The sequence below is a fragment of the Pseudomonas sp. HMSC067G02 genome, from assembly GCF_001813485.1.
Classification (GTDB): domain Bacteria; phylum Pseudomonadota; class Gammaproteobacteria; order Pseudomonadales; family Pseudomonadaceae; genus Pseudomonas; species Pseudomonas aeruginosa.
Map to the genome: position 1 here is coordinate 213,931 of NZ_KV812697.1, position 42,698 is coordinate 256,628.

Sequence of the window (42,698 nt, forward strand, 5' to 3'; positions counted from 1 at the left end):
CCTGCGGCTTGCCGCGCTTCTTCTCGGCGGCCAGGCGCTCGAGGATGCCGTCGCGCTCGGCTTCGTCGAGGGCGTAGTAGATTTCCTTGCCGAGGTCGATGCGGTACAGCGGCGGCATCGCCACGTAGACGTGGCCGGCTTCCACCAGCGGGCGGAAATGACGGACGAACAGCGCGCAGAGCAGCGTGGCGATGTGCAGGCCGTCGGAGTCGGCATCCGCGAGGATACAGATCTTGCCGTAGCGCAGCTGAGCCAGGTCGCTGGCGCCCGGATCGACGCCGATGGCTACCGCGATGTCGTGGACCTCCTGGCTGGCGAGCACCTCGCCGCCGTCCACTTCCCAGGTGTTCAGGATCTTTCCGCGCAGCGGCATGATCGCCTGGAATTCCTTGTCCCGCGCCTGCTTCGCCGAGCCGCCGGCGGAGTCGCCCTCGACCAGGAACAGTTCCGCGCGCATCGGTTCCTGTCCGGCGCAGTCGGCCAGTTTGCCGGGCAGCGCCGGCCCCTGGGTGATCTTCTTGCGCTCGACCTTCTTGCCCGCCTTGAGGCGACGCCCGGCATTGCTGATCGCCAGTTCCGCCAACTGCAGGCCGATCTCGGCGTGCTCGTTGAGCCACAGGCTGAAGGCGTCCTTCACCACGCCCGAGACGAACGCCGCCGCCTCGCGGGACGACAGGCGCTCCTTGGTCTGCCCGGAGAACTGCGGCTCCTGCATCTTCATCGAGAGGACGAAGGCGATCCGCTCCCAGACGTCCTCGGGCGCCAGCTTGACGCCGCGCGGCAACAGGTTGCGGAACTCGCAGAATTCGCGCATGGCGTCGAGCAGGCCCTGGCGCAGGCCGTTCACATGGGTGCCGCCCTGGGCCGTGGGAATCAGGTTGACGTAGCTTTCCTGCACCGACTCACCGCCCTCGGGCAGCCACAGCAGGGCCCAGCTCACCGCTTCCTTGGAACCTTCGAGGTTGCCGCAGAAGGGTTCATCGGGCAGGCGCGGCAGCTCGGCGACCGCGTCGGTCAGGTAGGAGCGCAGGCCGTCCTCGAAGTGCCACTCGACGCGCTCGCCGGTGTTCTTGTCCTCGAACACCACGCTCAGGCCCGGGCACAGCACCGCCTTGGCCTTGAGCACATGCTTGAGGCGGCTGACCGAGAACTTCGCCGAATCGAAATACTTCGGATCCGGCCAGAAATGCACGCTGGTACCGGTATTGCGCTTGCCGACCGTGCCGATGACTTCCAGATCGCTGTCCTTGAAGCCGTCGGCGAAGGTCATCCGGTACTCGTTGGCGTCGCGCTTGACGCGTACCTCGACCCGGGTCGAGAGCGCGTTCACCACCGAGATGCCGACCCCGTGCAAGCCGCCGGAGAACTGGTAGTTCTTGTTCGAGAACTTGCCGCCGGCATGCAGCTTGGTAAGGATCAGCTCGACGCCCGGCACGCCCTCTTCCGGGTGGATGTCCACCGGCATGCCGCGGCCGTCGTCGATGACTTCCAGCGAGTTGTCCTGGTGCAGGATCACCTGCACGCTCTTCGCGTGGCCGGCCAGGGCTTCGTCGACGCTGTTGTCGATGACTTCCTGGGCCAGGTGGTTGGGGCGGGTGGTGTCGGTGTACATCCCCGGGCGCTTGCGCACCGGGTCGAGGCCGGAAAGGACTTCGATGGCGTCTGCGTTGTAAGTAGCCATGGGGTCTCTATTCAGTCAAAAGTCGAAAAATCGGTGTCGCGCCACAGCGCCGACGGGTAGCCGGCGAACGCCAGCAGCGCCGGCAGGTGCCGGGCGAAGCCCTGGAAGCCGTGGTCGCCGCCGGCCTGGATGCGTAGCGCGCAGGCTCGGTAGAAGGCCTGCGCGGCGCGATAGTCGAGGGTTTCGTCGGCGGTCTGCAGCCATACCTGGTAGCGTTCGGGACGTTGCAGGCGCGTGACTTCCAGTTCGGCCAGCGCCGCCACGTGGTCCTCGGTGAGTTCCCAGGTCTCGCCGCTGTAGTGGTTGGTCTGCGCGCCCAGGTAGCCGTCGAAGGAGCGATGCGGGGCGACCGCCGGATTGACCAGGATCGCCGCCAGGCCATGGCGCTCCGCCAAATGGGTCGCATAGTAGCCACCCAGGGAGCTGCCGACCAGCACCGGTCGCCCGAGCTCGGCGATGGCCCGCTCCAACTGGGCGATGGCCTGCCGTGGGTGATGGTGCAGGGCCGGGACGCGCAGGCCTTCGGCCAGGCCCAAGTGGCCGAAAGCCGCCTGCAGCTGGCGCGCCTTGTGCGATTCGGGCGAACTGTTGAAGCCGTGGATATACAGCAGGGATGGGCTGGTCGCAGTCATCGGGAACGGGCTAATGGGCTTCAACTCGGTAGGGAAAGCCGAACGGTACCAGCTTCCAGGCTTCATCTTCCAGCCTGCGCGCCGATCGGCAACGACGCACGCGGCCGCGGCATCCCGCGACCGGGGGGCATGTCAGTATCCGGCGGTGTCGTAGTCCACTTCGAAGACGACGTCATCGACCCGCGAGATCCCCGTTTCCAGGCGCCCGTCGTCGTGCAGGCGCAACCAGCGGTAGCCCGGCGCCAGGCGGTCGAGGGTGAAGTCGCTGCTGCCGGGGGCGAACTGCACGCAGGTGGACGGCGAAGCCAGCAGGCGCAGCGGGCCGCGCTGGCGGTCGAACTCCTGGTGAATGTGCCCCCACAGCAGGCAGCGCACCTGCGGATAGGGTGCCAGCAGGTCGAACAGCGCCTGCGGGTTGCGCAGGCCGATGGGGTCCATCCAGTCGCTGCCGATCGGCACCGGGTGGTGATGGAAGGAAACCAGCAGGAAGCGTTCGCCAGCGCTGTCGATGGCGCGCCGCAGCAGGTCGAGCTGGTCGTCCTCGAGATAGCCCGGCACCGCGCCGGGAATGCTCGAGTCGAGCAACACCACGCGCCAGTTGCCGACGTCGACGACCTGCTCCAGCAGGTCGCTGCCCTCGGTCGCCCGCTGCATCGGCTCGCGTTCGTCGTGGTTACCGGCGAACCAGCGCAACGGCGCGGCCAGCGGCGCGCTCAACCTGCGGAAGCGTGTGTAGGAATCCAGGCTGCCGTCCTGGGAGACGTCGCCGGTGGCGAGGATCAGGTCGATCCGCGGTTGCTCCCGGGCGACCCGCTCGACCACCTTTTCCAGGCTATGGGCGGTGTCCATGCCGAGCAGGCGCGCGCCGTCCTCGGCGAACAGGTGGCTGTCCGAAAGCTGCACCAGCAGTACGGAGGCGTCGGTGGCGGGAGTGTTCGAATGGCGTGACAAGGGGCCGTCTCCTGAAGGCGAGGCGTCCGCGGTGAATGGGGTGATTATGGTGACCGACGAAAGTGGCGGCAAACCCGGAAAGCGGAACAGATCACAGTTGCGAGGACTACTTTTGGCTTGATGCCATTCAACTGGCCTTTTGCCTGCAACCGCTCAGCGCTGGGCCACCGGCACCATCTCGTGGCCGCAGGCCAGGCAGTGGGCGAGCCACTCGCCGAGGAACAGGTTGAGCTGGTTCTTCTCGTCGGGCTGGTGCATCGCCTGGTTCGGGTAGGGATAGATCGCCATCAGCCGCCGCGCCTGTTCGGCGCCGATCACCTCGGCCATCCGTGCATCGTGGTAGACCCGCACTTCCAGCCGCGGCGCCGGCAACCAGGGCAGGCCCAGTTCCTGGCGCACCTGCAGGGTGGTGGTGTACGGGCAGGCCTCGGTCACTTCCAGCGCCAGGACGCCGAGCAGCCGCTCCCCTTCGCTCAGCGCGACCCGGCGCGAGGCCTGCGTCTCGCGCATGTCCGGGAGCAGGCGCATGAGCCGCGCGTAGTTCGCTTCGCAGGTCGCCTGCAGGCTGGCCAGGTCGACCCGGTAGCGCTCGCGCAGCAGGTTCAGGCCCATAGCCCACGCACCTCGGCCCGGTTCAGGGCCAGCCACTGCAGGGCGATGATGCTCGCCGCGTTGTTGATCCGCCCGTCGCGCACGGCCTGCAGCGCATCTTCCAACGGCCAGACGTGGACGCGGATGTCCTCGCCCTCCTCCGGCAAGCCATGCACGCCGCCGACGCCTTCGCTGTCGCAACGGCCGACGAACAGATGCACCACCTCGTCGGTGCCGCCCGGCGACGGCAGGTACTGGGTTATCGGCCAGAGCGCACCGAGGGTCAGCCCGGCCTCCTCCATCGCCTCGCGATGGGCCACTTCCTCCGGTTGCTCGTCCTTGTCGATCAGGCCGGCGACCAGCTCCAGCAGCCAGGGGTTGGCGAGCTTCTGCATCGCCCCGACACGGAATTGCTCGATGAGCACCACGCAATCGCGCTGCGGGTCGTAGGGCAGCACGCAGACCGCGTCATGGCGGACGAACAGTTCCCGACTGATTTCCCGGCCCATGCTGCCGTCGAACTGGCGATGCCGCAGGCGCAGGCGATCGAGACGATAGAAGCCGCGGAAGCATTCCTCGCGCTGCACGAGCTCGACGTCACCGGGGGCGGGTTTGAAGGTTTCGGACATCCTCGACTCACTTCACTCGGGTATGTGGGTTTCGCGCCATCCTATCGCGGCCCGGCGCAGGGCGCAGCCACTTTCAGGACGGCTCGGGAAAACTTCGTGGCGCTCGCCGCGCGGGCGTGTTTCCCGGCCACGGCTAAGCCATACTTGGGGTTTGCGCGGGCCGAACTCAAGCGCGGCGCCAGGGTCGAAACGGACTGGTCGACGCTTCGAGCCCGCCCATCCACCGTCGCAAAAGGAATCCCATGCGCCTTCTGAAATTCGCCGCCCTCGGCAGCCTGGTCGTTCTGCTGAGCGCCTGCCAGAGCTTCTTCAAGCCCGGCCTCGACGACCCGCTGCCCACCGAGCGCCTCGCCAGCGAGCACCTGAAGCCCGGCTGCCAGGGCGAACAGTGCCCCTTGGTAAACATCGACACCCTGAAGTTCCCCGACGAACCGCAGCTGGACCCGATCGTCGAGCGCGCCCTGCTGGAAATGACCCGGGAAAACAACGAAACGCCCCTGCCGGCATCGCTGGCGGCCTACGAGCGGCAGTTCCTGGACAGCGCCGAGCCGGGCTGGAGCAGCTACCTGCAAGCCAAGGTGCGCGAACAACATGACGGTCTGGTGATCATCGAGCTTTCCAGCTACCTGTTCACCGGCGGCGCCCACGGCATGCCCGGTCGCGGCTTCATCAACTACGACCGCAGGCAGCACAAGGTGCTGAGCCTGCAGGACATGCTGGTTCCCGGCCAGGAAGAAGCCTTCTGGAAACAGGCCGAGCTGGCGCACAAGGCCTGGCTGCTGGCCAACAAGCTCGACCAGGACGCCGATTTCCAGAAGACCTGGCCGTTCCAGCGCACCCCGCACGTGGCATTGACCTTCGGCGCGGTGACGCTGAAGTACGACGCCTACTCCATCGCGCCGTATTCCTATGCCCACCCCGAACTGAAGATCCCGTATCCGCGCCTGAACGGCATCGTCAAGCCGAACCTGTTCCCCGGCCGCGGCTGACGCTTCCGACACCCCGAAGCCCCTCGCCGCGGCGAGGGGCCCGGTGGTGCGGCGCGGCCTACACCTGCCTGTAGATCACCGATCCTTCGTCCTTGAAGCGCGCCGCCTGCTCCTGGAAGCCGGCCTCGATGGCCTTGCTCTCGTCGGACAGGCCGTTTTCCTTGGCGTAGTCGCGAACCTCCTGGGTGATCTTCATCGAGCAGAACTTCGGTCCGCACATGGAGCAGAAGTGCGCGACCTTGGCCGAGTCCTTCGGCAGGGTCTCGTCATGGAACGCCCGCGCGGTGTCCGGGTCCAGGCCGAGGTTGAACTGATCCTCCCAACGGAACTCGAAGCGCGCCTTGGACAGCGCGTTGTCGCGGATCTGCGCGCCCGGGTGGCCCTTGGCGAGGTCGGCGGCATGGGCGGCGATCTTGTAGGTGATGATCCCGGTCTTCACGTCATCCTTGTTCGGCAGACCCAGGTGCTCCTTGGGCGTGACGTAGCAGAGCATGGCGCAGCCGAACCAGCCGATCATCGCCGCGCCGATGCCGGAGGTGATGTGGTCGTAGCCGGGGGCGATGTCGGTGGTCAGCGGGCCGAGGGTATAGAACGGCGCCTCGTCGCAGCACTCCAGCTGCTTGTCCATGTTTTCCTTGATCAATTGCATCGGCACGTGGCCGGGGCCTTCGATCATCACCTGCACGTCGTGCTTCCAGGCGATCTTGGTCAGCTCGCCGAGGGTTTCCAGCTCGCCGAACTGGGCGGCGTCGTTGGCGTCGGCCACCGAGCCCGGACGCAGGCCATCGCCCAGCGAGAAGCTGACGTCATAGGCCTTCATGATTTCGCAGATCTCTTCGAAATGCGTGTAGAGGAAGTTCTCCTGGTGGTGCGCCAGGCACCACTTGGCCATGATCGAGCCGCCGCGGGAAACGATGCCGGTGACCCGCTTGGCGGTCAGCGGCACATAGCGCAGCAGCACGCCGGCGTGGATGGTGAAGTAGTCGACGCCCTGCTCGGCCTGTTCGATCAGGGTGTCGCGGAAGATTTCCCAGGTCAGGTCCTCGGCGACGCCGTTGACCTTCTCCAGCGCCTGGTAGATCGGTACGGTGCCGATCGGTACCGGGCTGTTGCGCAGGATCCACTCGCGGGTTTCATGGATGTGCTTGCCGGTGGACAGGTCCATCACCGTGTCGGCGCCCCAGCGGATGCCCCAGGTGAGCTTCTCCACCTCTTCCTCGATCGAGGAGCCCAGCGCGCTGTTGCCGATGTTGCCGTTGATCTTCACCAGGAAGTTGCGGCCGATGATCATCGGCTCAAGCTCGGTGTGGTTGATGTTCGCCGGAATGATCGCGCGGCCGCGGGCGACTTCCTCGCGGACGAACTCGGGGGTGATTTCCTTCGGGATGTTGGCGCCGAAGCTGTGCCCCGGGTGCTGCTGGTCGAGCAGGCCGGCGGCCCGGGCTTCCTGCAGCTTCATGTTCTCGCGGATGGCGATGTATTCCATCTCCGGGGTGATGATGCCTTTCTTCGCGTAGTGCATCTGCGAGACGTTGGCGCCCGGCTTGGCCCGGCGCGGCGTGCGCACGTGGGCGAAGCGCAGGGCGTCGAGGCTGGCGTCGGCCAGGCGGGCCTGGCCGAACTCGGAGGTCAGGCCTGGGAGGATCTCGGTGTCGCCGCGCTCGTCGATCCAGCGCGAACGCACGTCAGGCAGGCCCTTGCGCAGATCGATGCGGACCTCGGGGTCGGTATACGGGCCGGAGGTGTCGTAGACGAACACCGGCGGGTTCTTTTCGCCGCCGAAGGCGGTGGGGGTGTCGGCGAGGGAGATTTCCCGCACCGGGACGCGGATGTCCGGGCGCGAGCCGGTCAGGTAGACCTTGCGCGAGTTCGGGAAAGGCTGCGTCGACTGGCGGTCGAGCTGCTCAAGGCGGGTGATGTTGTTCTTCTGCGTTGCGCTCATCGATGGCTCTCCTGGGTGATTGTCGGGAGAACCTGGCACGCGGGGCCACCGGGACTGGTGGCGAGAAGGACGCGCCGGCAAGGCAGGCATGGCGCGGACATCTTGTTCCCTACGCGGGTTGCTGCGGTCCGCGCGAGGCGGAACCGGACGCTAGCCCGATCAGGTTCAACGGGATCCGGAACTATCCGATCTCAGCCCCTCGTATAGGGCACCCCGACAAGAACCCCGGCAGTCTAATCAACACCGGCGGGATTCGCCAACGGGAAAACGCCCCGCCCGACCGGCAGTCATGGTCCAGTCCGGCGCCCTCTCGCCAGGGAAGACGCAGATCCCCGCACGTTCGCCGGCACATCGGTCCGGACTGGCTCTTCGATCAGTTGCCGCGCAGGTGCCTTGACCGCCACCGGTAGCGACCTTAGCCTTGCCCCACCTCGCATCTTTTCCAGGACGAACGAATGCTGCGCAGACTCTCCCTGGCGGCCGCCGTGGCCGCTGCTACCGGTGTCGCCTGGGCCGCCCAGCCGACCCCGCTGCCGACCAAGACCGACCTGATCAGCGTCTACAAGGAAGCCGTCGACAACAACGCCGACCTCGCCGCCGCCCAGGCCGACTACCTGGCGCGCAAGGAAGTGGTGCCCCAGGCCCGCGCCGGCCTGCTGCCGCAACTCGGCGCCGGCGCCCGCGTCGGAGACACCCGGATCGCCTTCGACGAGCGTCCGGCGACCGTCAAGCGCAACAGCCAGGTCGTCCAGGCCACCCTCAGCCAGCCATTGTTCCGCGCCGACCGCTGGTTCCAGTGGCAGGCCGCCAAGGAAACCAGCGACCAGGCCCGGCTGGAATTCTCCGCGACCCAGCAGGACCTGATCCTGCGCAGCGCCGAGACCTACTTCACGGTGCTCCGCGCCCAGGACAACCTGGCCACCAGCAAGGCCGAGGAAGCCGCCTTCAAGCGCCAGCTGGACCAGGCAAACGAGCGCTTCGACGTGGGCCTTTCCGACAAGACCGACGTGCTCGAGGCCCAGGCCAGCTACGACACCGCCCGCGCCAACCGGCTGATCGCCGAACAACGCGTGGACGATGCCTTCCAGGCCCTGGTGACCCTGACCAACCGCGACTACAGCGCCATCGAGGGCATGCGCCACACCCTGCCGGTGGTGCCGCCGGCGCCGAACGACGCCAAGGCCTGGGTCGACACCGCGGTGCAGCAGAACCTGCGCCTGCTGGCCAGCAACTACGCGGTCAACGCCGCCGAGGAAACCCTCCGCCAGCGCAAGGCCGGGCACCTGCCGACCCTCGATGCCGTGGCCCAGTACCAGAAGGGCGACAACGACGCCCTCGGCTTCGCCAACAGCGCCGCCAATCCGCTGGTGCACTATGGCAAGTATGTCGACGAGCGCAGCATTGGCCTGGAACTGAACATCCCGATCTACAGCGGCGGCCTGACCTCCTCCCAGGTCCGCGAGTCCTACCAGCGCCTCAACCAGAGCGAGCAGTCCCGCGAAGGCCAGCGCCGCCAGGTGGTGCAGGACACCCGCAACCTGCACCGCGCGGTGAATACCGACGTCGAGCAGGTCCAGGCGCGGCGCCAGGCGATCATCTCCAACCAGAGTTCGCTGGAAGCCACCGAGATCGGCTACCAGGTCGGCACCCGCAACATCGTCGACGTGCTCAACGCCCAGCGCCAGCTGTACGCCGCCGTGCGCGACTACAACAACAGCCGCTACGACTACATCCTCGATACCCTGCGCCTGAAGCAGGCGGCCGGCACCCTCAGCCCGGCCGACCTGGAGGCGCTCAGCGCCTACCTGAAGCAGGACTACGATCCGGACAAGGACTTCCTCCCGCCGGACCTGGCCAAGGCCGCCGCCGAGCAGTTACAGAGCAAGCCGCGCCAGCAGTACTAGCACAAGCGAAGACGCCCCCGGTCGGGGGCGTCTTCGCTTGACTGGCCTGGCGCGCGTCGCCCGGGTCAGCGCGCCAGCGGCTGGAGCAGCGCGTCGAACTGCTCCAGCCGCGGGAACCGCAGGGGTACATCCTGCTCGAGATTTTCCAGCCGCGCCCGGTAGGCGCGCAGGAAGTTGCCGCGCGCTTCCTCGCTGATGTATGGCACGTGCCAGGCGACAAAGGGCTCCAGCACCTGCATGCCGACATAGGCCAGGGTGCCGCGCAGGATCGGCCGCAGCATGTCCTCCAGCGGTCCGTGGATGGCACCCTCGCCGAACATGTGCTGGCGCCCGCCCAGGGTCAGGCTGACCAGCGCCTTCTTGCCGGCCAGGCCACCCTGGTCGTAGAAGCGCTTGCCGCCATAGCAGACCCCGGACACCAGTACCCGGTCGAACCACCCCTTGAGGATCGCCGGCACCGAGAACCAGTAGATCGGAAAGTTGAGGATCAGCAGGTCGGCCCACAGCAGCTTGTCCAGCTCGGCCTGGATGTCGGCGGCCAGGCTCTGGCGCTTGACGCTCTCGCGCTGCTCCAGGGCGTAGACCAGGTAGTCGGGATCGGCGCGCTCGGCGAAGTCGGCGGCACTGGCCACCGGATTCCAGTTCATCGCGTAGAGATCCGAGACCTGCACCGCGTGGCCCTGGCCTGCCAGGGTCTCGCATGCCTGGTCACAGAGCGCGCGGGTGAAGGATTGCGGTTCGTTGTGGGCGTGGACGATCAGTACGTTCATCGTGGTTTCCGAATCGTGGTGACCGGCCGCATCGCTCGCGGCCGAGGGGTTCAGGCCTGGCCGAGCAACTCGGCGGCGCACAGCGCGATGCGCCGACAGGCTTCGCGCAGCGGTTCGGCGCCCAACACCAGGCCGAGGCGGATGTGACCGGCGGCGCTCGGGCCGAAGGCTTCGCCGGCGAGCACCGATACGCCATGGCGGTCCAGCAGGCGGTCGGCGAAGGCCTGGGCGGAAAGTCCGGTGGGACGGATGTCGACCATCACGAACATGCCGCCGTCCGGGCGCAGTGGACGCAGGCCGGGGCTGTCGGCCAGGCACTCGATTACCAGGTCGCGGCGGCGGCGGTAGGCCTCGCGCATCGCCTCCAACTCCGGCAGCGGCGCCTCCAGCGCGGTGCAGGCGGCATCCTGGATGAATTCCGGCGAGCCATAGAGCATGCACAGGGCGAGGTTCTCCAGGTGCGCGCAGAGCGCCGCGGGACCGACCACCCAGCCGACCCGCCAGCCGGTCATGGCGTGGGATTTCGACAGGCTGTTGAGGGTCGCGGTACGTTCGGCCATCCCCGGCAGGCTGGCCGGGCTGACGTGCTCGCCGTCGAACAGCAGTTCGCTGTAGACCTCGTCGGAGATCATCCACAGGTCATGGGCCGTGCACAGCTCGGCCAGGGCTTCCCAGGTGGCCCGCGGCAGGCTGGCGCCGGACGGGTTGTGCGGGCTGTTCAGCGCCATCGCGCGCGTGCGCGGGGTGATCAGTGCGGCGACCTCCTCGGCCTGCACGCGGAAGCCATTCTCGGAGCGCACCGGCACCGGCACCACCCGCGCGCCACAGGCGCCGAACACCGCTTCGTAGGTGACGTACATCGGCTCGGCGACTATCACCTCGTCGCCCGGATTCAGCAGGCACTGCACCACCGCGTACAGCGCGCACTGGGCGCCGGCCAGCACCACCACCTGCTCCGCGTCCACCGCCTGGCCGCTGCGCTGCCGGTGGCGTTCGGCGATGCGCTGGCGCAGGGCGCGCTTGCCGCGCACGTCGGCGTAGTGGGTGTTGCCGGCCAGCAGGCTGTCGATGGCCGACTGGACGATGGGCGCCGGGGTATCGAAGTCGGGGTCGCCGACCGACAGCAGGAGGATTTCCTCGCCCTGCTCGACCCGTGCCAGCGCGCGATAGTGGATGTCCCAGGCAGCGGCGCCGTCGCCGGCGATACGTTGGGTGAAGTCGGAATAGCGCATGGATGCTCTCCTTGTCCGGCGGTCAGCGCGCGCAGGCGTGCCGCAGTTCGATCAGGGTCACGCCGGGCTGCCCGAAGCCGGCGCGCAGGTCGCGCTCCAGTTCGTCCAGGTCCTGCGGCTGGCGCACCGCGCAACCGTAGGCGCGGCCCAGCAGGGCGAAGTCGGGGTTGCGCGGCAGCACGCCGACCGGCTCGATGTCCAGGCCGAGCATGTCGTCGCGGATCTGGCCGAGCGCGTCGTTGTTCCACAGTAGCACCACCAGCGGACTGTCCAGTTCCTCGCTGGCGGTGGCCAGTTCCTGCGCGGTGTAGAGGAAGCCGCCATCGCCGACCAGCACCAGGCCCGGGCGCTGCGGGGCGCCGAGCTTGGCGCCGATGCCGGCCGGCAGGCCGTAGCCGAGGGTGCCGTAGCCGGTGGGATGCAGCCAGCTGCGCGGTGCTCGGCTGGCGAACGCGTAGTTGCCGGTATAGGCCAGCTGGGTCATGTCGGTGCTGACGAACGCATCGGCCGGCAGCGCAGCGGCGATCCGGTCGAGGATCGCCTGGTGCAGCGCCTGCAGCGGCGCGTGTGCCGCGCGGATCTCCGCGCGCAGGCGCGCCACCCTCGCGGCGGCCGGCGCGGCGTCGCGGGCCTCCTGCGGCAGGCGCGCCAGCAGCGCTTCCAGGGTCTGCCGGGCATCGCCCCTGAGCGCTACGGCAGAGGGATAGAAGTCGTTGAACTTGCGCGGGTCGACATCGACGCGGATCAGTTCGCCGGACAGCGGCAGGCGTTCGCGCCAGAAGTCGGTGTCGGCCATCTCGGTGCCCACCGCCAGCACCAGGTCGGCCTCGGCGATCATCTCCCAGCCCGGCGCTACGCACAGGCTGGCCCCGGCGTTGAGCGGCGCGTCCGGCGGCAGCAGACCCTTGCCGGCGACGCTGGTGAACAGCGGCGCGGCCAGGCGCTCGCTCAGCGCGGCAAGCGCCTCGCCGGCCGCCAGCGCGCCGCCGCCGGCGATGAGCATTGGTCGCCGGGCCGCAGCCAGGCGCTCCGCCGCCGCCCGCAATGCCTCGCTGCACGGCACACCACGACCAGGGCGGCGCGCCACGGCAGCGCTCCAGTCATGGGCCACCGGCGCGGCGAGCACGTCGAGCGGGATCGAGATATGCACCGGGCGCGGACGCTCGCTGTCGAACACCGCGTAGGCCCGGGCGATCAGTTCGGGCAGCTGTTCCGGGCTCAAGGCCAAGGCGGAGAAGGCAGTGATCGGCGCGGTCATGGCACGCTGGTCCTGGGTCTCGTGCAGGCAGCCCCAGCCCTTGCCCAGGCTGGCGCTGTGGTTGACGCTGGAAATCACCAGCAGCGGTACCGAGTCGGCGTAGGCCTGGCCGATGGCGGTGGCGACGTTGGTCACGCCCGGCCCGGTGATGACGAAGCACACTCCCGGCTTGCCGCTGACCCGCGCATAACCGTCGGCCATGAAGCCGGCGCCCTGCTCGTGGCGGGTCAGCACGTGGCGGATGCCGCTGCCCGGAAGTCCGCGGTACAGCTCGAGGGTGTGCACGCCGGGGATACCGAAAACGGTATCCACGCCGTAGTTGGCCAGCAAGCGGACCAGGGCCTGGCCGGCGGTGAGGGTCTTCTGTGGTTGCATGGGCAATATCCTCGTCCAGTTCGGCGACCATCGGAGTCGCCGCTCGCGCCGCAGCGCTCTTGCTCCCATTCCCACAAGCGGAAGGGGGAGCCGTCGTGTCCGCCCGGGCCTTCAGCCATTGGCCAGCCGGATCAACGCATCCACCGCCAGCGCTCCCTCGGCATCCGCCAGCAATGGGTTGACGTCCAGCTCCAGCAAGCGCTCGGCATGTTCGCAGGCGAATTCGGCGACCGCGCGGATCGCCGCCACCAGGGCCTCCATGGATACCGCCGGGCGACCGCGGAAGCCGCTGAGCAACGGCGCGCTGCGCAGGCTCAGCAGGGCATCGCGGATCGCCGCGTCGGTGGTCGGCAGGAGCAGGCTGCGACTGTCGCGCAGCAGCTCCACGAGTATCCCGCCGGCACCGATCACCAATGCCAGGCCGAAGCCCTCCTCGCGCTTGACCCCGACGATCAGCTCGGCCAGCGGCGCGCCTGCCATGCGCTCCAGCAACACACGCTCGAAGACCAGTTGCGGCGCGTGCCGGGCCAGGCTTTCGCGCATGTCGAACAATGCCGCCTCCAGCGCCGCCTCGTTGCGCAGGCCGAGCGCCACGCCGCCGGCCTCGGTCTTGTGCGGCAGCGCGGCGCTGACCGCCTTGAGCACCAGCGGGAAGCCGAGGTCGAGGGCCGCTTCGCGGGCCTGGCCGGGGGTGCTCAGCACCCCCTGGGGCAGTGGCAGGCCGAAGGGTTTCAGCGCCTGCTTGGATTGCCACTCGTCGAGCAGGTAGCCGTCGCCCGCCAGCGGCCCTGGGCAGATCGGCACCAACGCCGCCTCACCGCGCTCCAGCAGCGCCGCGCGGCGCTGGCGGTAGCGGGCTATCCGTCCCCAGGCGGCGAGACCATCCTCGACGCCTTGCAGCGCGGCGACGCCCTCGCCGTGCAACAGCTCGCGGGCCCGGGCCGGCAGCAGTTCCGGGAACGCCGAGGCGATGAAGCCGACTTTGCCGTGGCGCTTCAGCGCGGCGCAGTAGCGTTGCAGAAGCAGGTCGCACTGCGGCCGCTCGCCGGTTTCCTCGCCCGGATAGTCGAGCACCAGCAGGGCGGCGTCGGCAGGGCTGCGCAAAGCGCTGTCGAGCATTTCCTCCAGGGCCGCGGCATCGCCCCAGATGGCGGTGGTGAAGTCCAGCGGGTTGGCGATGTTGGCGTAGTCGGGCAGCACCCCGGCCAGTTCGTCGCGCTGTCCGGCGTCGAAAGACGGCAACCCCAGGCCGTTGCGCTCGGCGTAGTCAGCGATCAACCCGGCGTCGCCGCCGGAACAGGCCAGCGCGACCAGGCTCGGCCCGCCAGGCAGGTGGCCGCAGGCGGCGGCCTTGAGGGTTTCGACGAAGCTCACCGGGCCGCTCACACGGATTACCCCGAGGCGCTCGAACAGGCTGTCGTAGAGCGCGTCGGAACCGGCCAGGGAACTGGTGTGGCTGAGCGCGAGGGCCGCACCGATCTTCGACACTCCGGTCTTCAGGGCGATCACCGGCACGCCTTTCTGCAACGCCTTGTAGGCCGCGCGGGCGAACCCCGGGACGTTCTTCAGACCTTCCAGATGCAGGCCGATGGCAGTCACCCGCGGCTCGTCGAGCAGCACGTCCATCAGCTCGGCGATGCCCAGCTGCGCCTGGTTGCCCACCGATGCCATATAGGCCACCGGCAGCGAACGGTCGCTCATCGACAGGTTGTAGGCGAAGTTGCCGCTCTGCGTCAGCACCGCGACGCCCCGCTCCACCTGCCGACCGCCATGTGCCACCGGCCATAGCGCGGCGCCGTGCAGGTAGTCGAGCAAGCCGTAGCAGTTCGGGCCAAGCAGCGCCATTTCGCCGGCGGCGGCCAGCAGCCGGCGTTGCACGGCCAGGCCCTGTTCGCCGGTTTCGGCGAAGCCGGAGGCATAGCAGATCGCCCCGCCGGCGCCTTTGGCGGCGAGCGCGGCGACCGCGTCGAGGGTCAGTTCGCGGTTGGTGGCGACGAACGCCGCGTCCGGGCCGCACGGCAGGTCGGCGACGCTGGCCACGCAGGGTACGCCTTCGAGTTCGGCGTGCTGCGGATTGACCAGCCACAACTGGCCGGCGAAACCGCCTTCGGCACAGCGTTTCAGGGCACGCGCCATGCCACGGCCGCCAATGAAGGCGAGATGCCTGGGTGCCAGCAGGCGCTTGAGGTTTTCACGATTCATGTCGGTTCTCGATTCGGAACATGGCAGCCTTCCCCTCTCCCCTGGAGGGAGAGGGGAGCCAGGACTTCAACGCAGCAACGGCCGCAGCAGTTCGCGGGAAACGATGTGCCGCTGGATTTCCGAAGTGCCCTCCCAGATCCGTTCGATCCGCGCGTTGCGCCAGATACGCTCGACCGGTCCTTCATCCATCAGGCCCATGCCGCCGAAGATCTGCACCGCTTCGTCGGCGACCTTGCCGAGGGTCTCGCTGGCGAACAGCTTGGCCATGCCGGCCTCGCCGTCGGTCATGGTGCCCTGGTCCATCTTCCAGGCGGTGTGCAGGGTCATCAGCTCGGCGGCACGGATCTGCGTGGCCATGTCGGCGAGCTTGAAGGAAACGCCCTGGTAGCTGCCGATCGGCTGGCCGAACTGCTTGCGATCGGCCGCCCAGCGCAGCGACAGGTCGAGGGCGCGCTGGGCCTGGCCGACGCAGTTGGCGGCGACCATCACCCGTCCGGCGGTGAGCCAGGCGTTGGCCACTTCCCAGCCCTTGCCGACCTCGCCGAGTACCTTGGAGGCCGGCACCCGGCAATCGTCGAAGAAGATCTCGTAGGTGTGGTAGCCACGGTTGCTCACGCATTTCGGTCCGCGGCGCACGGTCATCCCGGGCGTGCCCTTGTCCACCAGGAAGGCGGTCACCGCGTTGCGCTTGCGGCCGTTGTGCTCGTAGCTGTCGGTGACGGCGAAGACGATGGCGAAGTCGGCGTGCCCGGCGTGGCTGATGAAGTGCTTGCTGCCGTTGATCACGAAGGCGTCGCCGTCGCGCACCGCGCGGGTCTTGATCGAATTGGCGTCGGAACCGGCGCCCGGCTCGGTGAGGGCGAAGCAATCGGTCTTTTCGCCCTGCACGCAGGGCAACAAGTAGTCGCCGAGCTGTTCTCCGGTGCAAGCCATGAGGATCTTCGAGGGCCGCGCGACGAATACGTGGAGGGCCCAGGAGACCTTCGACAGCTCGCGTTCGACCAGCGCCTGGGACAGGTAGTCGAGGCCGCCGCCGCCCACTTCCTCGGGCATGTTGAAGGCATAGAAACCGGCGGCGAGGGCCTTGCCGCGAATCTGTGCGGCCAGCTCCGGCGACACCGCGTCGGCGCGGTCGACATCGTCCTCGTGGGGCAGCAGTTCCTTCTCGACGAAGCTGCGCACCGCCTCGACCAGCATGTCCTGTTCCTGGGTCAGCCTGAAATCCATGGGAATCACCTGCTCGGCGCCTAGCGCCCGCTGAATTGAGGGGAACGTTTCTCGACCACGGCGCGCAGCGCCTCGGCGGCATCCTCGCTGCGCCCGCAGAGCAGCCCGGCGGCCTGCTCGGCCCGCAACTGCTCGGCCAGCGAGCGCCCGGCGCCGTCGTGCAGCAGGCGCTTGGTCTGGGCGAAGGCGAAGGTCGGGCCGCTGGCGAGACGCGCAGCGAAGGCGCCGACCGTCTCAACCAGGCGCTCGTCGGCGACCACCTCGCCGACCAGTCCGGCGCCCAGAGCGCGCTCCGCGCTCCAGGCTTCGTCGAGGAACAGCAGGCGCTTGGCCGCCTCGCTGCCAAGCAGCCGTGGCAGATGCCAACTGGCGCCGGCGTCCGGGCAGTAGGCCATGCCGGTGTAGCCGGCCTTGAAGCGCGCCGAGGCGGCGGCGATGCGGAAATCGCAGCACAGCGCCAGGTCCATGCCAGCGCCCACGGCGCTGCCGTTGACGGCGGCGACTGTGGGTTTGTCGAGGGCGTGCAGGCGCCCCATCAGGGCGTGGGCGGCCTCGGTCCAGCCATAGCTTTCCAGCTCGCCACGGGCTTCAGCCGCCGCCCATTCGGCGAGATCGGCCCCGGCGCAGAAGCTGCGTCCGCTGCCGCCGAGGACCACAGCGCGCACTGCCGGGTCGCGCTCGCAGGCATCGAGTCGAACGTGCAGGGCCTCCAGGGTGGGGATATCCAGTGCATTGCGCTGTTGCGGACGGTTCAGGACGAGCCAGGCGATCCCGGCTTCGACCCGCGTCTGCAATGGGGAAAGGTCAGTCATGCGGCCCTCGTTCTTATTGTTGGTTGATGGCGATCGCGGCTTTCAGGCAATACTAAACACTCGTTCAACAAGACCACAATCCACCCATTCGGGTGTATGTAACGGCCCTGCGGCAGGCGCAAAGCCACACGCCATGCGATCCGCCGAAAAGCGGCGAAGGCCCGCGCGAGCCGGCTGTTACAACTTCGAACAAACCAACCAGGCGAAAACGAAAACGCCCGCCGGATGCGGCGGGCGTCGGGACCTGCGAATGGCCGTTCAGCCGGCCCGTCCCAGGGCGGGGTCGCCCAGTCCCTGCGGCTGCCGGCGACGAACCACGTAATAGGCCAGGTAGCAGGCGGCGATGAAGCCGAAGCCCCAGTACAAGGACGGCCGCTGGGTGGGATCGAGGGCGAGGAAGACGAACAGCGAGCAGCACACGGCGATGCAGGCCAGCGGCACCAGCGGGAACAGCGGCGCGGCATATTTCAGCTCGGCGACCGTGCCGCCGCTGGCCATGTGCTCGCGGCGGAAGCGGTATTGGGCGTAGGCGATGACGATCCAGGTGACGGTGCCGGACATCCCGCTCACCGCCATCAGCACCATGAACAGGGTGTCGGCTGCGACCACGCTGGTCAGCAACGAGAGCAGGGCGAAGCACAGGGTGATCAGCAACGCGTAGAGCGGCACGCCGCGCGCGCTGAGCTTCGACAGGCCGCGCGGGGCCATGCCGGTCCTGGACATCGCCCAGAGGATCCGCGTCGAGGCGTACAGGCCCGAGTTGCCTACCGAGAGGATGGCGGTGAGGATGACGAAGTTCATCAGGTCCGCCGCGTAGGGAATCCCGACCATGTCGAACACCTGCACGAACGGGCTTTCCACCAGCCCGGCCTGTTGCCAGGGAATGATGGCGGAAAGCACGACGATGGCCAGCACGTAGAAGATCAGTACGCGGAACACCACGTTGCGCACCGCCCGCGGGATGCTCTTCTCCGGTCGCTCGGTCTCGCCGGCGGCGACGCCCATGATCTCGCAACCCTGGAAGGCATAGACCACCGTCATCATCACCGCGAATACCGCCGACAGGCCGTTGGGGAACAGCCGCTCGCCGACCAGGTTGGAGAACATCGGCGCCGGCGCACCGCTCTTCAGTTCGATACCGCCGAAGATCACCAGCCCCCCGACCACGATGAACACCAGGATCGCCGCCACCTTGATCCCGGCGAACCAGTACTCGGCCTCGCCGAAGGCACGGGTCGCCAGGGCATTGAGGGAGAACAGCACGACCACGAAGAAACCCGACCATAGCCACACGGGCACCTCCGGGAACCAGCGGGTCATGAGCATCCCGGCCGCGGTGAATTCCAGGCCTACCGTGGAGGCCCAGCTCATCCAGTAGACCCAGCCGATCATGAAGCCAGTCGCCGGGCCGATGAAACGCGTCGCGTGGGCCTGGAACGAACCGGAGACCGGCATCTGCACCGACAGCTCGCCGAGGCAGACCATCACCAGGTACATCAGCACCCCGGCCACCAGGTAGGCCAGCACCGCGCCGGCCGGGCCGCCCTGGTTGATGGTCACGCCGGAGCCCATGAACAGCCCGGTGCCGATCACCCCGCCGAGGGACAGCATGAAGATGTGGCGGCTCGCCAGGGCCCGGGTGAGTTGCAGCCTTTCCTTGCCGTCAGCCATGGCGCACCTCCGGATGAGGGTACGCGCAGGGGTCTTCGAGATGGCTCATTATTCTTGTCTCCACTCTGTCAGAGGCCGTGTCTTGCGCACGGATGAGCGGATTATTGGCGGCGGATGTAAGACGCCGTTGAACGCGCGGATCGAAGATGTAAAAAGCTGTAAGGAAGTTGTTCGCCGCGCCGCTCAACCGGCCGCTGCGTCGGCTTCGCCGAGGAAGCCGGCGCGGCGCAGGGCTTCGGCGCCGTCGCGGCGCAGGCTACCCAGGCGTGCGCCCCAGGCTCGCGGGTCGACCCCGGCCGCGCCCAGGACCTCGCGCTCCAGCTCGCCCAGGCCGGCGCCGAGCGCCACCAGGCCCATGGAGTGGCAGCTTCCGGACAGGCGATGGGCGATGTTCGCCGCCTCGGCCAGGTCCGCCTGGTCCAGGGCTTCGGCCAGCAGCGGCAACTGCTCGTCCAGGCTTCCCAGCAGGTTGCCCAGCAGTCCGGCGAGCTTGTGCCGCCCCAGCAGGCGGCGGTGGGTCTCGAGCATCTGCCGGTCCAGCGCAGCGTCCGCCGCAAGCGCAGGCACGCTGGTGCCGACCTCGCCCAGCGCGCGACGCAGCTCGTCCATCCGCAGGGGCTTGCCGAGCACGCCCTGCATGCCCGCGGCGAAGTACCGACGCACCATGTCCGGCTGGATGCTGGCGGTGAAGGCGAAGATCGGCGTGGCGCGGTTCAGGCCGTCGAGCTGCCGGCGAATCCCGGCGCAAAGCTCGAGGCCAGCCATCCCCGGCAGGTGCATGTCCAGCAGGATCAGGTCGAAGCGCCGCTGCCGGCACAGCGCCAGGGCCGGCCCCGCGTCCTCGGCCAGCATCACCCGGTGGCCGTCCCGCTCGAGCAGGCCCTGGGCTACCTCGCGGTTGAGCGCCACGTCCTCCACCAGCAGCACCTCCAGCGCAGACACCGATGCCGCCGGCGGCGTCGCGCCGGACAAGCTCGCCAGCGCCAGCTCGATCTCGAACCAGAACGTACTGCCCTGGCCGACCCGGCTTTCCACGCCGATCCGCCCGCCCAGCGCTTCCACCAGCCGCTTGCTGATCGCCAGGCCCAGGCCGGTTCCGCCGTAACGGCGGGTCACGGCGTCGCCGCCCTGGGTGAAGCGTTCGAAGATGCGTTCGCGCATTTCCTCGGGAATGCCGATTCCATCGTCCGCGACGCTCAGCCGCAGGCGCTCGCTTCCTGCGCTGCGCGCCAGCCGCTCGACGCGAACGCGCACCTCGCCGGCCTCGGTGAACTTCACCGCGTTGCCCAGCAGGTTGGTCAACACCTGGCGCAGGAACTGCTCGGCGCCGCGATGGCCGTCATGAACCTGTGGGTCCAGCCACAGGTCCAGCCGTGTGGCGTTCTCCCGCGCCCGTGGTTCGAGCAGGGTGAGGACGTCCTCGAGCAGGCTCCGCAAGGAAAAGTCCACCGCTTCCGGCACATCCGCCGCTTCCTCCAGCCGGGCGAAGTGGAGGACCTCGTTGAGGATCGCCAGCAGTCCCTCCCCCGCTGTCGCCAGTGCCCGCAGGCGCTGGCGGTCACGCTCGCCGAGCGATGCCTCGCGCAGCAGCTCGGCCATGCCCAGGATGCCGTTCAGCGGGGTACGGATCTCATGGCTCATGGTCGCGAGAAAACGGCTCTTGGCGCGGTCGGCGGCTTCCGCCTGGTCCTTCGCCCGGCGCAGGCTGGCGGTGCGCCGCTCGACCTGCCGACGCAACTCGTCGCGGTCGGCGTCGCGCCGGCGGCGATCGGTGCGCAAGGCCTGGCGCATGTCCTCCAGGGCGGTGGCGACGGCGTCGATCTCGTCGCGTTCGCGGTCCGCCTTGTCCAGTCGCAGCGGCTGTTGCAGATCGCCTTCGGCGATATGCCCAGCGAACTCGGACATGCGCCACAGATGGCGAGTGACCAGGCTGTGGAACAGCCAACTGAGGGCCACCGCCAGGCCGCAAAGGAAACTGCCCATCCACAAGAGGCTGGCCAGGCCGCCGGAGGCCAGCCGGCGATAGACCGCCGCCAGGTCGATGGCGATCTCCAGCTCGCCCAGATGCCGACGCTCGCCCCCCGGCGGCTGGTAGCTCAAGGGAAAGCGCTCGACCCGCAGCAGGCCGCGTGGACGCTGGTCGCCCTGCAGCAGGTTGAAGTCGGCGCTTTGCAGACTGACACGGGCGATGTCGGGGAAATCCCCGAGGCCGCGCAACTGCACGTTCAACTGCTCCTGGTTGAGATCCCACAGGCTGCGCTCGAAGCTGGCCAGGTAGCCGCTGCGGATCAGTTCCAGGCGCGCCTCGATCTCACGCATTTCGCGGCGGTATTCGAAGAACAGCTGCACGGCGCCGGCGAGGACAGTGAAACACAGGCTGAACAGCAGCACCCGCCACAGCAGGCGCCGCGCCAACACTCCGCCGCGGCCGCTCACCAGGCGTCCGCGCGGTTGCCGGCGAGGCGCCGATAGTCGCGCACGCTGTCGTGCAGCCAACGCTGGATGCTGCCGTCGTCGCGATAGCCTCGCAGGGCCCGGTCGATCTCGTCCATCTTCGCTGCCAGCGGCGAGTGCCGCGAGACCGCCACCCGCAGGTAGTCCACCGTCAGCGGTTCGGGCAGCGCAAGGATGTTCTCGCCGCCGGCCAGGCGCTCGGCGAACAGCGTGCCGGTGCGGCGTTCGTGGGCAATGTAGTCGATGCGCTGGCGCACCAGCTTGCCGAAGTTCTGTCGGCTGTCGGAAACCCATTCGACGTTGCCGTGGCGGCCGACGAAGCGGTCGAAGTCCGCCCCGTAGCTTTCGCCGAACAACAGCCCGCCGCGATAGCCGGCGAGGTCGCCGAGGGATCGGATGCGCACCGGCCGCTGGCGGTTGTAGAAGATCGCCACCTCCTCGCGCAGCACCGGCTCGGCGGAAAACGCCAGGTCGCGATCGCGCGCGGGCGTGCGGTAGGCCAGTACCAGGTCGACCCGTCCGGCGGCGGCGTCCAGCAGGCAGCGCCGCCAGTTGCCCAGCACCACCACCTCGACCCGGTAGCCCAGCGCGCCGAACAGCCGCTTCACCAGCTCCGGCGCCAGCCCCCGGACCTGCTGGCCATCGCTCCAGGAGATCGGCGGGTATACCGGATAGTCGCAATAGCGGATGGTCTCCGCAGCCTGTGCCAGGCCGCCCAGCAGCCATCCGCAGAGCGCCAGCCAGCGGGCCTGCATGGCTCAGGCGTCGCTGGCCGCGGCGGTGAACAGGTAGCCGGCGCCGTGGATGGTGATGATCAGTTGCGGTTCGGCCGGGTCGTCGCGCAGCTTACGACGCAGGCGGCCGACCAGCACGTCGATGGAGCGATCGCTGGGCAGCCACTCGCGGTTGCGGATCTGGTCCATCAACTGGTCGCGGCTCAGGGTATGCCCGCTGTTGCGCAGGAAGGCGCCGAGCAATTGGAATTCGCCGTGGGTGAGCAGGGTCTCGTTGCCCGCGTGGTCGATCAGGCGGCGCCGGTCGGCGTCCAGCAGCCAGTCGCCGAACTGCCTGAGGGCCTGCCGGGCGGGGGCGGCGCTGGCCTGGGCATGGCGCACCCGGCGGATCAGGTTCTTCGCCCGCGACACCAGTTCGCGCGGGTTCAGCGGCTTGATCACGTAGTCGTCGGCGCCGCACTCCAGGCCGACGATGCGATCGATCTCGTCGTTGCGCCCGGTGATCAGGATGATCCCCACCTCGGAGCGCACCCGCAGCTCGCGGGTCAGGGTCAGGCCGTCCTTGCCGGGCAGGCGGATGTCCAGCAGCACCAGCTCGACCGGCTGGCCGAGATGGGCGCACTCGGCAAGGCAGGCTTCCGCCTGCTCGGCGTTGCCGGCGCAGAGGACGTCATAGCCCTCCTCGCCGAGATAGGCCTGGAGAAGCTCACGAATCACCGGGTCGTCGTCGACCACCAATACGCGCGGAACCATCGCCATCACCTTGCGCCTCCGGCGGGCCGGGGCGTTTCTTGTTCTGGGTTGTCGGACGGTGGGCGGAAGGGGCCGGGGCGCCTTCCGCTGCCAGCAGCAGCCTATCCACTACTGAACGGACGATCAACAAGCTTCCGTCGCACGCCGGAAGCGGCGATGGGCGCCCGCCTCCAGGCCATCCACCCAGGCCTCGCAGATCTGCACGCCCTGCCGCGGCGTGAAGGTCGCGGGATTCAGCCCAGACTCCAGCCACAGCCCGTCGAGCAGGGCGCTGAGGCTGATGGCCGCCAGTTCCGCGTCGAAGTCCGCCCAGCCGCCCTCCTCCGCCAGTTGCCGCAGCACGCCGACCAGCAGCGCCCGGTACTCGCCATAGGAATGGTCGTGGACCCGCCCGATCGCTTCGATGCTGCCCACCGCACCCCAGAACGCCAGCCAGGCGTCGAGCAATTGCGGATCGAGCAGCTCGGCGGAGAAGGATGCCTCGAAGAACGCCGAGAGCCGCGGGCGGGCGCCGCCCGGCGCGGTGTCGATGGCGCCGCGGAGCAGGCGCATGACGCGTCCGGTGACCGCCAGGTAGGCCTCGGCCACCAGCGCGTCCTTGCCATCGTAGTGGTGATTGATCAGGCCCACCGATACCCCGGCCTCGGCGCAGATCTTGCGCACCGAGGCGCCCTGGAAGCCATGCCGCTTCAGGCAGGCCAGGGTCGCCTCGATCAGCAGCGCCTTGCGCTGCTCTGGTTCCAGACGGGAAAAGCGCACTTCCTGGTTCATCCTTTCGCGGCTCCTGCTCGTCGCCCGCGACCACCGGCGGGCAGCCCCGATGATCGCAGGTTACGTGGCGCCCGTCTCACTGGCTGGCCCAGGCGTTGAAGCGCTCCTCCAGCTCCTCGCCATGCTCGACCCAGAATTCGTCGTCCATCGCCAGGCCCTGCTCCAGGTTCGCCGGCGCGGTCGGCACCCAGCTCGCCAGTTGCGCGGGCAGGCGCTGGGCGGCCTGGCGGTTGGTCGGCCCGTAGGGAATGTTCTCGACGTAGCGCACCTGGGCATCCGGGGCATTGGCGAAGGCGATGAAGCGACGCGCCTCGGCGCCGCGCTTCGAACCCTTGACCACCGCCCAGTAGTCCATGCCGTACAGGCTGCCCGGCCATACCAGGGCCAGGTTGCGCCCCGCGCGGTGGGCGTCGGCGATGCGCCCGGTGTAGGTGGACGTCATCACCACGTCGCCGGCGGCCAGCCACTGCGCCGGCTGCGCTCCCGCCTCCCACCACTGGATGTAGGGCTTGAGCTGGCCCAGCTTGGCGAAGGCACGGTCGGCACCGGCGCGGGTCGCCAGCAGCGGATAGACCTGCTCGCGTGGCACTCCGTCGGCGAGCAGGGCGAACTCCAGGTTGTAGATCGCCCGCTTGCGCAGGCCGCGCTTGCCGGGGAAGCGCTGGACGTCCCAGAAGTCGGCCCAGGACGCCGGCGGCTGTTGCAGCCGGTCGGCGTCGTAGCCGATCGCCACGCCCCAGACCAGCGCGGCGGAACCGCATTCCTGGGCGGCATTGGCGATCAACTGCTGCTTGCCGCCGATGGCCTGCCAGTCCAGACGCTCGAACAGGCCGTCGTCGCAACCGCGCGCCAGATCCGGCCCCTCGACCTGGACCAGGTCCCAGTCGGCGTGACCGGTGTCGGCCATCACCTTGATCCGGGCCATCTCGCCGTTGTACTCGCTCTGCACTACGGGAATCCCGGTCTGCTGCGTGAACGGCTGGAAGAACGCCACCTCCTGGGCCTTCTGTCCGGCGCCGCCGTAGCCGACCACCACCAGGCCATCATCGGCCTGGACCGGCGCGAGGCCGCCGAACGCCAGCAGGACGGCGCCGAGCAGGACGCGGCAAGGAAAAACCGGATGCGGACGGGCGCTGGCCGCGCGGCGCAATGGAAAGGAACGGTTCATGTGCGTCTCCTCTTGTTCTTGTTGTGGAGTGGATCGCAGCGAGCCGCCGGGAAGCGGCCACGGGACAGAAACTATCCAGTCGATTTTAAAAAAACAAGTTGATTTTTTACTGATGGTAAATTCATATCCTGTTTCTGAAGCGCGCCGCGAGAACAACAAGAAGGACGCCAACCGTGAATTTCCCGCACCTGTTCAGCCCCCTGGAAATCCGGGGCAAACGCCTGAAAAACCGCATCATGTCGAGCGGCCACGACACGTCGATGCCTACCGACAACCTGGTCAACGAGCCACTCGTCGCCTATCACCGCGCCCGGGCCCGCGGCGGCGCCGGACTGATCGTCATGCAGGTGGCGGGGGTCCACGACAGCGCGCGCTACACCTCGCACGTGCTGATGGCTACCGACGATGCCTGCATCCCCGGCTACCGGCGGGTCGCCGAGGCCTGCCACGCCGAAGGCTGCGTGGTGCTGTCGCAGATCTTCCATCCCGGGCGCGAGATCATGGAGTCCGCCGACGGCCTGCTGGCGGTGGCCTATTCCGCCTCGGCCTCGCCCAACGAACGGTTCCGGGTGATGCCGCGCGAACTCGACCAGCCGCTGATCGACGAGATCGTCGCCGGCTACGCCGCCGCCGCGCGCCGCCTGCACCAGGCAGGGCTGGACGGGGTGGAGGTGGTCGCCAGCCATGGCTACCTGCCGGCGCAATTCCTCAACCCGCGGGTGAACCGCCGCACGGATGGCTACAACGGCGACCTCGATGCCCGCCTGCGTTTCCTCCGCGAAGTGCTGGCGGCGGTGCGCGCGGCCACCTCCGAGGACTTCATCGTCGGCCTGCGCCTGTCCGCCGACGAGCGCGACCCCGAGGGTCTCAGCGAAAGCGAGTCGCTGCAGGCGGCCGAGGCGGTCCAGGGCGAGCTGGACTACCTGCACATCGTCGCCGGCACTTCGGCCTCCCTCGGCGGCGCCATCCATATCGTCCCGCCGATGGCCATCGAGCCGGCCTACCTGGCCCGCGAAGCCGGTACCTTCAAGGCGCGCCTGGCGATCCCGCTGTTCGTCACCGGGCGCATCAACCAGCCCCAGGAGGCCGAGGCCATCCTCGCCCGAGGCCAGGCCGACGTCTGCGGCATGACCCGCGCGCTGATCTGCGACCCGCAGATGCCGAACAAGGCCGAGGCCGGGCGCAGCGACGACGTGCGCGCCTGCATCGCCTGCAACCAGGCCTGCATCGGACATTTCCACCGAGGCTATCCGATCTCCTGCATCCAGCACCCGGAAACCGGCCGCGAGCTGACCTACGCAACGCCCAATCCGGCCTCGCGGCGCAAGCGCGTGCTGGTCGCCGGCGGCGGCCCGGCGGGGATGAAGGCGGCGGCGGTGGCGGCACAGCGCGGCCACGAGGTAGTGCTCTGCGAGGCCGGCGCCCAGCTCGGCGGCCAGGTCAACCTGGCGCAACTGCTGCCGCGCCGCGCCGAATTCGGCGGCGCCTCCACCAACCTGCAACGGGAGATGCAACTGGCCGGCGTCGAGGTACGCCGCAACACGCCGGTCGACCGCGCGCTGGTGGAGCGCGAGCGGCCGGACCTGGTGATCGTCGCTACCGGCGCCGAACCCTACTGGCCGCCTTTCGAGCGCGGCGGCGAGCTGCAGGTGGTGGATGCCTGGCAGGTGCTGCGCGGCGAGGTGCGGGTCGGTCGTTCGGTGCTGGTCACCGACTGGCGGGGCGACTGGATCGGCCCCGGTATCGCGGAAAATCTTGTACGCGAGGGCCACCAGGTGCGCCTGGCGGTGAACGGCACCCACTGCGGCGAGAGCCTGCCGCTGTACGTGCGCGACCAGTTGGCCGGCGAGCTGCACCGCCTGGGTATCCCGGTCACGCCCTACGCCCGCCTGTACGGCTGCGACGATACCACGGTGTACATGCAGCACAGCGCCAGCGGCGAGGCGATGCTGTTCGAGGAGGTCGATACCCTGGTGCTATGCCAGGGCCACCAGCCGGTGGACCGACTGGCCGACAGCCTGCACGGCCTGGCGGAGGTGCTGCGGATCGGCGACTGCCTGGCCCCCCGCACCGCCGAGGAGGCGATCTACGAAGGGCTCAAGGCCGCCTGGAGCATCTGAGCGGCGCGGCCGCGGCTCCCTCGACGGGTCCCGGCCCAGCCCCTAGAATGCCGCAAACGCAGCCAGGACCCCGCCGCATGCCCCGCCCGTCACCGCCGGACGCCACCGACACGCCGCGCAGCGAAACGCACTTCCTCGGCACCCGCATCCGCGGCCTGCGCAAGCGCCGCGGCCTGACCCTGGCCGAGCTGGCCGCACAGAGCGAACTCACCGCCGGCTACATCAGCCAACTGGAACGCAACCTGGCATATCCGTCGATTCCGGCGCTGTTCAACATCGCCCGCAGCCTCGGCGTGACCATCCAGTGGTTCTTCGCCAGCGAGGCCGCGGTGGACCCGGCGGACGCCGGCTACGTGGTGCGGCGCAACACGCGCATGAGCGTGCATTACGAAGACGGCATCATCGACGAACTGCTCACCCCGCAGCCCAGCCGCCAGTTGGAGATCCTCCACTCGCGTTTCCCGCCGGGCACCTACAGCCAGCAGAGCTACAGCCATGAGGGCGAGGAAGCCGGCTACATCCTCAGCGGAATCTTCGAACTCTGGGTCGGCGACCGCCATTTCCAGCTCCGCGAGGGCGACAGCTTCAGCTACTCCAGCCAGGAACCGCATCGCTACGGCAACCCAGGCGACAGCGATACCCTGGTGCTCTGGGTGATCACCCCGCCGACGTTCTGAAACGCCCTGTCGCGATGCAGGGCCAGGGGAGGGCCGACGGGGCGGGCGCTACCCGCCGCGCTCGAGCAACCGCGCCAACCCCGCCAGCAGCCGCTCCAGGGCGCCCTGGTTGTTGCGCAGCACCTTCTCTCCGGCAGTGGCCATGGCCGTCGCGACCTCCGGCTGCGCCCACAGGCGCGTGAGGCCGTCGCACAGCTCGCCGGCATCCGTCACCTCGAGCAGCGCCCCGGCGTCGCGCAATTGCGCGGCGATGTCGAGGAAGTTGAACAGGTGCGGACCGGCGAACACCGGCTTGCCCAGGGCCGCCGGCTCCAGCAGGTTGTGCCCGCCGTTGGGCACCAGGCTGCCGCCGACGAAAGCGATGTCGGCCAGGGCATAGAGGAACAGCAGCTCGCCCATGGTATCGCCGAGCAGCACCTGGGTCGCGCGTGCCACCGGCTCGCCGCCGGAGCGCCGGACCGTGGCGAAGCCTTCGCGGCGGCATAGCTCGTGGACGCCGGCGAAGCGTTCCGGATGGCGCGGCACCAGGATCAGCAACGCGTCGGGACGCGTTTCCAGCAGGCGCCGGTGGGCTGCCAGGACGATCTCGTCCTCGCCGGCATGGGTGCTGGCGGCGATCCACAGCGGTCGCGCCGTCGCGTCCCATTCCTCGCGCAGGGCGGCAGCGGCCAGCGGCAGCTGCGGGTCGATGCGCAGGTCGAACTTGATCGAGCCGGTCACGCTGACGCACTCAGGACGCGCGCCGAGACGACGGAAGCGCTCGGCCTCGGCCTCGGTCTGCACGGCGATCCAGGACAGCTCGGCGAGCATCGGCCGGGTCAGCCCAGCGAAGCGCGCGTAGCCACGCGCCGAGCGCTCGGACAGGCGCGCATTGGCCAGCGCCACCGGGATCCCGCGCGCGGCACAGGCATGGATATGGTTGGGCCACAGCTCGGTTTCCATGATCACCGCCAGGCGCGGCCGCACCCGGTCGAGGAAGCGCGCCGCCGCCCAGGGCAGGTCGTAGGGCAGATAGCAGTGCCGGACCTGCTCGCCGAACAATGCGCGGATGCGCTCCGAGCCGGTCGGGGTCATGCAGGTGACGGTGACCGGCAGCTGCGGATGGCGCTCCAGCAGCGCCCGCACCATCGGCGCGGCGGCGATGCTCTCGCCCACCGAGACGGCGTGCACCCAGATGCCGCCGGGCGGCACCTCGGGCAAGGACAGGGAAAAACGCTCGCCGATGCGCTTGGCATAGGCCGGCGCCTGGCGCGCGCGCCACCACAGGCGCAACGCCACCAGCGGCAAGCCGAGGTGGAACAGCAGGGTATAGAGGGTACGGTTCATGGGCGCGCAGCTTAGCAAAACTCCCGCCGACCGGCTCAGCCGATGGCGCGCAGGTGGCGGGTGAAGGTTTCGCCGAGCCAGGCCGCCGCCGGGCCGAGCACCTCGTTGCGCCGCCAGACCAGTTCGACCACCAGCGACGGCGGCGTCCAGTCGCTGGTCAGCTCCACCATCAGCCGATCGTAGGTGGGGTACTGCACCACGTGCCGCGGCAGCCAGGCCCAGCCGAGGTTGCGCATCAGCAACTCGGCCATGGAATAGAAGCTGTCCAGCCGCCACACCTGCGGGCTGATCTGCTCGCCGCCCGGATAGCCGCTCTGCTGGGGCACGATCAAAAGTTGCCGGTGCTGTGCCAGCTCGCGGCGACTGACCCGTTGCAGCCCGGCCAGCGGGTGGCCGGCGCCGCACACCGTGACCATCTCGACGCTGCCGAGGCGCCGCCGCTCCAGCGACTCAGGCATGCGCTCATGGTGGAACAGCAGGCCGAGGTCAGCCTGCTCCTCGAGCAAACGACGGGTCACGTCGCCCTGGCCGCCGCTGGACACCTGCACCTCCAGACTGGGAAAGCGCTGCGCCAGCGCTTCCAGGCTGTCCAGCACCGGCTGGTAAGGCATCGCCTCGTCCTGGGCCAGGCGCAGCCGCGGCTCCTCGCCGCGCGCCAGGCCCAGCGCGCGCCCCTGCAGGCGCTCGCACTGGCGCAGCACCTCGCGCGCCTCCGCCAGCAGCACCCGGCCCTCGTCGGTCAGGCGCGGCTGGCGTCCGCTGCTGCGTTCGAACAGGGTGACGCCGAGGTCCGCCTCCAGCAGCGCGATGCCGTTGCTCACCGCCGATTGCACCCGCTTCAGTTCGCGGGCGGCGGCAGAGAACGACTGGCGCTCGGCGACGCTGACGAACAGGCGGATCTGCTCCAGGTTCCACTGCATAACCTATCTCCAATACAGATAGGTAACGACTTTATCCCATCCGCCGGCTCCCTAGAATGGCCGCAGTTTCCGGAGGACGCCGCCATGACCAATTATCTCTACCTCGCCATCGCCATCGCCGCCGAAGTGGTCGCCACCACCTCGCTGAAAGCCGTCGCCGGATTCAGCAAGCCACTGCCGCTGCTGCTGGTGGTGGGCGGCTACGTGCTCGCCTTCAGCATGCTCGTGCTGGTCATGCGCACCCTGCCGGTCGGCGTGGTCTACGCCATCTGGTCCGGGCTCGGCATCGTCCTGGTCAGCCTGGTGGCGATGTTCGTCTACGGCCAGCGCCTGGACCCCGCAGCCCTCCTCGGTATCGGCCTGATCATCGCCGGCGTGCTGGTGATCCAGTTGTTCTCCCGCGCTTCGGGGCACTGAACGACCGTCGCGGGCGCAGGTTGTATACTGCGCCCTTTCCGTTCCCGATAAGGCAGCCCCATGCCCCAAGCCCTTTCCACCGACATCCTCATCGTTGGCGGCGGTATCGCCGGCCTCTGGCTGAACGCCCGCTTGCGCCGGGCCGGCTACGCCACCGTGCTGGTGGAAAGCGCCAGCCTCGGCGGCGGACAGAGCGTGAAGTCGCAGGGGATCATCCACGGCGGCGCCAAGTACGCCCTGCATGGCGCCCTGACCGGCGCCTCCGAAGCCATCGCCGACATGCCGCGGCGCTGGCGCGCCTGTCTCGGCAGCGACGGCGAACTCGACCTGCGGGGCGTACGCCTGCTTTCCGAGGCGCACTACCTGTGGTCGCCGGGCGGCCTGGCCGGCAGCCTTACCAGCTTCTTCGCCAGCAAGGCGGTGCGCAGCCGGGTCGAGCAGGCCAAGGGCGAGGATTTGCCTCCGGCGCTGCGCGACAAGGGGTTCAAGGGCAAGGCCTACCGCCTCACGGAAATCGTCTTCGACGTCCCCGACCTGATTCGCCGCCTGGCGGAACTGGCCGGCGACAGCCTGCTCGCCGGCGAGCGCATCGAACCGCTGCGCGAAGGCCGGGAACTGGCCGGCCTGTGCGTCGACGGCCGGGAGATCCGTGCACAGCGCGTGGTGCTCAGCGCCGGTGCCGGCAACGAGGCGCTGCTCCGCGAACTGGGCCTGGAACAACCGGCCATGCAGCGGCGGCCGCTGCACATGGTGATGGTCAAGGCGGCGACCCTGAAACCGCTGTACGCCCACTGCCTGGGGGCCGGGCCGAAGCCACGGATCACCGTGACCACCCATCCGACCCGCGACGGCCAGTCGGTCTGGTACCTCGGCGGCGACATCGCCGAAGCCGATGGCGTGGCCCGCGACGAAGCCGCGCAGATCGCCGAAGCACGCCGCGAACTGGCAAAGCTGCTGCCCTGGATCGACCTCGGCCAGGCGCAGTGGGCCACCTTGCGGGTGGATCGCGCCGAGCCGGCACAGTCCAACCTGTTGCGCCCGGACAACGCCTTCCTCGCCGAACAGGGACGCCTGCTGGTCGGCTGGCCGACCAAGCTGGCGCTGGCCCCTGACTTCGCCGACCGGGTCTGCGCCCGCCTGGAAGAAGACGGCATCCGCCCCAGCGAACATGCCGCGCTGCCGCAACTGCCGCGTCCGCCGCTCGCCGAACCGGCCTGGGAGGTAGCCTTCGCATGATCAGGGATACCCTCCACGACCTGCACCGCCCGCTGGGCGACACCGGCCTGGCCGTTTCGCCCCTGGGCCTGGGCACCGTCAAGTTCGGCCGCGACCAGGGAGTGAAGTACCCTTCCGGCTTCACCATCCCCGACGACCGCGAAGCCGCCGACCTGCTGGCCCTGGCCCGCGACCTCGGCATCAACCTGATCGACACCGCCCCGGCCTACGGCCGCAGCGAGGAACGCCTCGGCCCGCTGCTGCGCGGCCAGCGCGAGCATTGGGTGATCGTCAGCAAGGTCGGCGAAGAGTTCGTCGACGGCCAGTCAGTCTTCGACTTCTCCGCCACGCATACCCGGCGCTCCGTCGAACGCAGCCTGAAGCGCCTGGAGACCGAGCGGATCGAGCTGGTGCTGGTGCATTCCGATGGCAACGACCTGGATATCCTCGAGAACAGCGAGGTCTACCCGACTCTCGCCGCGCTCAAGCGCGAGGGCCTGATCGGCGCCTACGGACTCTCCGGCAAGACCGTCGAAGGTGGCCTGCGCGCCCTGCGCGAGGGCGATTGCGCGATGGTCACCTACAACCTGAACGAGCGCGCCGAGCGCCCGGTCATCGAGTACGCCGCGGCCCATGCCAAGGGCATCCTGGTGAAGAAGGCGCTGGCCAGCGGGCATGCCTGCCTGGGCGCCGGACAGGACCCGGTGCGCGCCAGCTTCGAACTGGTCTTCGACCAGCCGGGCGTCGCCGCCGCCATCGTCGGCACCATCAATCCGCTGCACCTGGCCCATAATGTCGCGATGGCCGCGCAAGCCCTGAAAAAGGCCTGAACCATACATCGGCTGCAACATCCGCGGGTTGACACCCGCGGTGCATTCCGCTGCCATGTTCCTCCCGAACGAGCCGTATCCTGCCTGCCGCCCTCGCCTCCGGTGGCCGGTGCATCGAACGTGAGCCTCCGTCCCGCCCCGGCGCGATGACCCGACAAGGAGCCCCGTATGCCCCGTATGCTCGCCCGCAAGGATCCGTCCGCCTTCAAGACCCTGCCGCTGCTGGTGGAGGCCTCCCCGGACGGGCTGGTCTACCAGGCCCTCGGCCTGCCGCTGAACTTCCAGCAGATGCTCGTCCGCCGCCGCCGCATGGAGGTAGCCGACCCGCAGCGCTTCGTCGCCGAGCTGGCCAACCTGGGGGTCTCGGTGCGCTTGACCCTGAACTGGCAGGGCCGCGACTACTGGGTGCTGGTCCGTCAGCGCCGGCTGGACCGCGGCGATACCGTGCTCAAGCTGATCTCCGGCTACGTACCGGCCCACGAACTGAACCTGCCGCTGCTCACGGCGATCCAGGAAGTCGCCGAGGAATGCCTGGTGGAGACCGCCGGCGGCTGGCTCGGCGGGCGCTTCGGCGACACCTGGCTGCCGACGCCCTACCAGGGTTCGCTGCGCTACCGGGAGAACAGCCACTTCGTCCTCACCCCGCTGTCCGGCGCCGCCCGTCCGGTGCAAGCCGGCAGCCTGCGCTTGCTGGAGCGCCCACGCGCCTACGTACACCTGCCCACGGCCTCGCTGCAACTGGTCTACGACATGCGCCTGGAGCTGCCGCGCGATGCGCGCGAGCCGAGCCTCTACCATGTCGACGAGCGGCTCGAGAGCGGTCCGCTGGTGGCGCGCCTGGACCGTCGGCGCCCCGATCTCTACCTGCTGCCGCTGGACCAGGGGCGCCCCACCGGCGACCTGTTCACCCTGCGCAAGGGCCAGTTGCGCCCTGCGGCCACCCGCGGCCTGTGGTTGGCCGAGAGCTTTGCCGTACAGGACGGCTGGCTGGTGCATGAGGAACGCATCCGTTTCCGCGACTGGCTGGCACTGTGGCCATCCAGCAACGGCGACCAGGCCGGCGGTGGGCGCGACCGCGCCAGCGCCTGAACCGGGCGGGCTTTGCCGCCCTTTCTACTTCAACTGGCTGGAAGACTTGCCGAGCAGGCGGCGAGCGACGATGAGCAGCTGGATCTGCTGGGTGCCCTCGAAGATGTCGAGGATCTTCGAGTCCCGCGCCCACTTCTCCAACAGCTCATCCTCGGCGTAGCCGAGGGCGCCAGCCAGCTCCACGCACTTCAGGGTGATCTCGTTGGCCACCCGTCCAGCCTTGGCCTTGGCGATGGACGCTTCCTTCGAGTTGGGCAGCTTGTTGTCGGCCATCCATGCCGCCTTCAAGGTCAACAGGCGCGCTGCCTCCCACTCCGCCTCCAGGCGATAGAGAGTGGCCTCGGCGTGGCTGACGGTGAGCAGCGGTTTCCTGTAGTCGAACTTGCAGCCAGCCTTCTTCAGCAATTCGCGGGTCCGGTCCAGCGCCGCCTTGGCCACCCCGACGGCCATGCCGGCCACCAGCGGGCGGGTATTGTCGAAGGTCTCCATGACCCCGGCGAAACCCTTCTGCACGTCGACCTCGGCGTTGCCCAGCAGGTTCGCGGCCGGCACCCGGCAATCATTGAAACTGATCGAAGCGGTATCCGAAGCCTTGATCCCGAGCTTCTTCTCCAGGCGCGTCACGGTCATCCCCGGCGTGCCCTTCTCGACCACGAAGGACTTGATCGCCGCCCGCCCCAGGTTGCGGTTCAGGGTGGCCCAGACCACCACGGCATCGGCCCGCTCGCCGGAAGTGACGAAAATCTTCTCGCCGTTCAGTACATAGTGGTCGCCATCCTGGGTCGCGGTGGTGCGAATCGCCGCCGAGTCCGAGCCGCAGCCCGGCTCGGTGATCGCCATCGCCGCCCAGGTGCCGCCGAAGCGCTGCAACTGCTCCTCGTTGGCCACCGCGGCGATCGCCGCGTTGCCCAGCCCCTGGCGCGGCATGGCCAGGAGCAGGCCGACGTCGCCCCAGCACAGTTCCATCACGCCGAGCAATGCCGACAGGTTGCCGCCATTCTTGATGCCCTCCTCTACCTGCTTGCCGGCGCGCTTGCTCGCCGAGGTCGCGCCGACAGCCTCGGGCGAGCCGCTGTTCATGCCGTCCAGCAAGGCCGCGAGCAGGTCCAGCTCCTTCGGATAGGCGTGTTCGGCCTTGTCGTACTTGCGCGAGATCGGCCGGAAATAGTTTTCCGCGACCTGATGCGCCTGGTTGGACAGGCTGCGGAATTTCTTCGGGGTTTCCAGGTACATGTCGATTCCTCGTTCACTCGTCGCGGCGGACCGCGCACTCGCTCGGGTTCACAGGTGCAGGCCGCCGGCCATCAGCGCTACCGCGCGCAGGTCGCGGTACCAGCGCTCGGCCGGATGCTCCTTGGTGAAGCCGTGGCCGCCGAGCAGTTGCACGGCGTCGGTGCCGATCTTCATCGCCTTCTCGGCGCACAGCAGACGCGCCAGGTAAGCCTCGCGCTGGAACGGCTGGCCGCGCTCGGCCAGGGCGCAGGCGCGCCAGACCATCAGGCGCATGGCGTCCAGTTCGATGGCGATGTCGGCGACCATGAAGGCGACCCCCTGGCGATGGCTGATCGGCTCGCCGAAGGCCTCGCGCTCGTTGCAGTAGGCGATCACGTAGTCCAGCGCCGCCTGCCCGGTGCCCAGCGCCAGGGCACACCAGGCCAGGGCCGCGTGATCGAGGAAGGCCCGGTAGTCGAAATGCTCGGCGGCCAGGCGGTTGTCCGCCGGCACCCTGACGCTCTTCAGGCGCAACCGGGCGGTGCCGCCGGCCTTCAGTCCCATCGCCGGCTCGGCACGTCGCTCGACGCCCTTGGCGGAGGCTTCCACCAGGAACAGCGCAGGCCCCTCGTCGGTCTTCGCCGCGACGATCAGGCGGCTGGCCTCCAGGCCGCGCAGGACCAGGCATTTCTCTCCGAAAAGCAGGTAGTGACTGCCCTTGCGCCGGGCGCGGGTCGCCAGTTTCTGCGGGTCGAACAGCAGACTCGGCTCGTTGACCGCGATGGCGGTGAGCGGCGCCCCCTCTTCGCTGACGAACGCCGGCAGCCACTGCGCCTGCTGCGAGGGGCTGCCCCAGCGGCGGATGCAGTTGGCCGCCGACAACGGCACCAGCAGGGCCGCCGCCAGCGACAGGTCGCCCTTGGCCAGGGCCTCGGCGATAAGGGCAGTGGTCACCGTGGTGCGCTCACCGGCCATGCCGCCGTGCACCTCGCCGACCCCATAGTGGGTCAGGCCCAGCTCCAGCGCCTGGTTGAGCAGTTCCGCCGGCAGGCTGGCCTCGGCATCCGCGTCATGAGCCAGCGGACGCAACACCTCCAGGGCGAAGCCTTCGAGCATGTCCACCAGCATCTGCTGGTCGTCGGAGAACGACAGGTCGAACAACCCGTCCGGATCGGCCTTGCGCGGTCCCTTCGCCTGCTTCGCCGAACGCTCGCTGGCCAGGCGGAAGCCGGTACGGCTGCCGCTGTAGAGCAGTTTCTCGAAGGGTTTGCGAAGATTGAAGCGATCCGGCCAGTCGGCCTGGGCGACACGGTTCAGTACAGCCAGGGCACGGCCCTGTACATCGGTGCTCATGGGCATCTTGCTCCACGCAGGATGGGATGCCCGGATCATGCGCCGCCGCATGGGCAGCGCCTATGACCGTCTCGCCGAAGGGAGTTGTCAGGCCAGCCAGTCATCCGCCAGGGGCGACCGGCCGGGGAAAGGCTCAGCCTTTCTGGCGGATTTTCTCGACGATGGCGGTGGTGGAGCTGTTCTCCACCAAGCCGAGCACCCGTACCTCGCCGCCGTAGGCCTTGACGATCTGCGCGCCGACCACCTGCTCGACGCCGTAATCGCCGCCCTTGACCAGCACGTCCGGACGCACCTGCTCGAGCAGGCGCTCGGGAGTGTCTTCAGCGAAGCTCACCACCCAGTCCACCGCGCCGAGCCCGGCGAGTACCGCCATACGCCGGTCCACCGAGTTGATCGGCCGGCCAACGCCCTTCAGGCGAGTGACCGAGGCGTCGTCGTTGACCCCGACGATCAGGCGGTCGCCCTGGGCGCGCGCCTGTTCGAGGTAGGTCACGTGGCCGGCGTGAAGGATGTCGAAGCAGCCATTGGTGAAGACGATCTTCTCACCGTGGGCGCGGGCGTCTTCGATTGCCAGCAGCAGTTGCTCCAGGCCCAGCACGCCACGCTCGGAACCCTGCTCGCGCTGCACCGCGCGACGCAGTTCGGGCGCGCTGATCGCCGCGGTACCCAGCTTGCCGACCACGATGCCGGCGGCCAGGTTGGCCAGGCCCACCGCGGACGGCAGCTCCTCGCCGGCGGCAAGCGCCGCGGCCAGGGTGGAGATGACCGTATCGCCGGCACCGGTGACGTCGAACACTTCCCGCGCCCGCGCCGGCAGGTGCAGGGCCGGCTGGCCATGGCGGAGCAGGGTCATGCCATGCTCGCCGCGGGTCACCAGCAAGGCGCCGAGGTCGAGTTCGCTCATCAGCGCCTGGCCCTTGGCGACCAGTTCGGCTTCGTCGGCGCAACGGCCGACGATGGTCTCGAATTCGGACAGGTTCGGGGTGATCAGGCTGGCGCCGCGATAGATGGCGAAGTCCTTGCCCTTGGGATCGGCCAGTACCGGAATGTTGCGCGCCCGCGCCGCCTGGATCAGCACCTGGTGGTTCTGTAGCGCGCCCTTGCCGTAGTCGGACAGCACCAGCACCTTGACCTTGGCCAGCAGCGACTCGACGTCCACGGCCAGGGCCGCCGCGTCGGTGCGGAACGGTTCCTCGAAGTCGACCCGCAGCAATTGCTGGTGACGACTCATGACCCGCAGCTTGACGATGGTCGGCTGGCTATCGATGCGCTGGAAGCGCGCGTCCACTCCAGCGGCCTTGAGGCTGTTGGCCAGGCTGTCGGCGGCCTCGTCGCGGCCGGTGACGCCGACCAGCAAGGCCTGTGCGCCCAGCGCGGCGATGTTCAGCGCGACGTTGGCGGCGCCGCCGGGGCGGTCCTCGTGCTGTTCGACGCGGACCACCGGCACCGGGGCCTCCGGCGAAATGCGCGAAGTCGCGCCATGCCAGTAGCGGTCAAGCATCACATCACCGACCACCAACACCGGGGCCTGGTCGAAACGGGGCATGGACAACTTCATGGGAACTCCAAACAACCTCTCGGGGCAGACGCCCAGTTTATCAGCCGACAGGCGCCGGCGCCTGCTCATCCAGTCCCATCGCGTGCAGCCGCGCATAGTGGCCGTTCTGCGCCAGCAGCTCGGCGTGGCTGCCGCGCTCGACGATCTGCCCCTGGTCCATCACCAGGATCAGGTCGGCCTTCTCGATGGTCGACAGGCGGTGGGCGATCACCAGGGTGGTGCGCCCTTTCATCACTTCGTCCAGCGCCGCCTGGATATGCCGCTCCGACTCGGTGTCCAGCGCCGAGGTCGCCTCGTCGAGGATCAGCAGGGGCGCGTCCTTGAGCAGCGCCCGGGCGATCGCCAGACGCTGGCGCTGGCCGCCGGAAAGCAGCACGCCATTCTCGCCGACCTCGGTGTCGAAGCCTTGCGGCAGGTTGTCGATGAATTCCTTGGCGTTGGCAGCCTTCGCCGCCCGCTCGATTTCCTCGCGCGGCGCGCCAGCCAGGTCGCCGTAGGCGATGTTGTTGGCCACGCTGTCGTTGAACAGCGTGACCTGCTGGGTCACCAGGGCGATGTGGCGGCGCAGGTTACGCAGGCGATAATCCTCGACCTCAACGCCATCAAGCATGATCTTGCCGTCATTGTGCTGATAAAAGCGCGGAACCAGGTTGGCTAGGGTCGACTTGCCGCTACCGGAACGGCCGACCAGGGCGATCATCTGCCCGGGTTCGGCGACGAAACTGATGTCATCCAGCACCTGCTTGTCGGTTCCGGGATAACGGAAGCTCAGGTTGCGCACTTCCAGGCGCCCGCTGACCCGCTCCTTCTCGACGCTCCCCTGGTCTTCCTCCGCCGCTTCGTCGAGCTGCTCGAAGATGCTCTCGGCGCCGGCGACGCCGCGCTGGATCGTGGAACTGACCTCGGAAAGCTGGCGGATCGGTTTGGGCAAAAGGCCCGCCGCGGTGATATAGGCCACCAGGTCGCCGGCCGAGGCGTCCCCGCGCAGCCACAGCACGAGGAACATCAGTATCGCCATGGCGACGTAGATCACCAATTGCAGCATCGGCGTGTAGACCGCGCCGGTCTTGGTCATCCGCAACTGCTTGTCGGTATTGCTCTGGCTGGCGTCGTGGAAGCGCTTCTCTTCATAGGCTTCGCCGCCGAAGCTGCGCACCACCCGGTAGCCCTGGATAGTTTCCGAGGCGACGTGGGTGACGTCGCCCATGGCCACCTGGATCTTCTTGCTCTGCTTGCGGAACTTGCGGCTGGCAGTAGTCACCATCACCGCGATGACCGGCAGGATCGCCAGCATCACCAGGGTCAGCTTCCAGTTCATCCACAGCAGGTAGAGGAACAGGAAGACCACGGTCAGGCCTTCACGGATCACCACCTTGATGGCATCCGTGGCCGCTCCGGTAACCATGGTCACGTTGAAGGTGATGCGCGAGATCAGGTGGCCGGAGCTGTGCGTGTCGAAATAGCGGTTCGGCAGCACCAGCAGCTTGTTGAACAGGGCGACCCGCAGGTCATGCACCAGCCCCAGGGAAACCTTGGCCAGGAAGAAGTTGCCGAGGAACGAGCCCAGCCCCTGCCAGGCAGCGATCAGGATGATCAGCAACGGCACCGCGTAGACCAGGTGCAGGTCGCGCAACCAGGGCCACTGCACATTCGGAAACAATGCCGCGTCAGGATTGGAGAGGCCGTCGACGAAATACTTGAGGATGCCCGCCAGCATCGGCTGGGTCGACGCGAAGATCAGGAAACCGACGATGCTGAGTAGGAACATTCCGATGTAGGGCTTCACGTAGCCCAACAGGCGGAAATAGATCTTGAGACTGGAAGGTCCGGGATTCTGAGGACTATCGCTCATGGTTTCTTACATGCTGAAAAGGTCCCGGAGTGTAGCACAGGACCTCCATCACTCTGCCTGGAAGGCGTGTTGGGGTAAGATGGCGGGCCGTTCGTTCAGGAGCTCGCATGCGAGTCATAGACTACCCCTCCTACTTGCAGTTGCGTGACAACGCAGAAGTGCTGGAAGCCGATGGTCATGGGGACAAGGTACTGCGTCTGCGCGACGGGTCCTTCCTCAAGCTGTTTCGCCGCAAGCGCCTGATTTCCTCCGCAGCCCTGTTCCCCTATGCGGAGCGCTTCGCCCGCAATGCCAGCGAACTGGCGCGGCGCGGCATCGTCTGCCCGAAGGTGCTGGACGTACTGCGGATCCCACATATCCAGCGCGACGCAGTGCACTACGAGCCGCTACCGGGGCAGACCCTCCGCCAACTCGACCGCAACGACCCGGAGTGCGGCGACGCAGTCCGGACGCAACTGGGCGAGCTGATCGCCGCGCTGCACGCCAAGGGGGTGTACTTCCGCTCGCTGCACCTGGGCAACGTGGTGCGCACGCCGGAAGGCCGGATGGGCCTGATCGACATCGCCGACCTGCGGGTCCAGCGCTCGGCGCTCAGCGCCGCCCAGCGCATTCGCAATTTCAAGCACCTGCTGCGCTACGAACAGGATCGAACCTGGTTCCTCGACGACAGCGAGCACCTGGTGCTCAAGGCCTATCTCCGCAGCAGCCAGGTCCACTGGACACTCGAGCAGCTCCTCAAGCAACTGCAACTGGATTGAGCAAGGAATGTTCGCAGCTACCCGACTGACCCGTCTCCGCCACGATACCAGCCGCATCCTCAGCCACTGGATCCTGCCGCTGGGCTGGCTGGCCCTGCTCACCGGAATGTTCTGGGTCGGCGACCGCTCCGACTACCATCGCCTTTTCTATATCCTCCTGGCGGCACCGACGCTACTGTACGTGATACTGCAACCGCGTCTGCTTCGCCCGCTAACGGGCTCGCCGCTGTTCATCGCCTTCCTCGCCTTCAGCAGCTACATGATGCTGAGCCTGTCCTGGTCGGCCCCGGAGAACTCCACCGGCTCGCTGCTCAAGCGCCCCCTGTACATCGCTCTCCTATTCTTCTGCGCCGCCATCCTGGCGCTCGAGGCCCCCCTCCGCCTCAAGACCGCGACCTGGCTGGCAGCCCTTGGCGCGGTGATCTCCGCGGCAGCCACCTTGCTGCAATACTACTGGGACGCCAACCCGCTGCGCCTTACCGGTTATGGCGCTCTCTATAACCCATTACTGAGTGCCCATGTCTATGGCGCCTTCACGGCATTCTGGCTGGCTTATTGGATGCAGTCGCGCCCTATCCTGGCCCCCTTGCCACTGATTTCCCTGGCGCTGCTCGGTGGCCTTCTCATCGCGACCGGTTCGCGTACTCCCCTGGTAGGGCTCACAGCAGCCCTTATGTGGCTGGTCCTGGCCGGAGACAGGAAAAAGGCCCTCATCGCCCTGGCACTCGCTCTGGCTGGAGCGCTACTGGGCTACATCCTGTACCCGGAAGTGATCACCCAGAGAGGGGCATCGTTTCGCCCGGAAATCTGGGCCGACGCCCTACGCCAGATCGGCGAGCATCCATGGCTCGGACACGGCTACGATCATCCGATGCGAATCGTCCTGAGCAACGGCATGCTGCTCGCCGACCCGCACAACATCGAACTGGGTGTGCTTTTCGCTGGAGGGATCATCGGGCTCCTGCTGTGGGTGGCGATCTACGCCCTGGCCTTCGCCTTCTCCTGGAAAAACCGGAAGTCTCCAGCCGTTCTGCTAGCCTCGACCTGGCTGGTGTTCGGCCTGGCAGCCGGACTCACGGAGGGCAACGCCTTCCTGCCCCGTCCCAAGGAACACTGGTTCCTGATCTGGATTCCCATGGCGCTGCTGTATGCGCTGTGGATCCAGCAAAGGTTCGCCGCCAGCAGGCGCGGTGAAGATATCGCCGCGCCTTGAGCGCGGCGGTATCAGCGGTCAGGAGAAGAACAGCCGCGCAATGCCGCGGAAGGTCTTCTCGTTCCAGTACTTCAGCGGTAAGCCGGAGAGCAGCTCCCGGGCCAGCACCTTGTCCCGGTTCGAGCACTTGAGGAACATCGAATTGCGGAAGCGCATGATCACCTGCTCGTAATCGGGGTGATCGCTGAACTGGCTGTACGTCTTGAATACGTTGTCCACCATGAAACGGGCGTTCTTGTACGTATTGGTGGGATGCTTGCGGTACTGGGCGAGGACCTCGCCAAGAATATCGATGACGTAGCCAGCCTTGGTTACCGCCAGTTCGATGTAGACATCTTCCAGGCGTATGTCCGGATCGAAACCGCCGACCTTCTCCAGGGCTTCCCGCCGGAACATCAGGGTGGGCGCCATCGGGCCCGGCTTGCGGTCCAGGAACAGGTCATCGAAGTCGAGGCGGCGGAAAGGCAGGTCGCGTTTGCGCTGCTCCTTACCCGGCATGACCCGGCCATTGGAGTCGATGATCTCGATATTGCCCGCGCAGATACCTACCTCGGGCTTGTCCCACATGTGTGCCACCTGTTTCTCCAGGCGTTGCGGCAACATGATGTCGTCCGACCCGAAAGGCACGATGAGATTTCCCCGTGCCCTGGCGATCGCCTCGTTGAGCGTTTTCGACAGTCCCTGGTTCTGCTGGACCCTGAGGTCGAAGCCGTACTTCGCCTGGAGCCCGTGCAAAAGCTCGACGCTGCCATCGCTGGAACCATCGTCCACCACCAGCAGTTCCACGTTGCGGTACGTCTGCGCAGCCACGCTGGCGATGCTCGCTTCTATGTACTTTTCGTGGTTATAGGAAGCGATGATCACGGAAACCAATGGCTGCGAACCATCATCGACGAGCGTCATAACTACAACCTTACCTGTCCTTCACGTCCCCATTCAAAGCGCCAGACATGCATGAGCGATCCTGCGATCTTCATCGGTCCTACACCTCCCCCCAGCCCGGAAAAACAAGCTGAACAATAGCAAACACGCCTGAAGCCCCAGCTCTTTTCGGCTGCTACTCTCAGGTAAAAATACGTCGCCAGGTCTTCTCCAGCCATCCGGGACGCTCCGGCTCGCGCAACGCGGGCCGCATGGCCTCGACGATACTCTGACCGACAGCGGCGAAGCTGAATCGTTCGATGGCCAGCGCCTGGCCGCTTCGCGCGATCCGCTCGGCGAGGGCCGTATCGAGGCGCAGGATCGCGAGCTTTTCCTGGATGTCCGCCACCGAGCGATACAGCACGATATTCTCCATGTCCCGGAAACCCAAGGCCTCGTTTTCCCGCTCGCCCTGGTCGTAGGCCAGCAGTACGCAACCGCAGGCCATCGCCTCGAAATTCTGGGTATACGGATTTAATGGTTGATGGGGC

General features: G+C 68.0%; 36 protein-coding genes and 1 riboswitch (1 of these 37 running past the window's edge). Of the genes, 10 read left to right on the forward strand and 26 right to left on the reverse strand.

The window, feature by feature from the left end:
• The 5 genes from parE to HMPREF2914_RS20005 all read right to left on the reverse strand — a co-directional run.
• Positions 1-1,681, reverse strand: the 5' portion of a protein-coding gene (gene parE, locus HMPREF2914_RS19985) for a DNA topoisomerase IV subunit B (RefSeq protein ID WP_003095690.1). 209 nt of this gene lie to the left of the window's left edge; 1,681 of the gene's 1,890 nt are visible here — the first part of the coding sequence; its start codon is at positions 1,679-1,681; the stop codon falls past the left edge of the window.
• Positions 1,682-1,692: 11 nt separating this feature from the next.
• Positions 1,693-2,313: a YqiA/YcfP family alpha/beta fold hydrolase gene (locus tag HMPREF2914_RS19990; protein ID WP_003110317.1), complete on the reverse strand. Its 621-nt coding sequence runs from the start codon at positions 2,311-2,313 to the stop codon at positions 1,693-1,695.
• A 132-nt stretch (positions 2,314-2,445) separates the two neighbouring features.
• Positions 2,446-3,264, reverse strand: a complete 819-nt coding sequence (gene cpdA / locus HMPREF2914_RS19995) for a 3',5'-cyclic-AMP phosphodiesterase (protein ID WP_003110316.1) — start codon at positions 3,262-3,264, stop codon at positions 2,446-2,448.
• Between the two features lie 153 nt (positions 3,265-3,417).
• A complete protein-coding gene (locus HMPREF2914_RS20000) occupies positions 3,418-3,876 on the reverse strand; it encodes a DUF1249 domain-containing protein (RefSeq protein WP_023092689.1) in 459 nt (152 codons plus the stop codon).
• Positions 3,867-4,484: an NUDIX domain-containing protein gene (locus tag HMPREF2914_RS20005; protein ID WP_003095694.1), complete on the reverse strand. Its 618-nt coding sequence runs from the start codon at positions 4,482-4,484 to the stop codon at positions 3,867-3,869. The genes HMPREF2914_RS20000 and HMPREF2914_RS20005 overlap by 10 nt, the downstream gene beginning before the upstream one ends.
• A gap of 242 nt (positions 4,485-4,726) precedes the next feature.
• Between HMPREF2914_RS20005 and HMPREF2914_RS20010 the strand changes: the two genes are divergently transcribed.
• Positions 4,727-5,473, forward strand: a complete 747-nt coding sequence (locus HMPREF2914_RS20010; RefSeq protein WP_003141734.1) for an RsiV family protein — start codon at positions 4,727-4,729, stop codon at positions 5,471-5,473.
• Positions 5,474-5,531: 58 nt separating this feature from the next.
• Here the strand turns inward: HMPREF2914_RS20010 and thiC are convergent, their stop codons facing one another.
• Complete coding sequence (gene thiC / locus HMPREF2914_RS20015; protein ID WP_003095696.1) at positions 5,532-7,415, reverse strand: phosphomethylpyrimidine synthase ThiC; 1,884 nt, start codon at positions 7,413-7,415, stop codon at positions 5,532-5,534.
• An 89-nt stretch (positions 7,416-7,504) separates the two neighbouring features.
• Positions 7,505-7,641, reverse strand: a riboswitch (TPP riboswitch).
• A gap of 229 nt (positions 7,642-7,870) precedes the next feature.
• Here thiC and opmH point away from each other — a divergent pair.
• Positions 7,871-9,319, forward strand: coding sequence for an efflux transporter outer membrane subunit OpmH (gene opmH / locus HMPREF2914_RS20020; protein WP_003095699.1), 1,449 nt, complete (start codon positions 7,871-7,873; stop codon positions 9,317-9,319).
• Between the two features lie 65 nt (positions 9,320-9,384).
• Here the strand turns inward: opmH and HMPREF2914_RS20025 are convergent, their stop codons facing one another.
• The 12 genes from HMPREF2914_RS20025 to HMPREF2914_RS20080 form a co-directional block, all read right to left on the reverse strand.
• Positions 9,385-10,089 carry an NAD(P)H-dependent oxidoreductase gene (locus HMPREF2914_RS20025; RefSeq protein ID WP_003102071.1) on the reverse strand — a complete coding sequence of 235 codons (705 nt, stop codon included), beginning with the start codon at positions 10,087-10,089 and terminating at the stop codon, positions 9,385-9,387.
• Between the two features lie 50 nt (positions 10,090-10,139).
• Positions 10,140-11,321 (reverse strand): arginine--pyruvate transaminase AruH, encoded by a 1,182-nt coding sequence (gene aruH / locus HMPREF2914_RS20030; protein ID WP_003135629.1) that lies wholly within the window; start codon positions 11,319-11,321, stop codon positions 10,140-10,142.
• A 22-nt stretch (positions 11,322-11,343) separates the two neighbouring features.
• On the reverse strand, positions 11,344-13,023 hold the full coding sequence (locus HMPREF2914_RS20035; protein WP_078452312.1) for a 5-guanidino-2-oxopentanoate decarboxylase: 1,680 nt from the start codon (positions 13,021-13,023) through the stop codon (positions 11,344-11,346).
• A gap of 42 nt (positions 13,024-13,065) precedes the next feature.
• A complete protein-coding gene (locus tag HMPREF2914_RS20040; RefSeq protein ID WP_003141736.1) occupies positions 13,066-15,156 on the reverse strand; it encodes an acetate--CoA ligase family protein in 2,091 nt (696 codons plus the stop codon).
• A gap of 66 nt (positions 15,157-15,222) precedes the next feature.
• The gene (locus tag HMPREF2914_RS20045; RefSeq protein ID WP_003095708.1) at positions 15,223-16,383 is read right to left on the reverse strand and encodes an acyl-CoA dehydrogenase family protein; all 1,161 of its coding nucleotides are present in this window, start codon (positions 16,381-16,383) and stop codon (positions 15,223-15,225) included.
• 20 nt (positions 16,384-16,403) lie between these two features.
• Positions 16,404-17,195, reverse strand: a complete 792-nt coding sequence (locus HMPREF2914_RS20050; RefSeq protein ID WP_023092691.1) for an enoyl-CoA hydratase/isomerase family protein — start codon at positions 17,193-17,195, stop codon at positions 16,404-16,406.
• Positions 17,196-17,453: 258 nt separating this feature from the next.
• Positions 17,454-18,866 (reverse strand): amino acid permease, encoded by a 1,413-nt coding sequence (locus tag HMPREF2914_RS20055; protein ID WP_003135634.1) that lies wholly within the window; start codon positions 18,864-18,866, stop codon positions 17,454-17,456.
• 183 nt (positions 18,867-19,049) lie between these two features.
• The gene (locus tag HMPREF2914_RS20060) at positions 19,050-21,302 is read right to left on the reverse strand and encodes an ATP-binding protein (RefSeq protein WP_009314372.1); all 2,253 of its coding nucleotides are present in this window, start codon (positions 21,300-21,302) and stop codon (positions 19,050-19,052) included.
• Positions 21,299-22,075 (reverse strand): substrate-binding periplasmic protein, encoded by a 777-nt coding sequence (locus HMPREF2914_RS20065; protein WP_009314374.1) that lies wholly within the window; start codon positions 22,073-22,075, stop codon positions 21,299-21,301. The genes HMPREF2914_RS20060 and HMPREF2914_RS20065 overlap by 4 nt, the downstream gene beginning before the upstream one ends.
• 3 nt (positions 22,076-22,078) lie before the next feature.
• Positions 22,079-22,813, reverse strand: coding sequence for a two-component system response regulator AruR (gene aruR / locus HMPREF2914_RS20070; protein ID WP_003109882.1), 735 nt, complete (start codon positions 22,811-22,813; stop codon positions 22,079-22,081).
• A gap of 117 nt (positions 22,814-22,930) precedes the next feature.
• Positions 22,931-23,578 (reverse strand): TetR family transcriptional regulator C-terminal domain-containing protein, encoded by a 648-nt coding sequence (locus HMPREF2914_RS20075; RefSeq protein WP_003095720.1) that lies wholly within the window; start codon positions 23,576-23,578, stop codon positions 22,931-22,933.
• A gap of 76 nt (positions 23,579-23,654) precedes the next feature.
• Positions 23,655-24,746 (reverse strand): ABC transporter substrate-binding protein, encoded by a 1,092-nt coding sequence (locus HMPREF2914_RS20080; RefSeq protein ID WP_003095722.1) that lies wholly within the window; start codon positions 24,744-24,746, stop codon positions 23,655-23,657.
• A 173-nt stretch (positions 24,747-24,919) separates the two neighbouring features.
• Between HMPREF2914_RS20080 and HMPREF2914_RS20085 the strand changes: the two genes are divergently transcribed.
• Both HMPREF2914_RS20085 and HMPREF2914_RS20090 read left to right on the forward strand, forming a co-directional pair.
• Positions 24,920-26,866, forward strand: coding sequence for an oxidoreductase (locus HMPREF2914_RS20085; protein WP_003135648.1), 1,947 nt, complete (start codon positions 24,920-24,922; stop codon positions 26,864-26,866).
• Between the two features lie 77 nt (positions 26,867-26,943).
• Positions 26,944-27,543 carry a helix-turn-helix domain-containing protein gene (locus HMPREF2914_RS20090; protein ID WP_003095727.1) on the forward strand — a complete coding sequence of 200 codons (600 nt, stop codon included), beginning with the start codon at positions 26,944-26,946 and terminating at the stop codon, positions 27,541-27,543.
• A 48-nt stretch (positions 27,544-27,591) separates the two neighbouring features.
• Here HMPREF2914_RS20090 and waaA read toward each other — a convergent pair whose 3' ends face one another.
• Both waaA and HMPREF2914_RS20100 read right to left on the reverse strand, forming a co-directional pair.
• Entirely contained in the window at positions 27,592-28,869 is a 1,278-nt protein-coding gene (gene waaA, locus HMPREF2914_RS20095) for a lipid IV(A) 3-deoxy-D-manno-octulosonic acid transferase (RefSeq protein ID WP_015503758.1), read from the reverse strand.
• A gap of 35 nt (positions 28,870-28,904) precedes the next feature.
• Complete coding sequence (locus HMPREF2914_RS20100; protein WP_003109888.1) at positions 28,905-29,789, reverse strand: LysR family transcriptional regulator; 885 nt, start codon at positions 29,787-29,789, stop codon at positions 28,905-28,907.
• Positions 29,790-29,873: 84 nt separating this feature from the next.
• Here HMPREF2914_RS20100 and HMPREF2914_RS20105 point away from each other — a divergent pair, with 84 nt between their 5' ends.
• From HMPREF2914_RS20105 to HMPREF2914_RS20120, 4 genes are all read left to right on the forward strand, one after another.
• Positions 29,874-30,206, forward strand: a complete 333-nt coding sequence (locus tag HMPREF2914_RS20105; RefSeq protein WP_003095735.1) for a DMT family transporter — start codon at positions 29,874-29,876, stop codon at positions 30,204-30,206.
• Between the two features lie 60 nt (positions 30,207-30,266).
• On the forward strand, positions 30,267-31,442 hold the full coding sequence (locus tag HMPREF2914_RS20110; protein WP_003109889.1) for an NAD(P)/FAD-dependent oxidoreductase: 1,176 nt from the start codon (positions 30,267-30,269) through the stop codon (positions 31,440-31,442).
• Positions 31,439-32,251 carry an aldo/keto reductase gene (locus tag HMPREF2914_RS20115; protein ID WP_003095738.1) on the forward strand — a complete coding sequence of 271 codons (813 nt, stop codon included), beginning with the start codon at positions 31,439-31,441 and terminating at the stop codon, positions 32,249-32,251. Before HMPREF2914_RS20110 ends, HMPREF2914_RS20115 begins: the two co-directional genes overlap by 4 nt.
• A 168-nt stretch (positions 32,252-32,419) precedes the next feature.
• Complete coding sequence (locus tag HMPREF2914_RS20120) at positions 32,420-33,340, forward strand: hypothetical protein (RefSeq protein ID WP_003114542.1); 921 nt, start codon at positions 32,420-32,422, stop codon at positions 33,338-33,340.
• Positions 33,341-33,364: 24 nt separating this feature from the next.
• On the opposite strand, the gene HMPREF2914_RS20125 is transcribed toward HMPREF2914_RS20120, so the two are convergent.
• The 4 genes from HMPREF2914_RS20125 to msbA all read right to left on the reverse strand — a co-directional run bounded on the left by HMPREF2914_RS20125 (position 33,365) and on the right by msbA (position 39,315).
• Positions 33,365-34,573, reverse strand: coding sequence for an acyl-CoA dehydrogenase family protein (locus HMPREF2914_RS20125; RefSeq protein ID WP_023092692.1), 1,209 nt, complete (start codon positions 34,571-34,573; stop codon positions 33,365-33,367).
• 48 nt (positions 34,574-34,621) lie between these two features.
• Positions 34,622-35,911, reverse strand: coding sequence for an acyl-CoA dehydrogenase family protein (locus HMPREF2914_RS20130; RefSeq protein WP_031277280.1), 1,290 nt, complete (start codon positions 35,909-35,911; stop codon positions 34,622-34,624).
• 127 nt (positions 35,912-36,038) lie between these two features.
• Positions 36,039-37,463 (reverse strand): bifunctional D-glycero-beta-D-manno-heptose-7-phosphate kinase/D-glycero-beta-D-manno-heptose 1-phosphate adenylyltransferase HldE, encoded by a 1,425-nt coding sequence (gene hldE, locus HMPREF2914_RS20135; protein ID WP_003095747.1) that lies wholly within the window; start codon positions 37,461-37,463, stop codon positions 36,039-36,041.
• A gap of 40 nt (positions 37,464-37,503) precedes the next feature.
• A complete protein-coding gene (gene msbA / locus HMPREF2914_RS20140; RefSeq protein ID WP_023092694.1) occupies positions 37,504-39,315 on the reverse strand; it encodes a lipid A export permease/ATP-binding protein MsbA in 1,812 nt (603 codons plus the stop codon).
• Positions 39,316-39,422: 107 nt separating this feature from the next.
• Here msbA and HMPREF2914_RS20145 point away from each other — a divergent pair, with 107 nt between their 5' ends.
• Together HMPREF2914_RS20145 and waaL are read left to right on the forward strand one after the other, a co-directional pair.
• The gene (locus HMPREF2914_RS20145; protein WP_003114545.1) at positions 39,423-40,073 is read left to right on the forward strand and encodes a BUD32 family EKC/KEOPS complex subunit; all 651 of its coding nucleotides are present in this window, start codon (positions 39,423-39,425) and stop codon (positions 40,071-40,073) included.
• Between the two features lie 7 nt (positions 40,074-40,080).
• Positions 40,081-41,286, forward strand: coding sequence for an O-antigen ligase WaaL (gene waaL / locus HMPREF2914_RS20150; protein WP_023092695.1), 1,206 nt, complete (start codon positions 40,081-40,083; stop codon positions 41,284-41,286).
• 18 nt (positions 41,287-41,304) lie between these two features.
• Here waaL and wapR read toward each other — a convergent pair whose 3' ends face one another.
• Positions 41,305-42,189: an alpha-1,3-rhamnosyltransferase gene (wapR, locus tag HMPREF2914_RS20155; protein WP_003141745.1), complete on the reverse strand. Its 885-nt coding sequence runs from the start codon at positions 42,187-42,189 to the stop codon at positions 41,305-41,307.
• A gap of 160 nt (positions 42,190-42,349) precedes the next feature.
• Positions 42,350-42,698 (reverse strand): glycosyltransferase (locus tag HMPREF2914_RS20160; protein ID WP_139148220.1); only part of this gene is annotated, 349 nt, incomplete at its 5' end.

Coding starts and splice junctions, on each gene's coding strand:
- HMPREF2914_RS20145 (WP_003114545.1), top strand. CDS start 39,423: ATGCGAGTCATAGACTACCCCTCCTACTTGCAGTTGCGTGACAACGCA.
- wapR (WP_003141745.1), bottom strand. CDS start 42,189: ATGACGCTCGTCGATGATGGTTCGCAGCCATTGGTTTCCGTGATCATC.
- HMPREF2914_RS20125 (WP_023092692.1), bottom strand. CDS start 34,573: ATGTACCTGGAAACCCCGAAGAAATTCCGCAGCCTGTCCAACCAGGCG.
- opmH (WP_003095699.1), top strand. CDS start 7,871: ATGCTGCGCAGACTCTCCCTGGCGGCCGCCGTGGCCGCTGCTACCGGT.
- HMPREF2914_RS20055 (WP_003135634.1), bottom strand. CDS start 18,866: ATGGCTGACGGCAAGGAAAGGCTGCAACTCACCCGGGCCCTGGCGAGC.
- HMPREF2914_RS19990 (WP_003110317.1), bottom strand. CDS start 2,313: ATGACTGCGACCAGCCCATCCCTGCTGTATATCCACGGCTTCAACAGT.
- HMPREF2914_RS20105 (WP_003095735.1), top strand. CDS start 29,874: ATGACCAATTATCTCTACCTCGCCATCGCCATCGCCGCCGAAGTGGTC.
- HMPREF2914_RS20120 (WP_003114542.1), top strand. CDS start 32,420: ATGCCCCGTATGCTCGCCCGCAAGGATCCGTCCGCCTTCAAGACCCTG.
- aruR (WP_003109882.1), bottom strand. CDS start 22,813: ATGGCGATGGTTCCGCGCGTATTGGTGGTCGACGACGACCCGGTGATT.
- HMPREF2914_RS20100 (WP_003109888.1), bottom strand. CDS start 29,789: ATGCAGTGGAACCTGGAGCAGATCCGCCTGTTCGTCAGCGTCGCCGAG.
- HMPREF2914_RS20090 (WP_003095727.1), top strand. CDS start 26,944: ATGCCCCGCCCGTCACCGCCGGACGCCACCGACACGCCGCGCAGCGAA.
- HMPREF2914_RS20040 (WP_003141736.1), bottom strand. CDS start 15,156: ATGAATCGTGAAAACCTCAAGCGCCTGCTGGCACCCAGGCATCTCGCC.
- waaL (WP_023092695.1), top strand. CDS start 40,081: ATGTTCGCAGCTACCCGACTGACCCGTCTCCGCCACGATACCAGCCGC.
- aruH (WP_003135629.1), bottom strand. CDS start 11,321: ATGCGCTATTCCGACTTCACCCAACGTATCGCCGGCGACGGCGCCGCT.
- HMPREF2914_RS20065 (WP_009314374.1), bottom strand. CDS start 22,075: ATGCAGGCCCGCTGGCTGGCGCTCTGCGGATGGCTGCTGGGCGGCCTG.
- HMPREF2914_RS20045 (WP_003095708.1), bottom strand. CDS start 16,383: ATGGATTTCAGGCTGACCCAGGAACAGGACATGCTGGTCGAGGCGGTG.
- HMPREF2914_RS20010 (WP_003141734.1), top strand. CDS start 4,727: ATGCGCCTTCTGAAATTCGCCGCCCTCGGCAGCCTGGTCGTTCTGCTG.
- HMPREF2914_RS20075 (WP_003095720.1), bottom strand. CDS start 23,578: ATGAACCAGGAAGTGCGCTTTTCCCGTCTGGAACCAGAGCAGCGCAAG.
- thiC (WP_003095696.1), bottom strand. CDS start 7,415: ATGAGCGCAACGCAGAAGAACAACATCACCCGCCTTGAGCAGCTCGAC.
- HMPREF2914_RS20080 (WP_003095722.1), bottom strand. CDS start 24,746: ATGAACCGTTCCTTTCCATTGCGCCGCGCGGCCAGCGCCCGTCCGCAT.
- HMPREF2914_RS20130 (WP_031277280.1), bottom strand. CDS start 35,911: ATGCCCATGAGCACCGATGTACAGGGCCGTGCCCTGGCTGTACTGAAC.
- waaA (WP_015503758.1), bottom strand. CDS start 28,869: ATGAACCGTACCCTCTATACCCTGCTGTTCCACCTCGGCTTGCCGCTG.
- msbA (WP_023092694.1), bottom strand. CDS start 39,315: ATGAGCGATAGTCCTCAGAATCCCGGACCTTCCAGTCTCAAGATCTAT.
- HMPREF2914_RS20005 (WP_003095694.1), bottom strand. CDS start 4,484: ATGTCCGAAACCTTCAAACCCGCCCCCGGTGACGTCGAGCTCGTGCAG.
- HMPREF2914_RS20025 (WP_003102071.1), bottom strand. CDS start 10,089: ATGAACGTACTGATCGTCCACGCCCACAACGAACCGCAATCCTTCACC.
- HMPREF2914_RS20035 (WP_078452312.1), bottom strand. CDS start 13,023: ATGGGAGCAAGAGCGCTGCGGCGCGAGCGGCGACTCCGATGGTCGCCG.
- HMPREF2914_RS20115 (WP_003095738.1), top strand. CDS start 31,439: ATGATCAGGGATACCCTCCACGACCTGCACCGCCCGCTGGGCGACACC.
- HMPREF2914_RS20000 (WP_023092689.1), bottom strand. CDS start 3,876: ATGGGCCTGAACCTGCTGCGCGAGCGCTACCGGGTCGACCTGGCCAGC.
- hldE (WP_003095747.1), bottom strand. CDS start 37,463: ATGAAGTTGTCCATGCCCCGTTTCGACCAGGCCCCGGTGTTGGTGGTC.
- HMPREF2914_RS20050 (WP_023092691.1), bottom strand. CDS start 17,195: ATGACTGACCTTTCCCCATTGCAGACGCGGGTCGAAGCCGGGATCGCC.
- HMPREF2914_RS20110 (WP_003109889.1), top strand. CDS start 30,267: ATGCCCCAAGCCCTTTCCACCGACATCCTCATCGTTGGCGGCGGTATC.